Source organism: Bacillales bacterium, assembly GCA_035700025.1.
Taxonomy (GTDB): domain Bacteria; phylum Bacillota; class Bacilli; order Bacillales; family DASSOY01; genus DASSOY01.
In genome coordinates, this window is the sequence record DASSOY010000006.1 from 1 (window position 1) to 42,620 (window position 42,620).

Below are 42,620 nucleotides of genomic sequence, written 5' to 3' on the forward strand. Positions count from 1 at the left end.
ATTCCTCATCTCCACCGCGCGCGCATGCGCTTCCAGCCCTTCCAGGCGGGCGAGCGCGGCGATCTTCCCGCCGTTCTCGCGCATTGCGCGTTCACTATAGGCAATCACGCTTGATTTTTTCACGAAATCATCCACGCCGAGCGGACTCGAAAACCGCGCCGTCCCGCTCGTCGGAAGCACATGGTTTGGCCCTGCGAAATAATCGCCGACCGGCTCCGTGCTGTACGGCCCGAGGAAAATCGCGCCCGCATGGCGGATTTCCCCAAGCCACGCTTCCGCATCCTCGACAACAACCTCAAGATGCTCCGGCGCGAACGCGTTTACGCACGCGACCGCGTGCGCCACGTCGCGCACGACGTAAATCGCGCCGTTGTCAGCGATCGCTTGCGCGGCGATGTCCCGCCGCGGCAAATCCTCGAGCTGCCGCGCGACTTCGTCCGCGACTCGCTCAGCGAGCGCGCGCGACGGCGTGAACAGCACCGCCGCTGCGCGCGTGTCGTGTTCGGCCTGCGACAGCAAGTCCGCCGCCAGCCAGCGAGGATTCGCGCTGTCATCTGCGATGACAGCGATCTCGCTCGGCCCGGCGATACTGTCGATGTCGACAGCGCCGAACACTTCCCGCTTCGCGAGCGCTACGAAGATATTTCCGGGACCGACGATCTTGTCGACCTTGCCGATTGAGTCGGTCCCGTACGCGAGCGCCGCGACCGCTTGCGCGCCGCCCGCCTTGTACACTTCATCCGCACCCGCTTCGCGGGCGGCGACAAGCACGGCCGGCGCGATCGCGCCGGAAGCCGCAGGCGGCGTCGTCACGGCGACACGGGCGACGCCGGCGACTTTCGCCGGCACGACGCCCATGAGCACGGACGATGGGTACATCGCCGTGCCGCCGGGGACGTAGACGCCGACGGCGTCGAGCGGCGTGATTTGCTGACCGAGGCGGGAGCCGTCGGGCTTCGTCATCGACCACGACGCGCGCACTTGGCGCTCGTGGAAGTCGCGAATGTGCGCCGCCGCCTCGCGAATCGTTTCGATGAGCGAGGGGTCGAGCGCAGCGTATGCCGCGTCGATTTCCGTCTCATCAACCCTCAACCGATCGAGGCGAACGCCGTCAAAGCGCTCGGTGAGCGCAAGGACGGCGGCGTCGCCGCGCTGGCGGACGTCGGCAATGATGTCGACGACGGCTTGGCGCTGCTGCTCAGTGCCGTTGTCAAGATTTCTGTCGAACGAAATCTCGTCGCCGTTCAGTTCAATCACCTTCATGAAGTCACCCCCTCGACGACTTCGCGCAGGCGTGTCACCATATCGTTAATAACCGCGTCTTTCGTCCGGTAGCTCACCGGGTTGACGATGAGGCGTGAGGTGATCGTGCCGATGTTCGCCAGCTCGACGAGGCCGTTTTCACGAAGCGTCCGGCCGGTCGAGACGATGTCGACAATGCGGTCGGCGAGGCCGATGATCGGCGCGAGCTCGATCGAGCCGTTCAGCTTGATGATTTCAACTTGCTCGCCTTGCTCGCGGAAATATTTCGCGGCGACGTTCGGATATTTCGAAGCGACCTTCGGCGCATAATCTTTCACTTCGACGCCGGGCAGACCGGCGACTGCCAAATGGCATTCGCTGATTTTCAAATCGAGCACCTCGTACACGTCACGTTCTTCCTCAAGCATGACGTCTTTGCCGGCAATGCCGATATCGGCTACTCCGTGCTCGACGTACGTCGGCACATCCATCGGTTTCGCGAGAATGAAACGCATCCCCGCTTCCTCAACGTCAATGATGAGCTTCCGCGACTCTTCGAATTCCGGCGGCAGCGGATACCCGGCTTTTTTCAACAATTCGACCGCTTCGTGAAAAATCCGCCCTTTCGGCATCGCAGCAGTAATCTGTGTATTCGACATAAGTTCACCCACTTTTATAAGTACACGATTTTGAAATCGATCATGACGATCGTTATTTTAGGCAAAACGGCGTATTTTTAAAGGTAACGGTCATAGAGCACGCTATTTTCCCAAAAACAATGAAAATCATGATGACTTTCGCAAGAAGTTGGCAAATAAGGCTTCTCATGCACGATTTCACCTCAATATAGGTACAATTTCAAAAAATAACGATTCTCATGCACGATTCCACCACAACAATTGGCATCCAAATTCGTAAAAATTGGCCAATCTGCCACCTATCCCGTTAAGAATCAAGATAATAAACGACTTCGTCAAATTTGCCGGCGTAAGTTTCGATATCATCAAGACCGGCCACATCTTGCAGCACGACACGTTCCCCTTTATTTCGTTTCACCGCCGCGAGACGCATCGCTTCAGCTCGGCGATCGGCCGTATATAACACACAAATCGTGAACGCTTCACTGTCTCGTTCGCCGACCGCTTCGATCAAACGGTCAAAAAAGACGGCAAAACCAGTCGCCGGAGCGGGAGCGCTGAATTTTTCGAGCAATTCGTCGTACCGGCCGCCGCTTGCAATCGGGTAACCGATCGTTTCATCCAATCCTTCGAAAACATAACCGGTATAATAGTCCATATGGCTGACGAGCGTAAAGTCCACCTTCACGTGGTCACCGACCCCGAAGTCGTCCAAGATTGCGGAAAGCTCTTTCATTTCCGCTAAAATGGCTTTTTCCCTCGCACCGGACGCCACGGTTTCCGCTCTTTTGATCGTTTCCCGCTTTCCACGCAAGTCGAGCAATGTTTCAAGCTTTTGTTTTGCCTCTTCGCTGAGCGGCATTTCAGCCAACGCGCGGCGATATCCCACGTAATTTTTCTCATATAAGAACCGCGTCAATTGATCGGCTTGCTCCTTGCTCTCCGTCGCTTCGCCGAGCAACAACTGAACGAATCCGATATGGCCGACCGCCACTTGAAACTTGCTCAAGCCGGCTAGCCTGACAACATGCACCATCAACGCGATCACTTCGGCATCCGCAGCAATTGAAGCGTCACCAATCAATTCAACTCCGAGCTGTTCAAACTCGGCCGGCCGCCCGCCTTCTCGTTGCTGAGCGCGATAAACGTTCGCGTCGTAGGCCAATCGAAGCGGATGGCCCTCGGCATTTAATCGGGAAGCAGCAATCCTCGCAATCGGAGCGGTCATGTCCGGCCGCAGCACAAGCGTCTTGCCTTCCTGATCCAGCAATTTAAACAGTTGACGCTCTTCAATCGAAGTTGCAGTGCCGACCGTATCGAAATATTCCAACGCCGGCGTTTCGACAAACCGGTATCCCCAGCGATGCATCGCATCGCTGATCGTCTTTCTTAAGCGAGCCTTCGTTTCGTACATCGAAGGCAGCGTATCTCTCATCCCAAGCGGCTTCTCGAACCCGAATGGTTTCGACATTCCCCATCACTCCGTACACTTTAGTTCGCTAATGTGATAATAAAATAAAGACTTATTGAGTAGTTTACCTCGCTTTTCGTCATCCGTCAATCGATGATAATTTCGCGAAATCGGCACAAGCTATGCACGAATCGCTTTTCATGGTTCTTTCATCTTAACAAAAAGTGCTTGCAGAGGTGTTCCATTTGAAAAAAACGTTCATGCTGGCCGTCATCACTTTGTTCCCATTATCCGTGCTTGCAACTTGGTTTCATTGGCCGGAACTGTCGAGGTTTGTGTTGTACGGAGCGACTATCATCAGCCTTGCCTTTTACATGAGCCGGGCGACGGAAAACTTGTCAATCCTCGTCGGCGAGCGGATCGGCGGTTTGATCAACGCGACTTTCGGCAATGCCGTCGAATTGCTGATCGCCATTTTTTCATTAAAAGCAGGCCTTTACAGCCTCGTGCTCGCGTCCATTTCGGGTTCGGTGATCGGCAATTTGCTTTTTAACGGCGGACTGTCGTTCTTTACCGGAGGACTTAAACATAAGCGTCTCCAATTCAATGTTCACAACGCCCGTCACAATTCCGCTCTTCTCATCTTCGCGGTCATCGTCGCTTTTTTGTTCCCGAAAATCTTTTCTTATGAACTGGCAAAGGCGGACGTTTTCAAACTCAGCCTCGGATCTGCGGTCGTGATGATCTTTCTTTATTTAAGCGGATTGTATTTCAAGTTGGTCACCCATCGAGGAGTCTATTCGGCAGGTGAACAAGAAGCGGAAGCATCGGAGAAAGCGGAGTGGGGATTTTGGCGGTCGCTCGTCACGCTGCTCGTATTGACGGCAGCTGCGGCGTATGTCAGTGAAAATCTCGTTGAAACCTTTGATTTCGTTTCAAACAGGCTCGGCTTGAGCGAAATATTCATCGGTCTCGTGATTGTCGCCGTGATCGGAAATGCCGGCGAATACATCACGTCGATCATGATGGCTGCCAAAAACCGGGTCGCTGTCACCGTTGAAATTTCCGTCGGCGCTACGTTGCAAATCGCGATGTTCGTCGCTCCAGTTCTCGTTTTTGTTTCGTTGTTGTTCGGGCGTCCGCTCGCGCTCATTTTCACGATGCCGGAAATGGCATCGATGGTGCTCGCCGTGTTGTTGAACATCATGATCATGAACGACGGGGACACGAATTGGTTCGAAGGAGCGACACTCGTCGCGGCTTATGCAATCATGGCGGTTGGGTTTTATCTTTTGTAAAATTGACCCCGTGTCACCGTTTGCGCAACGATTTTCGCGCTTCGGCGATTTGGCGCCGCACGCGGTCCTTCGGATTCCAGCAACGAAACTGCCATTTCGGATTCGTCTCGTAACCGAGACGGGCGCAGCGGGACGTAACGTTGCCGTCGTCGTTTTCGACGCGAAAATGCCTGCACGTGGCGCAGCAATGGTACCGTTCCTTGATGCGCTCGAGCCGGTCCATGCGATCACTCCTTGTCCGTTTTGTCTTCTTTCGTTTTGATGATCCGCATCGGATTCCCGCCGACGAACGCTCCTGCCGGCACGTCGGCATTGACGAGCGTCGCTGCCGACACAACCGCGCCGTTTCCGATCCGCACGCCGGGCAAAATCGTACAGTTGGCACCGATCATCACCTCATCGCCGATTTCGACGAGACCGAGCCGGTATTCGTCGATCAAATATTCGTGGGCAAGAATCGTCGTGTTGTAGCCGATCACGGAATTTTTTCCGACGGAAATGTATTCGGGATACATGATATCCAGCATCGTCATGAGGGCAAACGACGTTTGCTCCCCGATTTTCATTCGCAACAACGCCCGGTACATCGCATTCTTCCAACTGAGAATCGGCGTATAGCGGGCAATCTGAATGATGATGAAATTTTTCACGACTTTCAAGAAAGGAACCGTTTTGTAGACATGCCATAATGAGTTAGCGCCTTCCACAGGATAACGTTTTGTTCTTCTCATTTCACCGCCACCTTGAGCACGTCCAACAGCTGCGGCATCTTTTCAAGCATCACGTCCGGATTCATCTTACGCAAAACTTCACTTCCCTTGACCGCCCACTCAACCCCTGCGGTGGCTGTCCCGGCATTTTTTCCGGCGCTGATGTCATGCGGGCTGTCCCCGACCATCAACGCGGTTTCCGCCCGCGCCTCGAGGATCCGCAACGCTTTCAGAATCGGTTCCGGCGAAGGCTTTGCTTCCTTCACATCATCGATTGTCACGACCGTTTCGAAAAACGAAGCGAGACCGGTGAGCTTCAAGCCCATCTCCACCGTTTTTCTCGCTTTCGTCGTCACGATTCCGAGCTTAAATCGATGCGCCTTCAACACTTGTACGGTCTCGTACACCCCTTCATATTCGCGAACGAGCTCATCGTGGTGCGCGATATTATGCTCGCGGTACACGCTCACCATTTCATCCGCGAGCGTCGGGTCAATTTTATAAAAAGAATCCCGCAACGGTTCACCGATAAATCCGACGATATCGTCCTTGCCAAAACGATTCGGGAAATAGCGTTCCAACGTATGCGAGAACGATGCAATAATCAAGTCGTTCGTATTGATCAACGTGCCGTCCAAATCGAACAATACAGTCTCGACGTTCATGACCAACGACTTCCTTCCCATTGGCGCTCGCTTTCCAAATAGCGACCGGCGCCGCGTACGCGTCGATAGATAATAACGATAAGGGCAAATGCGATCAAGGCTATCGATATGACCTGGGCCATCCGCAGCCCGCTCGTCAGCATGAGGCTGTCAGTGCGAAGCCCTTCGATGTAAAAACGGCCGACGGAGTACAAAGCGACGTAGATGAGAAATAGTTCTCCGCGTACGAGATTCGCTTTTCGCAACGCCAACAGCACGAAAAACACGGCAAAATCCCATAAAGACTCATATAAAAAAGTCGGGGCATAATACGCGCCGTCAATGTACATTTGATTGATCATCCAGTTCGGCAAATGCAAGTTTTCAAGAAATGTGCGGGATACGGCAGCACCGTGAGCTTCTTGATTGACGAAATTTCCCCAGCGGCCGATTGCTTGTCCAAGAATGACGCTCGGTGCGAGAATGTCGACGAACCGCCAGAAGGAATACCCTTTTCGTTTCGTAAAAATAAGGGCCGTTAACGCACCGCCGATCAAAGCGCCGTGGATGGCAATGCCCCCGTGCCAAATCGCGATGATTTCACTCGGATGAGCAGCATAATAGTCCCATTTAAAAGTAACGTAATACACTCTCGCAAAAAGAATCGCGACGGGAACCGCGATCAAAATGTAATCCACGATCGTGTCTTTCGGATAACCGAGCCTGCGGCTTTCCCGTACCGCAAGCAAAAGTCCGAGAAAAGCGCCGAATGCAATAATAACGCCGTACCAATAAATGTTCAACGGCCCGAGATGAATCGCCACCCGGTCGATGGGCGGCTGTCCAGCTGTGTGCATCATGGTCCTCCCTATCCTCTATCAATCTTGGTTGCCGAAACTGTGTGTTCTGCTGTCCCGTGCGTCCGTGCAAGTTAAACAGTTGTTTAAAAGTCGTCCAAATCGCCCTCGATGGCGTCCGTCAACCGCTCGGAGAACTGTTTGGCGGCGTTCATGCCCATTCGTTTCAGGCGATAGTTCATGGCCGCGACTTCAACGATGACCGCCAAGTTTCGGCCGGGACGGACGGGAACCGTCAATTTCGGCAACTCCGTATCAAGGATCTTCACATATTGTTCTTCAAGTCCGATCCGGTCATACGCTTTATCCTCGTTCCACAATTCGAGATGGACGACGAGCGTAATTTTTTTATAATTGCGGATCGCCCGCGCGCCAAACAACGTCATGACATTAATAATGCCCAATCCGCGAATCTCCAGCAAATGCTGGATCAGTTCCGGCGCGTTGCCGACCAAGTAATCTTCGCTTTCTTGACGTATTTCGACCGAATCGTCGGCGACGAGACGATGCCCCCGTTTCACGAGTTCAAGAGCCGTTTCACTCTTACCAACGCCGCTGGTCCCCGTAATGAGCACCCCAACACCGTAAATGTCGACAAGTACGCCGTGAATCGCCGTCATCGGCGCCAGTTTGCTTTCCAAAAAGTTCGTGATCTTACTGCTCAATCGGGTGGTCGTCAACGATGATCTTAAGATCGGCACTCCTGATTTCTGCGATGCACGAATCAATTCTTCCGGCACGTCCAGCTCTCTTGAAATAATGATGCCCGGCGTTTCTTCTCTGCAAAGATGCTCCATTCTTTCCAATCTCGTTCGTTTATCAAGCCCGTGAAAGAACGACAACTCGGTTTTTCCGATCAATTGCAGCCGTTCTGCGGGATAATACGTGAAGAACCCGGCCATCTCCAAACCCGGACGCGAGATGTCGCTCGTCGTGATCGGCCGGTGCAGCCCTTCCTCTCCGCTGATCAATTCCATTTCAAATCGTTCGATCAAGTCGTTCGTTTGTACTTTGGCCAACCGGTTCACCCCCTCGCGTCCTATTTTACCATACGACTTCCGGACGAAATCACTCCGCTTGCGGCAGTTATTTCTTCATCAATGGTTTCACGACGAAATACTCCAACAACATGTTGAGAATTGAAATGATAATCGCCGCCAACAACGCGGTTCCGAATCCTCCGATGTTGAAAGCCTCCCCCATGACAGAAGCCGTCAACATAAGCAACAACGCGTTAATGACGATCAAAAACAAGCCGAGCGTCAACACCGTAACCGGCAGCGTCAACAGGACGAGAATCGGTTTAATGAACATATTTATGAGGGCGAGCAAGAAACTCGCCCCGACCGCAGCCCAAACGCTCGTCAATTCAAACGAATGCAAATACCCCGCAACGACTATTAACACAATGCTGTTTACGACAATGTGAACGATCCATTTTGTCACTGGTCTCCCCCCTTCCCGTCTTAACAAGTCTGATTAATCACGCCCATTTCGGACAACGCTCTGAATCCCTCTGACGACATTCCAAATGAAAACGACTAACGAAATCAACCCGTAAATAATGATCGAGACGACGATCGAAGACCAGTGAAAACCGCTTGCCATCGTATAGAAAAAAAGCACCGGGATACTGGCTAACGGAATGAGATGAGACAAAAACGACAGTTTCGCCGCTTGCTTCACGTCCGGACTCTCAACGACAAAATAGACGATGATCGGAAATAAAAACGGAGCGAAAAACACGCTCAAATAGCAAAGCGATGCGAGTACGGCATTCAAATTCATAGAAATCTCTCCCTTCCCTAAACGATACGTGAATCGCGGGAAAAAGTTTCAGAAAAAGCCGGGAGTCCCCTCCCGGCCGACACGATTCACTTCGCCACTTTTTGTTTCCGTTCAATCTTCTCCGCCATCCTCTGCCGGTCCCTTTCGAGAACCGGTCCGAGATACTTCCCGGTATGGCTTCCCGATTGAGCAATCTTTTCGGGTGTGCCTTCGGCGACAATCGTTCCGCCGCCATCCCCGCCTTCGGGACCGAGATCGATGATGTGATCAGCCGTTTTGATCACGTCGAGATTGTGTTCGATGACGAGAACGCTGTCCCCATTATCAACGAGCCGCTGCAAAACATCAAGCAACCGAGCAATGTCGTCAACGTGCAGACCGGTCGTCGGTTCGTCGAGAATGTACAACGCCCTGCCCTTCGAACGACGGTACAGCTGCGATGCCAGCTTTACGCGCTGCGCTTCGCCTCCCGAAAGCGTCGTTGCCGGCTGACCAAGCTTGATATAGCCGAGCCCGACGTCAAACAACGTTTGCAGCCGCCGCTTAATGCGCGGGATGTTCTTAAAGAACTCCACGGCTTCTTCGACCGTCATGTCGAGCACATCGGAAATGTTCTTCCCTTTATATGTCACATCCAATGTTTCCCGATTGTACCGCTTGCCTTCGCACACTTCGCATGGGACATACACGTCTGGAAGAAAGTGCATCTCAATCTTAATGATGCCGTCGCCGCGACATGCTTCGCAGCGGCCGCCTTTCACGTTAAAGCTGAAACGGCCTTTCTTGTAGCCGCGCATTTTCGCTTCGTTTGTCGATGCGAACACGTCGCGTATAAAGTCAAACACTCCCGTGTATGTCGCCGGATTCGATCGCGGCGTGCGGCCGATCGGCGACTGGTCGATGTCGATCACACGGTCGAGTTCTTTGATGCCTTTGATCTTCTTGTGCTCGCCTGGCTTTTCCCGCCGGCCATGCAGCTTTTGCGCGAGCGCTTTAAACAATACCTCGTTGATGAGCGTGCTTTTGCCGGAACCGGAAACGCCGGTGACGCACGTGAACAAGCCGAGCGGGATTTTCGTCGTTACGTTTTGCAAGTTGTTTTCGCTTGCGCCGACGATTTCGAGCACCCGACCGTTTCGCTTGCGACGCTCACTCGGAACGGGGATAAACTGTTTGCCCGACAAGTAACGGCCCGTCAACGATTTCGGATCTTTCATGATTTCTTCCGGCGTCCCCGCAGACGTGATGTTCCCGCCGTGCGCACCCGCGCCCGGCCCGATGTCGATAAGGTAATCGGCAGCGAGCATCGTATCTTCGTCATGCTCGACGACGATTAACGTATTGCCAAGGTCTCGCATTTCTTCGAGCGTGCGGATAAGCCGGTCGTTATCGCGTTGATGAAGCCCGATCGACGGTTCGTCGAGAATATACAGCACGCCCATCAAACGCGAACCGACTTGCGTCGCCAGTCGAATCCGCTGCGCTTCTCCGCCGGAAAGGGTTCCGGCGGCACGGTTCAGCGTCAAATAATCGAGTCCGACGTTGACGAGGAAGCCGAGCCGGCTTTCGATCTCACGCAAAATGAGCCGGCCAATCTTTTGTTCTTTTTCCGACAGTTCGAGCGCTTGGAAAAATGCGTTGCCGTCTTTGATCGACAAAGCCGTCACTTCGCCGATATGTTTTTCGCCGACCTTCACTGCGAGCGCTTCTTCTTTTAGACGATGCCCGTTGCACGTCGGGCAAGGTTTTTGCGCCATATAACCTTCCATTTGTTCGCGGATAAAATCGGAGGCCGTTTCACGATAACGGCGCTCGACGTTCGGGAGTACGCCTTCAAACACGATATGATTTTCCCGTACGCGCCCGAAGTCGTTCTCGTAGCGGAAATATATTCGTTCTTTGTCCGACCCGTACAAAATGATATCCATCTGCTTCTTCGGCAAGTTCTTCACGGGGACATCCATGTCGATGTCGTAATGCTCGCATACCGCTTTCAGCATTTCTGGATAAAATTGCGAGCTCGTCGGTTCCCATGGCACGATCGCATGGTCGTTTAATGACCGATCCCAGTCCGGAATGACGAGGTCAAGGTCAACCTCGAGTTTCGAACCGAGCCCGTCGCAAGACGGGCACGCGCCGAACGGGCTGTTGAAAGAAAACATGCGCGGCTCGAGTTCACCGATTGAGAACCCGCAGTAAGGGCAGGAATGGTGCTGATTAAACAGCAGTTCTTCGCCGTCGACGATGTCGACGATCGCACGCCCGTCGGAAAGGCCGAGGGCGGTTTCGAGCGAATCGGACAGACGCGAACGAATGCCGTCTTTAACGACGATCCGGTCAACCACGACCTCAATGGAATGTTTTTTATTTTTTTCAAGGGTAATTTCTTCGGACACTTCGCGCATTTCGCCGTCCACGCGCAAGCGGACGTACCCTTGCTTCTTAATGTCTTCGAGCGTTTTCACATGCTCGCCTTTTCGTCCAGAAACAACAGGAGCTAGAATTTGCAGTTTCGTCCGTTCCGGATAGTCGAGAATCCGGTCGACCATTTGCTGAATCGTTTGCGACGTGATTTCCACACCGTGGCGAGGACAAATCGGGTGTCCGATTCGCGCAAACAGCAACCGCAAGTAATCGTAAATTTCCGTGACCGTTCCGACCGTCGAACGCGGGTTCTTGCTCGTTGTTTTCTGGTCAATCGAAATCGCCGGCGACAACCCTTCGATCGTGTCGACGTCCGGTTTGTCCATCTGTCCGAGAAACTGTCGCGCATACGCGGACAACGATTCCACATATCTCCGCTGACCTTCCGCATAGATCGTATCAAATGCTAGAGAAGATTTGCCCGAACCTGATATACCCGTCAATACGACGAGACGGTCACGGGGAATTTCCACGTCGATGTTTTTCAAATTATGGACTCTCGCCCCTTTAATTCGAATGTTTTCATTCGCCATAACTGACCATCACCTTCCCGCCTTCAGCTCCAGGACGATGTCCCTCAATTCGGCTGCGCGTTCAAATTGCAAGTCTTTCGCTGCTTGCTTCATTTCCTTTTCCAGCCGTTCGATCATCTTGTTGCGTTCCGTTTTGCTCATTTTCTTCGGATCCGGCTTGTTTTCGTACTTGCCTTCTTCTTCCGCCGCCATCGTCGCGCGGATCACATCGCGGACGTCCTTCTTGATCGTCATCGGCGTTATACCGTGCGCCTCATTAAATGCTTGTTGCGTCTCGCGCCTTCGGTTCGTCTCTGAAATGGCAATTTCCATTGACTTGGTCATTTTATCCGCATACATAATGACAGAGCCGTTCTCATTGCGCGCCGCGCGCCCGATCGTCTGAATCAAGGAGCGTTCCGCACGCAAAAACCCTTCTTTATCGGCATCGAGAATCGCTACAAGCGATACTTCAGGAATATCCAAACCTTCCCTCAACAAGTTAATGCCGACGAGCACATCAAACACCCCGAGCCGCAAATCGCGAATGATCTCAATGCGCTCCAACGTTTTGATTTCGGAATGCAGATAACGAACTTTCACGCCCATATCATTCAAATAATCGGTTAAGTTCTCCGCCATCTTCTTCGTCAGCGTCGTCACGAGCACTCTTTCGTCTTTCTCGGTTCGTTTATGAATCTCTTCAAGCAAATCATCGATTTGCCCTTCGATCGGACGTACTTCGATCGTAGGATCGAGCAAACCGGTCGGTCGAATGATCTGCTCAACCATCTCCGGTGTATGTTCCAGCTCATAAGGTCCCGGCGTAGCGGACACATAAATGATCTGGTTCACATGCTTTTCAAACTCCTCGAACGTCAGTGGACGGTTGTCCTTGGCTGACGGCAAACGAAACCCGTGATCAACGAGGACTTCTTTCCTAGCGCGGTCGCCGTTGTACATGCCTCTCACCTGAGGCAGCGTCACGTGCGATTCATCAACGAGGATCATGAAGTCCTCCGGAAAGTAATCCAGGAGCGTATATGGCGTTGATCCCGCTTCACGAAGCGTAATGTGCCGCGAGTAGTTCTCGATCCCGGAGCAAAAACCCATCTCCTGCATCATCTCGACATCATACCGTGTCCGCTGTTCGAGGCGCTGCGCCTCGAGCAGTTTGCCTTCATCTTTTAACTCTTTCAGCCGCTCTTCGAGTTCCTGCTCAATTCTTTTGATGGCGATTTGCATCTTCTCTTCGCGAGTAACGAAGTGGGAAGCCGGGAAAATCGCAATATGGTCGCGTTCGCCGATGATTTCGCCCGTTAACGAGTCGACCTCGGTAATCCGATCAATTTCGTCTCCGAAAAATTCGACGCGCATACAATGCTCGTCCCTCGATGCTGGAAAAATTTCGACGACGTCGCCGCGAACACGGAACGTTCCGCGCACAAAATTGACGTCGTTTCGTGCATATTGAATGTCGACGAGCTCCCGCAGCAGACGGTCCCTTTCTTTTTCCATCCCTTTTCGCAACGAAAGCACCATCTCGCGATACTCTGTCGGCGAACCTAAACCGTATATACACGACACGCTGGCAACGACGATCACGTCACGCCGCTCAAATAACGCGCTCGTCGCCGAGTGTCGCAACTTATCAATCTCATCGTTGATGCTTGCATCTTTTTCAATAAACGTGTCGCTTTGCGGAATATACGCTTCCGGTTGATAATAATCGTAATAACTGACGAAATATTCAACCGCGTTGTTTGGAAAATATTCTTTGAATTCGCTGTACAGTTGGCCTGCCAGCGTTTTGTTGTGGGCAATGACAAGCGTCGGGCGATTCACTTGCTGAATCACGTTGGACATCGTGAACGTTTTACCCGTTCCGGTCGCGCCGAGCAGCGTTTGATGCTTCTTGCCCTCACGGATGCCTTGAACGAGCCGCTCGATCGCCTTTGGCTGATCCCCTTGCGGTTCGTATTTCGACACGAGCTGAAAATCCATCGAGACACCCTCCGTTCCTCATGTCATAGCTCTCATTATAGCACAATCCGTCTTTGAACCAATAAAAAAACGAACGGATATTCGTTCTTTTTTTGTTTCCATTATTCCCTAAAAAAATGCGAGAAAAACATCGCCGGCGCAACAAAAACATGAAAAAAACGCGCAAAGAATCAAGAGATTCTCTGCACGTTGGATGAGAAATCGATCACCGGGACGCCGCATTCGACGCTTCCCTCATGCCGTCAACGAACAACAACCCGAGTTCGTGATGCGTTCCCTGGTAAACGGCGCCTTGCACGAACCGGACTTCGCCCGATTCGTTAAGCACTTCCATTTTACAATAAGCGGCGTTTTGCTGCAGCGCTTCGTAAAACCGTTCTTCCGAACTTACCGGAACCCCGTTGACCTTTTGAATTCGTTCGCCGACGTGAATGCCGAGTTTTTCAGCAGGCGATTCCGGCAAAACCCCAACGACAACGAGGCTGTCGGAGTGTGGAGCGAAATAATGGGAGCGATGGTTGCGCCGCTGGGCATCGACGATGATCCAAACCACTTGCCAAAGCAGCGCAAATACCGCCGTGACGGGTGGAATCCACGCATGGTCAGCGTAGTAAAGGGCGGCAACAGCCGCAGCCAAGACAATAACGCCCAAAGTCAGTTGTCGTTTCGCAACAGTGCGTACCGCACGCTCCGGTGCTTGATAGGTAATCAAAGCATAAAAAGCGAGACCGAAGGGCACGACGGTCACGGTAAAACTGCCGTCATCCGCACCGAACAACGGCCAATAGGAAAAGGACGGCCATGCATCACCAGGCAACAGTACCACAAGCGGAAGCAGCCAAAACTTTCTTGCCTCGTGGGCTCCGACGGACTTGCCGCGTTTGCCCGGCAATAAACGCGGAACGGTGTTCGCAGCGGAAGCGCGAATAAGCACGGCTTCCGTAACGATTAAAAGTCCGAGCAGAATCAAAATCGACGGCAATGAAGTTTGCTGCCCTTGCAGCATCCATCGATCGAGAAAATTTACCCCGGTATGCAAAGGAGGTCCGTAATAAATGAGCAAAACGGATGCGGATAAGGGGAATGATGGCGACAACAAGCGCAGCCGCCAGGTGAGCATGCCGAGCGTGTACAAGCACGCAAAAAGAACGAGCGCGCCTTCCGTTAAAACGACGCCCGCCGCGACCAGAACCACCGAACAAAGCAGTCCGGCAGCGAGCCCAGGCAAGAGTGCCTGTTTCACACCCCTCCAAAAGCCGTAAACGCGCACGTGAAATTGCCGGCGTTCCTTTTTCACCCGAAAATGATGGAGCAAGACTAAATAGAGTAAAAACAAATAAAGCAACGGCTGCATGAACAGTTGCAGCCATCCATAGCCGATCGTCGTCAACGTATCCATTTCTTCACCTTTCGTCTACGAGGTTGGAGTACACGCGAAAAAGTATCCGCAGAAGAGTCTCTGCGGATACTTATTCGACATTCCTTGACGGGTTCCTGCCCGTTCCGTCATTGATTTTCCAAATAGCCAAGCGCCGTTTGCAACTGCAGATCGTTTTTCTTCTTATCTACCGCCTGCAATATCTTTTGATCGAGCATTTTCGCCGTTTTCTTGTCAATTTTGCCCGTCGCCGACAATCCGTTTTCGTTTTGGAAAGCTTTCACGGCCGTCACCGTTTGCTTTCCGAAATAACCGTCCTCGCGTCCGGTTTCGAACCCGAGCCCTTCCAACATGATCTGGGCGTTTTTCACTTTGTCGTTGTTCTCGTTATACGCTAACGTTTCCCCTTTTTCAACGGTGATTGGATGCGCATAAAAGTATTCCGGCTGCTTCACGGAAATATCAGGCTTCAATCCTTTTTTATGAATCCAATGGCCGTCCGGCGTCAGCCATTTCATGATGGTTAATTTCAACCGGCCCTTACCGACATTGAACTCCGTTTGGACAGTGCCTTTGCCAAAAGATTTCGTTCCGACCAACTTGTAACCTCCGGCCTCCTGCAATGCCCCTGATAAAATTTCTGCCGCAGAAGCACTGCCGCCGTTAATCAACCCGACGATCGGATACTCCTTTTTCTCTTCAAGATTGGAAAAATAACGTTTCTTGTTGCCGTTCCGATCAACGACTTGCACAATCGGTTCATCGTTCGGAATGAGCTCATCGGCAATTTTCGTTACCGATCCGAGATACCCACCCGGATTTCCGCGAACATCGATGACGAGTCCGGCAATCCCTTGACTCTCGAGGGCGTCAAGCGCTTCATGAAATTCGTCGGCCGTTCCTTCGGAAAACGATGTAATTTGAATAATGCCGTAAACCTTTCCGTCTTTCTTCACCGTATCCTTATGAACCGTTTCAATCGGTATTTCTCCCCGGGTGACCTTGACTTTCATTATTTCATCGGAACCTTCCCGCTTAATGCCGAGCGTAACCGTCGTTCCTTTTTTTCCACGGATTTTCTGTACCGCCTCATACAAATCGAGCCCGGTAATGCTCTTTCCGTTAATGGAAATGATCTGGTCATTGGCCCGCAACCCGGCCTTGTCCGCAGGCGAACCTTTGAACGGCGACATGATCGTGACGATTCCGTTCACCATGGACACTTCCGCTCCGATGCCTTGATACGAAGACGACAGCGATTGCGTGAATTGCCGTGCCGCTTCCGGGTCCATATACACGGAAAACCGGTCGTCGAGCGAGTCGATCATCCCTTGGATCGCTCCGTTGATCAGTTCGTCTCCGTCGACTTCCTTATAATAATTTTTCGTAATCAGTTCGTAAGCTCTTTTCACTTTTTCAAAAGAGACTTTCGATTCGTTATCCTCGGGCGCCTTCTTCCCTCCGCCGTTTTCTTCCGATTCGATTTGGCGGTGCCCTTCCGACGTCCCTTGCCCAGAAGATGCCGCAAAAAGCGACATGCCGAAGTACGTGCCGCCGGCGCCGATCAACAGCGATGCGATCAGCATAAGTGTGATGGTTAATTTCCTCAGTCTCATAGATTCACCTCTAACATTTTGAAGGAGAAAGGCACCCCACCTGATGGTGCGATGCCCTCGGTAATGGGTTGCAGAATCCAAACCGAATGCCTTTCTTATATTCTACTATATGTACGGCTTGTTTTCATTATGATTGGGAAAAAGCTTGCGGCCAAGCTCCCTTCAGATACAGCTGTAAAAAAAAACCGAACCTGCTAAGGTTCGGAATGAAAGTTAGAAAAACGGATACGGATTGACTCCGTTGTCGCCGGAGATGCTCCCTTGGTCGATTTCGAAATGCAAATGGGCGCCCGTGGAGTGTCCGCTCGAACCCACGGCAGCAATTTGTTGTCCGCGCGACACATGTTCTCCAGAGTGAACATAGATTTCATTGTCATACATATGACCATACACCGTGTAGTAGCCGTTCGGATGTGCGATCACGATCCAGTTTCCGAAACCGCTGGCCGGACCTGCATACAAAACCGTTCCTGATCCAGCCGCGTAAATCGGCGTTCCGACCGGAGCCGCAAAGTCGATGCCGTCGTGGAAATCTCTCCCGCCGAACCGCCAACCATAGCCGGATGAAATATAATACGTACCGGCGCGCATCGGCACGATAAATTCACCCGAACCTCCGCTTAACGTACGTCCCGACGGCGAATGACTTCCGCTGGACTGTTGCCGTTCCCGCTTCCTTTGCTCTTCCTCACGTCGTTTCTTCTCTTCGATCGCAGCATTCCGCTTCGCGATCAAATCGTCGATTTTGTCTTCAATAATCGCAATGGCTTGCTGTTGCTCTTCAATTTCTTCTTTAATCTCTTCTTCTTGCGCCTTCAACTGCTCCATCAATTCATGCTGTTGCTGCTTCTTTTTCTCCAAACCGGCACGCATTTGTTCGAGCGAGTCGAGCTGATCTTGAAGTTTCGCCATTTCCGACTGGACTTCCTTCTTGTCTGCCTCAAGCTTGCGTTTGTCCGCGATTTGCTCTTCAAGCAACCGCTTGTCCTGTTTGGCGATCAAGTTGACAAAAAGGACGCGGTCAAGAAAATTGCCGAAGCTTTTCGCGCCGAGCAACACATCGATGTAGCTGATCGCGCCTCCGCTTTTGTACATCGAGCGTACGCGTTCCTTCAATAGCCTGTCCCTTTTTTCAATTCTTTGTTCCGTTGCGTCGATCTCCTCGTTCAACTGCTCGATCTTATCGCGAGTCGCTTCAATGTCGCTTTTTTTAGCATCAATTTTGTTTTGCGCTTCGGAAATTTCTTGTTTTAATCGCTCGATTTTTTCGCGCGTTTCCGTTTCCCGATCCTTTACTTGATCCAATTTGCTTTGATTTTGGGCGACTTGTTCTTCCTTCTCATTCTGGCTGTTATGTACTTCGGAAATTTGCTGCTTCAAGTCGCTGATATCATCGGCCGAAGCAAGCTTTGCTCCGGGAAATGTGAACGACAGCGTCAATCCAAGTGTAATCACAACCGCCTTTCTATGATTTGCCAAAACCTTCATCCCCCCCAATGTAAACCTTTATATTCTAAGAAATTTCCGGACTGAAGTAATGCTTCCCCATACACCGATCACCGCGCCGATCATCACGAGCCCTGTCGAAAGCAAATAAATTTGCGGATTGACCGGTATTAATTCAATGAAGGTCGTCGCGTAATGCGTGTAAAAAAAGTGGTAAAAAGACTGGTACGCAGACAACAACAACGTAACCGGCAGAACGGAGCCGAGAATGCCGAGTGACAAGCCTTCAACGAAAAACGGCCAACGAATGAAGCCGTTTGTCGCTCCGACAAGTTTCATGATCTCGATTTCTCTGCGCCTTGAAACGATCGTCAATTTAATCGTATTGCCGATCAAAAACACTGTCGTGAACAATAAGCCGACAATCAAAACAAGCCCGATGTTTCTCGAAATCGAAGTAACTTCGAGCAAACGTCGAACGGTATCTTTCGCAGCCCTGACGTCGGACAAGTTTTCGAATGTCTTTACTTTTTCTGCGATTTTGATCGTGTCTTCCGGGCGCTTCGGCTTAATCACGAAGGAGTCCGGCAAAGGATTTTCGTTCTTGAGCGATTCAAGGACAGGCGACGGTTCGCCTTCGGTACTCATGCTTTCTATAAGTTGCTGCAACCCTTCCTCTTTTGAAACAAAGTCCACGCTTCCCACGAGAGGTAAGGAAGAGATCTTTTCCCGCAATTGATCCACTTGCTGTTGCGTCGCCGTTCGACTAATGTAAGCCTTCACTTCCACATCGTCTTTGATCTTGTCCGTAATGTGATTCAAATTCAGCATCAGCGCCATGAAGAAACCGACCAAAAGCAACGCCACTGTAACCGAGCTGATCGAAGCGAAGGTCATCCAACCGTTACGTCCGAGATTCTTCAAGCCTTCTTTTCCGTGACGCCCCAACGTTCTAAGCTTCATACCCATATCTCCCCGACATTTCGTCACGTACAATCATGCCGCCGTCGATGGCAACGACGCGCCGCTTGATCGTATCAACGATTTCCTTGTTGTGAGTGGCCATAACGACAGTCGTGCCGTTCGTGTTGATTTCATCGAACACGTTCATGATGTCCCAAGCCGTATCCGGATCGAGGTTCCCCGTCGGTTCGTCGGCGATGATCACCGACGGCCCATTAGCCAATGATCGAGCCAACGATACCCGTTGCTGCTCTCCTCCGGACAATTCGTCCGGCAGAAAACGCGCTTTATGTTTCAATTTAACGAGATCGAGAACTTCCATTACCCGTTTTCTAATGTTGCGGCGAGACTCTTCGATAACTTCAAGTGCAAACGCAACATTTTCATAGACGGTCAGCTTCGGCAACAACTTAAAGTCTTGGAAGACAACGCCGACTCTCCGCCGTAAGATTGGAATCTCCCGTTCTTTTAAATTGGTTAAATTCATTCCATTTACCACAATTTTTCCTTTTGTGGCTTTTTCTTCTCTATACATTAATTTAATAAACGTGGATTTGCCGGCACCGCTCGGGCCGACAACATAGACGAATTCCCCTTTTTCGATCGTTATGTCGACGCCGTTCAATGCCATGACGCCGTTGGGATACGTTTTCCACACATCCCGCATTTCTATCAAACCAATCACTTCCCAGTCGAGATAAACGAACAAAATTCGCCATTTCCCGATCATATTTTCAACTAAAATCTATTATACACGCATCCTCGCAGTCGTTGGGGAAAAATTATGTTACAATTTCTTTTCAATCGTATGATAAATTGACATAATTCGAGGATTTTTTGTAATATAGGGGAATTTGTGGATGAAAAACTAAGATCCCTAGTAAGGGACCTCGCGCGCCGTTTAACTTTTGTTAAACCCTTCTCCCAACACTTCATTCGCATTCGTGACGATGACGAATGCTTTCGGATCCGTTCGCTTCACTAAACGTTTCAAACGGGTCACTTCATTTTGCGACACGACGCACATCAATACCGGACGCTCGTCGTCGGTATAGCCGCCGGTGCCCGAAAAGCGCGTAACGCCGCGGTCGATTTCGGTGAAGATCAACTGTCTCAATTGCTCGGGTCGGTTGGAAACGATCATCGCCATTTTTGCCGAACCGAATCCGATTTGAACGACGTCAATCATTTTTCCAGTCAAGTACATGCCGATCAAGGCGTAGAGTGCCTGTTCGATCCCGAACACGAAGGCAGAAGTGACAACGATCGAGCCGTCAATCATTGCGACGCATAAACCGAGCGGAGCGCCGATATATTTATGAATGATTTGCGCAGCCAAATCGGTCCCTCCCGTAGAAGCTTTCCCGCGAAACACGAGGCCGAGGCCGAGACCGACACCGATTCCGCCGAACAACGAGCCGAGCAAAGGGTCGTTCGTGGCAGGTGCCAGCCCGGACGAAAGAAAGACGACAAACGGAAGAAAGATCGTGCCAAGCAAAGTTTTCAGCGTATATTGTAAATAGCCGAGCTGATCTCCGAGAAACAAGATTCCCGCCGCAAACAACGGAAGATTAAACGCCCACTGCACGAACGACGGCTCCCAGCCGAACACCCAGCTTAAGATCGTACTGATCCCGCTGACTCCCCCGGAGGCGACTTTATTCGGGAGCAGAAACAAATTGAAAGCGAGCCCGACGAAAGTCGATCCAATCAGGACGAACAAATAGTCGAAAACAAGTTCCGTTCGAGGGGAAATCCCTTGCCGTTTCATTTGTTTGATCGTCACCATCCGAGCCACTCCCCCGTTGAAATTCTCGCAAACCTCCAAGATTATAACATAGGGGCTTCCGATAAAAAAAATAAAACCCCCGTGACCGTTTGCCGGCCGCGGAGGTTGCGGTTGCTTATGAAAGGTCTTGCAATTGCCAACGCAAATAAGCGTCGATGAACATGTCCAGGCTTCCGTCCATGACGGCTTGCACATTACCCGTCTCAACGTTCGTCCGGTGGTCTTTCACCATGTTGTACGGATGAAACACGTACGAACGGATTTGACTGCCCCAGCCGATTTCCTTTTGCTCGCCGCGAATTTCTTCCATTTCTGCCTTCTGCTCTTCGATTCGACGTTGATACAACTTCGCTTTCAACATTTTCATCGCTTGCGCGCGATTTTTGATCTGCGATCGTTCCGATTGGCACGTAACGACAATGTTTGTCGGCACATGCGTAATCCTAACTGCGGAGTCGCTCGTATTGACATGTTGGCCGCCCGCTCCGCTTGAACGATACGTGTCGATCCGCAAATCTTCCGTTCGAATGTCGACTTCCACGTCGTCATCCATTTCCGGCATCACTTCGCAAGAAACGAAGGACGTATGGCGCCGGCCGGAAGAATCGAACGGCGAAATCCTAACGAGCCGGTGAACGCCTTTCTCGGACTTCAAGTTTCCGTACGCATTATGGCCTTTTACCAATATCGTCACGCTTTTGACGCCGGCTTCGTCCCCGGGCAAATAATCGAGCGTCTCCGTCTTATATCCGCGCTCTTCCGCCCAGCGCGTGTACATGCGAAGCAGCATTTGCGCCCAATCTTGCGACTCCGTTCCGCCCGCTCCCGGGTGCAATTCGAGAATGGCGTTGTTTTTATCATACGGCTCACTCAACAACAAATCGAGTTCGAACTTGTTCAGTTTCTCGGTCAATCCGGCGATGCCGTCCTCCAATTCCTTGCGCAGTTCGGCGTCCCCTTCTTCTTTCACCAATTCATAAGAAACTTCAAGGTTCTCGTAACTTTCTTCCATTTCCTCGAGTTTGCCGACTTGGTCCTTGAGCCCGTTCGTCTCGTCGATGACTTGTTGCGCTTCTGTTTGATTGTCCCAAAAGCCCGGATCGGTCATTTTCAACTCAAGCTTCTCGATCTTGTCCTTTTTGTTGTCGAGGTCAAAGAGACCCCCTAAAGTCGTCTAACCGTTTCTCGATCGCCGCCATTTCCGCCTTCATTTCTGAAAGTTCCATAGACCCACACTCCTTATTTTCCGTGACAATGTTTGTATTTTTTCCCGCTTCCGCACGGACACGGATCGTTTCGGCCGATCTTCTCGCCTTTCACTGTCGGCTTCCGCTTCGTTTGGCCTTCTTCGCCGTTGCCGTGATAGGCGGTTTCGTTTTCAGCCACCTTTTGCCTCTCCAGATTTTCTTCAATTTGCGCCTTCATCACGTAAGTGGCCACTTGTTCTTCAATCGACGCTACCATCGCCTCGAACATTTGAAACCCTTCAAATTGATATTCGCGCAACGGATCGTTTTGACCGTACGCCCGCAAATGAATGCCCTGGCGCAATTGATCCATCGCATCGATATGATCCATCCATTTGCTGTCGACCGCGTGCAACACGATAACTTTTTCAAACTCGCGCATTTGTTCCGGAGTCATTTCCCGCTCGCGCCGATCATAATTTTTCTTGACGGTGTCGAACATCAACTCGATGATTTCTTCCGGATCTTTTCCTTTAATGTCTTTCTCCGTCACTTCTCCTTCGAAGAGGAAGGTCGCGTTCGCATAATCAATGATCGCCTGCAAATCCCATTCTTCGGGAACTTGATCCTCCGGGGTGTGCGCCTTCACAATCCGTTCGATGGTCGAATAAATCATATCTTCAACGATGCCGCGAAGATTGTCCGACATGATAACTTCTTCTCTTTGCTTATAAATGATTTCGCGCTGTTGGCGCATCACGTCGTCATATTGCAACACTTGTTTACGTGCGTCAAAGTTATTGCCTTCCACGCGTTTTTGCGCTGATTCCACCGATCGCGACACCATCTTGCTCTCAATCGGTTGGGAATCGTCCATTCCGAGCCGCTCCATCATGTTCTGCATCCGCTCGGAACCGAAACGGCGCATCAATTCGTCTTCGAGCGACAAATAAAAACGGGACGAACCCGGATCCCCTTGACGGCCGGAACGGCCGCGCAACTGGTTGTCGATCCGCCGGCTTTCGTGGCGTTCCGTACCGATAATGTGAAGGCCGCCGAGTTCCTTCACGCCTTCGCCGAGTTTAATGTCGGTTCCGCGTCCGGCCATGTTAGTGGCGATCGTTACCGCACCTTTTTGACCGGCATTGGCGACAATTTCCGCCTCGCGGGCATGATTTTTCGCATTCAGCACGTTGTGCGGAATGCCGCGTTTTTTCAATAGTTTCGATATAAGCTCAGACGTCTCGACCGCAACCGTACCCACGAGTACCGGTTGTCCGGTGTTGTGCCGTTCGACAATTTCATCGACGACAGCTTGAAATTTTCCGTCCATCGACTTGTAAATCAAATCCGGATGATCTTGGCGAACGACCGGACGGTTCGTCGGAATGACGACGACGTTCATGTTGTAGATGTTTTGAAATTCTTCTTCTTCCGTTTTGGCGGTACCGGTCATGCCGGCCAGTTTCTCATACATGCGAAAATAGTTTTGGAAAGTGATCGTCGCCAGCGTCTTGCTTTCCCGCTGAATTTCGAGATTTTCTTTCGCCTCTATTGCCTGATGCAGCCCTTCGCTGTAGCGGCGACCTTTCATGAGCCTTCCGGTGAACGAATCGACGATGACGATTTCGCCGTCTTGAACGACATAATCGGTATCTCTGTGCATCACGACATGCGCCTTCAATGCTTGGTGAATATGGTGGTTAAGAGTCACATGCGCATAGTCGAACAAATTATCAATGTTGAAAAATTTCTCCGCCTTCGTCATGCCGGACTCGCTCAATTGAACCGCCTTCGTCTTGACGTCTAAAATGTAGTCGTCTTCGTCAAGCATGGAAACGAATTGGTCCGCCTGCATATAAAGTTTCGTCGATTTCTCCGCCGAACCGGAGATGATCAATGGCGTTCTCGCTTCGTCAATCAAAATTGAGTCGACTTCGTCAACGATCGCAAAATGGAGCGATCGTTGCACGCGTTCTTCCGGATACAACACCATATTGTCACGCAGGTAATCAAATCCGTATTCGTTGTTCGTTCCATAGGTGATGTCGGCTGCATAAGCTTCTCGTTTCTCTTCTTTCGAAAGGCCGCTTACGTTCAGGCCGACGCTCATTCCGAGGAAATTGTACAATTTTCCCATTTCCTCCGATTGGGTTTCAGCCAAATATTCGTTTACGGTAACGAGGTGAACGCCTCTGCCGGTCAAAGCATTCAAGTAAATCGGCAAAGTCGCCACGAGCGTCTTTCCTTCACCGGTTTTCATTTCGGCGATGTTCCCATCGTTCAGAACCATTCCCCCGAGAAGCTGCACGCGGAACGGTGTCATACCCAGTACGCGCGTCGACGCTTCACGAACAACGGCGAACGCCTCAACGAGAAGGTCGTCCAAAGATTCCCCGTCTTCAAATCGCTTCTTGAACTCGTCGGTCTTCGCTCGCAAAGCCTCGTCGCTAAGTTGCTCCATTTCTGGTGCCAACGCTTCAATTTCATCCGCTAAGTTTTCGAAACGAGCCAATCTGCGCTGGCTCGGGTCTCCTACGATTTTTTTCAGCAATCCCATCATCGGTCATGCACCTCTTTATGAGAATTTCGATATTGGTTCAATCGTTGAAAAAAGTGATAAGATACACCTTTTCATTTTATCAAGAGATGACCGAGGTTACAAGGAATGGCCGAGAGCCTGCGGCTTTACAAAGGTTTCTCGCATAAAATGAGGCACAGTTGATGGATCAACTGTGCCTCTGAAAAGCCGGCTTTCGAGCTCGCTCTTTTATTCAGGTTCAATCAGCCCGTAGCGGCCGTCCTTCCTTTTATAAACGACGTTCGTGAATCCGCTTTCAGCATTGGAGAATACAAAGAAGGAGTGTCCGAGCATATCCATCTGCAAGATCGCTTCTTCCACGTCCATTGGTTTCAAAGTGAATCTTTTCGTTCTCACTACTTCAATTTCGTCTTCATCATAGTCATAAGCGGAAGACCCGTTCGTAATGCCGTTGCGAAACAAGGATTTCGTCCCGGACTGACGAAACTTCCGGTTTACTTTCGTTTTATGTTTCCTTATTTGCCGTTCGAGCTTTTCAACCACGAGATCGATCGCCGCGTACATGTCCGAATGAACTTCTTCTGCGCGAAGCAATAATCCCGACATCGGTATCGTGATTTCGATGATCTGCTCGTTGTTATGGACCTCCATGTTAACATGGACTTCTGAACTAGGTGGAGTATCAAAATATCTTTCTAATTTTCGAACCTTTTTCTCGGTATAATCCCTTAAAGATGGCGTCACCTCAAGGTTTTCACCGCGGATGTTAAAATTCATCATTGAACTCCTCCTTTACGGTTGTACGTATACTATTCTTCATTCCCGTTAAAAATCCTTCATGAAACCCTAAAATTCTTTTAGGGTTCTCTAAAATAGTATATCGACGAATCGGCGTCTTTTATGCCTGTTTGCCTAGTTTTGGAAACAGAAAAACCCCTGTTCCGGAAAGAACAGGGGGTTGTTGCTTTTATCCAATTCCTCAAGGGAATGTGAATTAAAGCTTAACTACGTTTGCGGCTTGAGGACCGCGTTGTCCGTCAACGATGTCAAACTCAACAGATTGACCTTCGTCAAGAGTTTTGAACCCTTCGGACTCGATTGCCGAATAGTGTACGAATACATCGTCTCCATCTTCGCGTTCGATGAATCCGTAACCTTTTTCAGCGTTGAACCATTTTACTTTTCCTTGCATGTTTCGTTCACATTCCCTTCGTGAAAATCTAAATATTTGTGGAATCCCACACCAATAATATACCTGCAAAGAATTACAATGTCAAACACCATTGTCAGAAAGTATTGAAAGAAAACACTTCAACGTGGATCCGCCGTTATTTACGTTGATCCAAAAACATTCCGTCGGCGCCGCCGCCCTCATACGGCCGCGAATACCGCCGGCTTGTCGCTTTTTTCCGCCGAACCTGAACGAGTTCATCGCGAATGTCCTGAAACATTTTCCCAAGCTGGTCTTGAATGGCTCGGTCATACGCGAGCAACTCGTCTTTCCATTCGAACAAGCGGGAATCGGGATTTTCGGAACAACGGTCAATTTCTTTTTGGCGCTCGTCAAGTAGTTCGTCGATGCCGCTGATGAACGCTTCGCGGTTTTCTTTCGGCATTCCTTTTTTTAAATGCTCATACAGTTTTTTTGTCGTCACGAACAATTTATCGTTCGCGTCCATTATACCTGTCCGTTCTGCTTGAATTGTTGTTTGCGATGAGCCACGAGAACTTCTTTCCAAGCATCACGGAATTCCGTTACGTATTGTTCCGCTTCGTTCAAACTGTCAGCGTCGCTTTTTACATTGGCTTCAACGAGGCAGCGATGGATGTAATCGTACATTTGCATCATTCCGCCGGCAATCTGGACCTCTTGATCAAGCGTTAACATCAGTTCCCGGATAATGTTTTGCGCCTTCACCAATTGAACGTTCTTTTGCTCATAGTCTTGTTCGGCTAACGCCGCTTTCGCGAGTCGAATGAATTTTAAGCACCCGTCATAAAGCATCAATGTCAACTGTCCCGGCGATGCCGTCGTTATCGCTTGATCTTCGTACGTTTTATAAGAGCGATTTACACTCATCTCAGTCGTTCATCACCTTTCTTTTTACGAAAATTGGTTCATCAAAAAAGCCGATTGCTGATTGGCTCGTTGAATAGCTTTTTCCATCGCTGTAAACTCCCGGTAATAACGATCTTCGACATCGTTTAAATGATCGAGGAAACGATCGATTTTTCCGTCCAAATCGTTGATTTTTCGCCCGAGAAAATATTGACTGTAGGTCATCGCCGCATTCCCTGCCTTCTGTTCGACGCGGTCAATCGTCTCCTCGACGGTCTTTTCGATTCTCGTCGCAAGTCCGCTTGTATCGAATGATCCGGTATCGACCGTGAACAATTCCTTTACGGCGTTCGGATCATCAGCAATGGCGGCTTTCAGTTTGTTCTCATCGATGATTAATTTTCCGTGATCTTTATAATTGGTCGATGTCGTAATGCCGATTTCGGAAAGTTGATCATACGCAGAATTGGCCGCTCCGGAAACCGGACTGTACAAATCAAGCCGCATTTCGCTTAAGCCGGAAGTCAATATCGAATCGTTTCTGAGCATGCCGCTTTTCGCTTTTTCCTCCCAGTTCTCGATGTCATCGTCGCTCATTTCTTTCTTTTGTTCATCGGTCAACGGCTGGAAATCGCGATATCTTTCTTCGGACAGCTCACTGTTAATTTTCTCGATTGTCTCGTTATATTTGTCAACGAAGGATTTGATCGATTCAAAAATCGTTTCGGTATCGGTAGACGTATTTACAGTCACAGTCTCCCCGGCAGCGATGTTTGACTTCAATTGGAACGTTACGCCGCTGATCGTAAATTCGTTGGAGTGGCGTTTCGTCGTCAAACCGTTCAAAGTGAACGTCGCATCGGTTCCCCCTTGCTCATTGGCTGAATTTAAAGCCAGCGTCGTCGTTAAAAAGGATCCGTTGAATAAAATTTCTTTTCCCGCCGTGTTGTAATTTCCCGTCTCGGAGCGAGAAACCGCGACTTTTCCCGTCGCCGAATCATAAAACATGTTGACGCCGGCGTCGGATTGATTGACCGCGTTCATAATGTCGTTCAATGATTTCGAGCCGTCAAAGGTATACGATTGCGTCACCGCTTGTCCAGCATCGTCGTAAGTCGTTAAAGAAAACGCGACTTCATTGTATTGATAATCGGCAGAAATCGTACTTCCCGCGGTGATTGTCGTTCCGAAAGTCATGTTTCCAGTTTCCTGATCGATGAGCACTTTATTCGTACTGGTGTCTGCATCATAACTCGCCTGATCTGTATAAACCGTATACGCAGTCGTCGTTCCGCTTGAATCGGTGACGGAAATCGTTGCCGACCCGGCGGTAACGGCACCGTGATCGAGAGAAAAGCTCGTTCCGTCTGCGGAAACAGCAATCTGTTCACCGGTCACCGATTGCTGCGTAAACGTCAAGCCGTTAGTGAAATGTCCTTGCATCGACCACAAACTTTTGCTCGGGTCAAAGGAGGCATCCCCAATCGAGGAAGTACTGCTATTGTTCGCGGCGGTCGCCATCGTGGCATTGGTCATGGTGTATGACGTATTCCCTGCCGAAGCATCCGCAGTCACCGCCAACTTCGATTCATCCGAAGATACCGCATTTTTCACGTTGAAGGTGGCTTCGAGTCCGAGCTGAAAAGCGGACGTCTTCAAATCCAGCAATAAAGTGTTCATGGCACGATAATCACTGCGCTGCCACTCGAGCAGTTGCTGTCTCTGCTTCATGCGATTCAGCGGAAAACGCTCAGCTTTCATTAACTTATCGACGATCTTGTCCACATCAATCCCGCTCACAAGACCGCTGATTCTCAATAAATTGTCCATCGTTTGTAAGTCCTCCCATCCTTCGCGACATGTGAACATGCCGTCAAATTTACCTTTCAAGTAACCTTATCGTCGCTCATTAACAAAAATGCCGAAACGTTCAACCATAGAAGCGTACATGTCAAGCACTTTCTTGGGCGGTATTTCCCGAATCACTTCCGAAGTGCGGTTATTGATCATCTGAATGAAATACATACCTGTTTTCCGATGGTAAACGTATTGAATGTGGGATCGTGCCGGTTTCACTGCCTCCCGGCTGCTTCGCGATTCGAACGCATTTCCAGGTTTTAATTTCGAAGCTTTCGCCTCGCCTTGTGATTCTCGGAGTTTCTGATTGTTTTCGTTTGAACGTGAAGCGTTCATTAGAAAAATGAGCGGTTGATTTCCCGTCGACACTCCTGCCACGTCCATGTCCCGACCTCCTTAACACTTAACGTCGCACATACGAAATGGAGTATAAATGGTGAGTCGTTGTTGCACGACTTGTCTGTCATTTATATCGGCGGAATTCAAATTTTGTTTAGTGAACGGTAAACCGTTTTTAATAATTTGTGTACAGAACGGTCGTGGAGCCAAAAATAAAAAACGATCGAGATTTCCTCAACCGTTCGGCCTTTTGTCTGTTTTCAACTGCTTTCCTAATTGTTCAAGCAGTTTAGAAGGGGTTCCGGCAGCTTCGCTGTTTTCGCGCTGAATGGCCGCAAACACCTCTTTCCGGTGAATGTCTACTTCCCTCGGAGCTTCAATACCGAGTTTCACTTGATCGCCGTTAATTTCGATTACCTTTAATACGATTTCGCCGCCAATCAAAATTTCCTCGTTTGTCTTTCTTGTTAAGATCAGCATCGCTCGGCCTCCGTTCCGTTCGGTGCAGGAGTAACTAAGAAATGTTTCGTTTCGTAAGCAGAAGCGTCGAGAACGAGCTGTCTTCCTTTTCTCGCGCCGTAATGAATGACGAGCGGAGCTTTTAAATTCGCCGTCGTCTTTTCAAATGGATCACCGAGTGTTAACACGACATAAACAGAAACATCATTCCCCGTTTTTATTTCCAATTGTTCAGCAACCGAATCTGGTAAGTCAAAATGATAATGGTTAAAAAATATGAATGGATCGGCGATGACAAACGCAAGAGAAGGAGTATTTGCTGATTGCAAAATAAAAAAAGGCGTATTTTCAGAAAAAGGGGATACGACAAATTGCTTTTCATGCAAAAATCCCGGAAGTCCGTAAGGGAATTCGATGATGTCGCAATCATCGACGTTGATTTCCCCTTGGTATTTTGTTGCAATTTTCATGGTTGAATCACTCCGCTAAATGTGATGATCGATTCTCGAACCGGACACATCGATCGTTAAAGACGGCCAAACCCTCATATATACATTTACGTCCCCTCTGACAAACGAGAATTCCGGCGGATGCGGTTTCGCCTGAATCTCCGCGCCGAATGTTTGCCAGTGAATGTTCAGTTCAGCAGGGGAATAATGAAATTTCACGCTGAAAGGAGACTTCGGCATCCAGCCGATATTAATGCGAGCCGGCGGCGGAGCGCTGTTTTCTGCGGCGATGGCGGCAATCGGGTTCCCTCCGTTCTCGATCTTCATTAAACGGTCACCCTCGGCCGCCCTTCGCGCAATGCCTTCCAAAACCGCTTGATGGCCGCGTTTCGCATACTCGCGCCCCCAGGCAAAAACGGATTTTAAATTCGCTTCGGCAAAAGCTTGCGATTGATCAATGTCGAGCTTTCCCGATCGATGTTCAATGCGCATTTCCGCCTTCGGTTGGCGAATACGCAAATCCGCAGGCGATTGACGAATGTTCAACTTGGCAACTCGCGTTTGGAGGCCGATTCGACCGAAAGTGGACTGCATTTGCAACTGCAAGGTGTTCATTCTTTCACCCGCTATCTAAGAAAGTCGAGCAAAGTCGGCTGCATGATTCTGGCGCCGGCAGAAAGAGCGGCCCGGTGAACGCTCTCTTGCATCTTCAAATTCATAATGACTTTTTCAATATCGGCATCTTCATTGTTCGACATGATTTTCGTGGCAATTGTATGTTGCGAACCGAGCCTTTGCGTAATCATTGATACGCGATCACCGCGTGCGCCGAGTTCCGATCTAGCGGTAATGACGTTATCCAAATGCTGCTGTATTTTCGGAAGGTAACTCGCAATCACTTGTTCCGATGCTCCGGTTTGCAGATCGTTCTGCAGGTTTTCTAAATCTTGGAACAAAGACAAGTCGAATACGCTCGTCGGGTCGATGTTAACGCGAATGGTTATCCCGTCGTTCACCGCGATTTCAACGGCATTCGTATTCGTCGAAACCGTATTCGAGGCTAAGTCGACCGGCTTAGACGACGTCTCGGTCCCGTTAAAAATATATTTGCCTGCTACTTGTGTGTTCGCTACGGTTGCCATTTGTTTCTTCAACTGTTCGATTTCTTTTCCAATGTCAAACCTTTGATTCGCTTCGTACGTGCCGTTGCTTGCCTGAACAATCAATTCGTTGACTCTTTGCAAAATCGCATTCGCCGAACTGAGCGCATCTTCCGTCGAATCCATCCATTTATGAACGGTCGACAAATTCCGACGGTACTGTTCGATATGATTTAAATTACCGCGATATTCAATGCCCATCATGGCAACGACCGGATCCTGAGACGGCTTTGAAATTTTCTTTCCAGTCGTCAACTGATCTTGATACCTCGCAAACCGTTCGTAACTTTCGCTCAAGTTCCGTAAAAATCCCGAGGTCAACATCCCTTGCGTTACACGCATTGATCAATCACCTACCTTCCGACTATACCCATTTGATTAATGATGCGGTCCAACGTTTGATCGACGACGGTAACCATCCGTCCGGCCGCATTATAAGCATGCTGAAACTTAATGATGTTGACCATTTCCTCATCGATCGAAACGCCGCTTACCGACTGCCGCCTTTTCTCTGCAGCCATTCTTAACGTTAAGGAATTATCCGCCAACCGTTTCGCTTCTTGCGCTTCCACGCCCATGCCCCCGATTACGCCTTCATAATAACTGTACAAATCGGTCGTTTTGTTATCGATCGTCAACGGTTCGGTAAGCACTTCCGACAATTTCAACGCATTTCCGTTATCCCCGTTGTCGCCGTTCGATGAAGCCGCGATATGACCAAGATCGTTCAATACATCGGAACTTAACGAAATCGCCTCAGCGGCCCCTTGGACCGTGCCGCCCAAGTCATTGAAAAAAAGGTATCCGGAGTTGCCGTCGAGACCGAATCCGCTTTGATGCACCTGGTTGAACTTGTCAACGAAACCAGCCGCCATCTCATCGAGCGAATGGATCATGTCGGGGTAAGTGGAGTTATTCGAATCCGCCAACCCTTGCAATTTCCCCGCTACCGATCCTGCAATAGTCGTTCCGTTCAACGAAAATTGAACCGTTCCGTCAACGGGATCAAAATTGGCCGACAAGCGTTTGAAACGCATATTTTCCCCATCGACAAGCGTATACGATTGTCCGGTGTTCGTAACGATTTCAATCGTATATCGGCCTTCGGCAATGTCGAGTGCATTCCCGCCGCTCTCCGATTCCGAGACTTTAACATTGACGAGTTCGGATAGCTGGTCGACGAGCAAATCACGTTTATCGTACAAATCGTTGGCCAACTTGCCGTGCGGTTCCACTTGGCTGATTTGCTCGTTGAGGCTGTTGATCTGCCTGGCGAGCGTATTGACTTCTTTAACCGTGACTTGCAATTGATTTTGAATGTCTGCTCTTACGTTTTGCAACGAGTTCGTTAAATAATGGAACGTGTCAGCAACGGCAATGCCCCGTTGCTTGACGACGGCGCGGGTCCCTTCATTTTCCGGGTCGCTCGCCAAATCTTGAAGCGAATTCCAAAACCGGTTGAGTACTTCCGCCAAACCGTCATCCGACGGCTCTTTCATGATGTCCTCCATTTTCGACAGGGCTTCGCTGCGCGCCTGCCAATAACCGGTTTTCGTATTCTCCCCGCGGAATTGAAGATCAAGAAAATCTTGCCTCATCCGCTGAACCGTGCCGGCTTCTACGCCCGTCCCGATTTGTCCGGGGGAAACCGAACTGTTCATTCCGGGTGTTGCATACGGTGATGTCACCGTTAAATTGACGCGTTGTCGAGAATAACCCGGCGTATTAGCATTGGCGATATTATGTGATGTCGTTTGCAAAGCCGCCTGTTGCGCCATCAAGGCCCGTCTTGCGGTTTCCAAACTATGAAAAGTCGAGCGCATGTTCTGAAATCCTCCCGTTTCTAAGCTTTCGAATCAAATACGGAACGCTGGTTTTGCCGTTGATTAGGTCCGGTCTGCCGCGACTTGCCGTAACCGACGGGTTCATTCCCCGGCTGCAACAAGTCCGCAGTCACATTGACAAATTGAAGTGACTGCTCGATCAATTGTTGATTGAGGCGATTTTGCGCCTTCAGCTCATTAACCGAACGAGTCAAATCCGCAAAAACGGCTGTTAACTTTTCTTTGGCTTCCCCAGCAAATAAACTCAAAAACGATGTCGACGTCGCCGTTTCCATCGTTTGTCCGTTTTCCTCGAGCCACTCGTGCATTTGCTTAACGCGAAGCGTTTCAAGTTCCTTGATCTTCTCAATGTACGGTTCTTCTTTTTTCAATTGCGCCTCAAGCGCTTCCACGTCCGCTTCTTTCAAAATCTCCGTTTTCTCGCGCGCCATTTCCGTCATCTTGGCATGAACATCGACGAGAGATACCATCGTTCGAACAATCGCTTCGACTGTCAATTCCGTTCCTCCCCGTACGCAATCATCACTTTTTCATCCAAAATTCATAAAACTTTTTCGCGGTTTCCTGTGCGTCCACACGGTATTGGCCGCTTTCAATCTCATTTTTAATTCTTTCTACCTTTTGTTCGCGTTCAATCGCAACGGGCGGCTTTTGCTGCAGTTGCTTCGCTTGCGTCGAAATTTCAAGATGATCTTTGCGCTGTGCCCCTTGCTTTGGCACATTTCCGTCTGCCGCATGCTTGTAAGGATGATAGTTTGAATGATTCACGCCATCAATTTTCATCATTTCCACCTCACATTTAAACTCTATAAGTTTTATCGTCATAGAAGCGTGAAATGTTTAGCCGTTGTCTTTTCGATCCGAAAAATAAGTTTGCATCCGGTCGTCCGTATGCTTTCGTACTTGAAAAGCCTCTTCTTTCGCGAGGTTTTCCACGTCTTTTTGCAACGATTGCCGGCAGGAAGAACAAAATCTGCCTTCGCGAATCGGTTCTGCACAAGATTCGCACGGATACCACAAATTTGGAAACTCCGCCACTCGCAGCCTTCCTTCTTTTACAAAACGGAAGATGTTCTCCTTGTCCACCCCGGTGGCGGAACTGACTTCTTCCATGGTCGCCTGCCGATTTTCTTTTTGCCGAATAAACCGGTAGACGATTTCGAACAATTCTTCTTGCTTTTGATAGCATTCCGTACAAATATCCCTCATGTTGGCAACGAACAGCCTTCCACAGTCGGGACAATTCATTAATTGACTCACGCTGAATTAGCCTCCCCCGTTTCTTTCCCCCATTATATCGGTTTTTTTCGGCAAATGTTAATGAATCCTTCTTCGTCACCCGCGCGCGACTGTCATTGAGCATACCGATTTCGCACCCGCGGCGAGCAAACAGTTCGCCGCTCTTCTTACGGTGGTTCCAGTCGTGTATACATCGTCGACGATCACCGCCCGTTTCCCTTCAATTTGCTCACGCTCCCCAGCATACGCAAATACTGCCTCCGTTAAATCGAGACGCTCTTCTCTCGTTTTCTTGCTCTGCTTTTCTTCGTGTACGATCCTTTTTAATCCATGAACGCATTCAGCCGGCAATAACTCGGCCAAAATGACCGACTGGTTAAATCCCCTCGCCATCAAACGCTCACGGCTTAAAGGCACCGGAACCGCCACACAACCGGAAAACTCCTTTCGGTACAAATCGCGCCACTCGGGTTCCCATCCTTTCGCCATCTCGGCATCTCCTCGATATTTGAAGCGTGCCATTGAGGCTTGCAAAAATTCGTTATACCGGAACAACGAACGGTTTTTCACCAACACTTGCGACCATCCCCCTTCTTCCCAACGCACGCAGTCGAAACATGTATTTTCTTTTACGTAACCGGCATCCAAATCATTCAGGGTACGGCCGCATAAATTACATATCGGTTCCGAAACGGCACTTAATCGATTTCGGCATGCAAAACAAAGTGGATGCTCCCGTTCGATCCCGAACACTTCATGCCAGCTGACAGGTTCCTCACGGCGACCGGCACACCAGGTACACGTCTTCATAAACGTTCACCCTTTTCCGCGTTCATTCCGTTAATGTGACGCCGCGCCCTCACCATTTCCCGGGATTTCTTTTCGTAAAAAAACACGACTTCGCCTCCCGGTGATCGCGAGCTTCGACCGACTCTCCCGGCAATTTGCACAAGCGCTTGTTCGGTGAAAACGTCTTCGTCAGCTCCGAGAACCGCGACCTCCGCTCCGGCGACAGTGACCCCGCGCTCGAGAATCGTCGTCGTAACAATAACCGACAATGCTCCGTCGCGAAACTTTTGCACTTTATCCCTTCTTTCGGGGTCTTCGGAATGAACGCCATCTGCAGAAATGCCCCGTTGAACAAGACATTGCGCCACCCGTTTCATAACCTCCACCTCGGAAACAAACAAAAAGGCTTGTATGTTTCTTTGCCCGCGCGTTTCCAGCCACCGGATGACCGTTGCAGGCAATTTTCCCTTTTGCAGCTGCTTTTTCCAATGGCCGCAGCCAACGAAGACCGGCACTGGCAATGGGTGACCGTGATATCTGCGCGGAATGCGAACGCCCGGCAATTCACCCGACTTAAATCGCTTTTTCAGATCGTTCGTCGGCGTTGCCGTTAAGTATACGACGGTAGCATCCGGCTGCTTCGCTTGGGCGACCGCGTGCTGAAGAGAAGCATCATGATGAAACGGAAAAGCATCAACCTCATCAATGATGACCAAATCGAATGTCTGATGGAAGCGCAGCAACTGGTGCGTGGTGGACAGGACGAGTTGTCCGTTTTTGTCGTTGTCTGAACTGCCTCCGTATAGAGCGATGATCTCGGAGAACGGAAATGCTTTGCGGAATCGCGGCTCAAGTTCCAAAATAACGTCTGTTCGCGGAGATGCGAGACATACATGCAACCCACGGTTGAGCGAACGAAAGACGGCTTCAAAAAGCAACTCGGTTTTCCCGGCGCCGCAAACCGCCCAAATAAGCATCTCCGGCAGGCGGCCGACAGAAGAGGAAATTTGCTCGGAAGCATGGGATTGCAACGGAGTCAGTCGGCCGTCCCAAGCGAGCGGATTATCAAGCTGAGAACGCATCGACGCCGGGCCGCTCCAAGTAAGAAGGGGTGTGCAAGTACTCACTCTGCCCATCATGATGCAATTGCGGCAATAGGTGCATGTACGTCCGCATCGAGCACACAAAAATGAGCCCAGCCGGTCTGAATTGCCGCAGCGCGAACAAATCAAACGTCCGTCTGCATCGCGCAAGCCAGGTTCAAATGAAACATAACCGTTTGCATAGTGAGAGTGAATGGATTCAATGGAAAAAGAAAGTTCTTGAGGAAGAAGACGCTTGCCGAACAGCGATTTCTGTAATTCGGCGGAATAGTCGAATGCAGGATTAAGCGAAACTTTCGGAAGATCAGCCAAGCGGCAAAGAAAAGAGGGGGCTGAGGAAAAAGAGACGCCGCTGCCGGCGTTTGGGGTGCGAGGTTCCATGAGACACCTCCTTTTGAATAGGAGAAGACGGGTGGAGACCCGCCTTCCGGCGGGATTAGGCTTGTGGTTCGCCGATCTGTTCGTCTGTGATTACTTTGGACAATCCGTCAATGGCCGACTCCGCATCGTTGCCTTCGGCAGAAATCGTCACGACAGAACCTTTGGATATGCCGAGCGACATAACGCCCATGATTGACTTCAAATCCACCGTCTTTCCGTTATACTCCAGTTCGATTTCCGACTGGTATTTTCCTGCCTGGTTCACGACCGCCGTGGCCGGTCGTGCGTGCAATCCTGTTTCATGCGTAATTTTAAAAGTCTTTTTCGCCAATGTGAACACTCTCCTTTTCTTTTACGTTCAGTTTATCACAATCTTCATTATTGCTGAATACGATTTAAATCAATGGCATATTGATAGCGGTCCGCCCGGTAAATCGACTTTACGCTTTCGAACGGCGTTCCGTCTCCCAAAAAAGCTTTTCTGCGAATCAACAGTACGGGAGCACGTTCCGGTATCCCGAGATACTCGCTCTCTAATTGATTCGCCGCTGATGCCTCAATCACCTGCTTGCCATAGCCGATGCCTGCCTCATGCCGATCGCTGATCATTTTATAAATAGAATCCGCGGCTTTCTCCCTCGTTAACCCGGGGGCAAGCGCTTCAGGTATGAATGTGGTCTCGACGGCCATCGGGATCCCGTCGGCCATGCGGATGCGAACAATCTCGTAAACAAGTTCATCCGCCGAAAGATTCAACTCCTTTGCCGCATGACCCGGTGCCTTAGCGGCCTGGAACCGAACGACGCGGCTCGTCGGCAGCATTCCGCGTGCCTTCATTTCCTCCGTGAAGCTCGTCAACCCCTGTAACGGTTGCTCGATTTTTCCAGAGGCGACATAAGTTCCTTTTCCCTTTCTCCGGGTCAGCAAACCTTCGCTGACAAGACTGTTGATCGCCTGACGCACCGTCATCCGGCTGATCCCGTGTTTGTCCGCCAAGACGCGTTCCGATGGAATCAAATCCCCCGGACGCAGCTCTTCCCCTTCAATGCGGCGGCGTAGTTCTTCCGCCAGTTGATAATAAATCGGCAACGGAGAATGTTTGTCCACCATCTGCATTCTGCTCCTTTTCACAACAACCGGCAAGCGTCACGGTCGGCAATGATTGTGGCGTCCGGATGGCTTTTCAATACGGATGCCGGAAACGATTCGTCGATTCCGCCGTTGAACAAACGGGCAATCGCCGGCGCTTTTTGCTCACCGGAAGCAAGCAACAAGATCGTTTTGCTGCGGAAAATCGAGCGGATGCCCATCGTGATCGCTTGATGGGGCACATCGTCGAGCCGCGGGAAAAAGCGTGCATTCGCCTTCCTGGTCGAATCCGTTAGGCGGACAACGTGCGTCTCCGAAGCAAACGAAGTTCCCGGTTCGTTAAAACCGATATGGCCGTTGCGGCCGATGCCGAGCAATTGCAGGTCGGCACCGCCGGTCTTTGCGATGAGCGAATCATATCTTCGACATTCTACGTCCAAATCTTCGGCGCAACCGTTCGGAATGTGAACGTTTTCTGAGCAAAGATCGAGATGACGGAACAAATGAACGTCCATGAATTGATAAAAACTGTGACGGTTTTCGCGCGGCAGACCGACATATTCGTCGAGGTTGAGCGTCGTCGCGTGCCGATAAGAAGTACCGTTCTTTTTGTGATCGCGAACAAGTTCCGCATACGTGCCTTGCGGCGTGCATCCCGTGGCCAACCCTAAATGCAGTTCCGGTTGTTCTTTTACAAGGCCGATAATGATTTCCGCGGCTGCTTTGCTCATCTCCTTCTCATCTTGCACAGGGAGGCATTTCATGCGTTCCACCCCTCCCGTCGATACGCCACTCTTCCTTTGCATAGAGTCATGACAATCTCAAAATGCTCGTCGAGGATAACAAGGTCTGCATCCTTTCCCGCAGCAAGGCTTCCTTTCCGGTCATAAACGCCGAGCTGTTTCGCGGGATTGGCCGATGCCATTTGGATGACATCCCCGACCGTACACCCTGCATATTTTACCATGTTTCGCACGCCGTCAATCATTCTCAACACGCTTCCGGCCAGCGACCCTCCCTCGAGTCTCGCTTCGCCGTTTTCAACGGACACCATCCGTCCGCCAAGCTCGAATCGGCCGTCACCCATGCCTTTGGCACGGATCGAATCCGTTATGAGCACAACGCCTTCCGGACCTTTCTGACGAAAGGTAAGCCGAACCATTTCCGGACAAACGTGTATCCCGTCAACGATCAACTCCGCCTTTAGTTCATCGAACAAAAGCGCGGCACCGACAACCCCCGGCTCACGATGATGCAGCCCAGTCATTCCGTTGTACAAATGGGTAATGTGATTCGCACCCGCTTTAACGGCTTCGGCGGTCTTGGCGTACGTCGCGCCGGAATGCCCGATGGAGACGACAATACCTTCGCTCGTAAGCTTCGACAGCAACCGAAACTTCTCGTCAAGCTCCGGCGCCATCGTCACCAACCGAATGGAGCCTTCAGCCGCCTTTTGCCAAGTACGAAACTGGTCAACGTTCGGTTTCGCGAGATATTCCCGGGGCTGCGCACCTGCTTTTTCAGGAGCAAGAAACGGCCCTTCCAGATGGACGCCGAGCATCTCGGCCTGGCCCGAGCGAGATTCTTGCCTCCATGAAGCAGCATTTCTTAACGCTTTTTCAATCGCTTCTGTCTTTTGCGTCATCGTCGTTGCCAAAAAACCGGTCGTCCCCTCGGCAGGAAGACATTCAGCCATCGTCGTTAACGCATCCGGGCTTGCGTCCATAACATCCGCCCCTCCTGCCCCGTGAATATGGACGTCAATAAATCCGGGGATCGCGAAACAATTTTCTGGGAGCGGCAAAACCTCATCATCGTCCGGGAAATTCATACATTCCCCGACTTCAGCAATCGACTCGCCGTCTACGCGGATGAACCCGTGCTCGAAAATCCCGTTCTCCCCGTAAATCTTAATGTTTTTAAATAACAAGTGGCTTTCCCCCCGCTTACCGGAACTATTGATCTTTTTATCCAATTTATCATTGATTGATCTAGTTGTCTATACCAGTTGGGTTAAAAGTATCGCTCGCTGACTTCGCTGCTGCATGTTCCGCATTCTGCCTGCCGCCGCAAATCTCTTGATTAAGCCCATAAAAAGAAAGCGGCCCGATTCATAAGACCGCTTCCCCGTATCCATCGTCTTGATTTCACAAATAAAAACCGAAAGCTAACCAAGGAAATCGTACGAGTGCCTCCCCGTCGAAATTCGCTGAAATCGTCACATCACCCGCACCCATCCGTTTTTGATCGCCTCGACAACCGCCTGAGTCCGATCTTCGACATTGATTTTTTGTAAAATGTTGCTCACATGATTTTTGACCGTCTTTTCGCTGATGTACAAGGCTTCCCCAATGGCGCGGTTGCTTTTTCCGTCGGCCAGCAGTTGCAGCACTTCGCACTCCCTGCGCGTTAAAATGTGCAACGGTTTGCGGTATTCGATGTTCCCGTAGCCGGAGTCGTTATTGTCACCACCGTTCGCCAACCGGCGAAACTCGTTGATTAAATTATGGGTTACTTTCGGATGAATGTAAGCGCCTCCCTCAGAGACGACGCGAACTGCTTCGACGAGCGAATCGGAATCCATCTCCTTCAGCAAGTATCCCGAAGCGCCGGATTTCAAGGCGTGCGTGACGTAGCTTTCATCATCATGTATGGATAAAATAATGACCTTTGTGTCGGGGGAAGCTTCCATGAGTCTACGTGTAGCTTCGACACCGTTAATCCCCGGCATGTTGATGTCCATCAATACGACATCCGGTTCGTGAACCTTGACGATCGCCTCCACCTCTTTGCCGTCGTCCCCTTCGTCCACCACTTTGAAATCATCAACCATTTCGAGAATCCGCTTTACGCCTTCCCGAAACAGCCGATGATCGTCAATCAAAACGATTCTGGTCGATTTCACCTTATTGAATTTTGTCATGTGGCATCCCCCTGATTATGAACTGGAATCTGGAAAACGATGACGGTGCCGATTCCCGACTCCGACAAAACCGAAAATTCTCCTTCCAACAGCTCTACTCTTTCTCTCATGCCTACGAATCCGAATGTCCCTTTCTTCTCATCCCTCGGGGAAAACCCTTTCCCGTCGTCTTTAATGACCATCAAGATCATGTTTTGGTCAAATTGTATTTTCACGTGAATCGCGTTCGCTTCCGCATGTTTACACGCATTTTGTACGGCTTCCTGGATGAGCCGAAACAAGGCCGCTTCCATTTTCGGCGACAGCCGGAACAATGATCCTTTCTTCTCTAACGTGATCGGAATGTTTTCTTGTTCTTCCATGCGCCGTAAATATTTATCAAGCGTCGGAATCAACCCGAGATCGTCCAAAGTCATCGGACGCAAATCGTAAATAATTCTGCGGACATCCGTCAACGCCTGTCTGATCATTTCTCTTAAATGTTCAAATTCTTCATTGGCCGCTTCGCTGCCTTTGTTTTTTTGGATATGCTCCACAAGTTCGGACGTAAGCAAAACACGGGCGAGCGTTTGAGCGGGGCCGTCGTGAATTTCACGCGACAATCTTCGCCTCTCTTCCTCCTGAGCTTCGATGATTTTCAGCCCGAGCGCTTGTTTGTTTTGCGCGTCTTCCACCATTTCGCCAATCTGCCGCAAATCCCCGTTTAAATAATTCAACACGACCGACACTTGTCCGATTATCGCCTCTGCACGCTCGATCTTTTCTTGCAACGAAACCGCCTTTTGTTCGAGATGGTCCCGTTTTTCTTTTAACTTCAGTTCTGCTTTCCGCGCTTTCGTTAATTTCTCCTGCACTTCCTGAACCTGCTCTTGCAGGTTGCGGAACTCGGCCAGTGTATGCCGCCTATAATGCTTTGTGATCGCCGCAAAGCGCAATTTCGATTCACCGGCTTCTGTTGCGAGTGATTCACACTCTTTTATCTTATCGGCAGCCTCATAGCGGACGATTTCGAGATCTTTCAACACTTTGTCACATTCTTCTCTCGACGTTTCCCCCACTTCGTATATTTGTTTTTTGCTGCCAACAACGGTTTCCACCATGTTCGCCAAAATAGAATCCAATATTCATTCACATCCAATTTTGCGTTCTTTTGACGATCAAGATAGGCCTCCACAGTAAATGTAACGAAAATAAGGCATTTTTGCCAGAATCCGTGAGCCTATTTTCAAAAATAAGCATATAGTCCTTCGCAGATGGTTTTGAAGAAAGTACTCCCTAAGTTATAATTCGGCAAGAGAACTTATTTTTTGACAGTTATCGTGAAAAATTCACATTTTTCAAAAAGGACGGGTTGGCATGTTATCCTTTTATTATACAGTAAACGGCTTCGCCAGACATTGTCTAATCATACAAAAGTCACAATTTATTGCCTCCGTGAACCGTGTCGAAACCGAAAGCGAAGCGCTCGACTTTATTGAAAAAACAAAACGGGAATTCCGCGACGCCAACCATAACTGCTCTGCTTACCTTATCGGCAAACGAGGCGAAATTCAAAAGGCGAACGACGACGGAGAGCCAAGCGGAACCGCGGGCGTACCGATGCTGGAAGGATTAAAAAAATTAGAGGTGAGAAACACGGTCGTCGTCACCTCCCGATACTTCGGAGGAATCAAACTCGGGGCCGGCGGATTAATTCGCGCCTATAGCAGCGCTGCGACCGCTGCAATCAAAAAAGCCGGCATCGTGAAATTCATTTTGACGCGCAGTATCCAATTGGAGATGGATTATACTTGGCTCGGCAAGCTCGAAAACGAATTGCGAAGCAAGTACTCAATCACCCGCATCCAATACGAAGAACGAGTAAAGATGGAAGTCCTCGTTCCACGCTCAAACGTCGAATCGTTCGTTGAATGGGTCAATGAAAAAACAAACGGTCAATCAACCATCACCTACGGGGAATGGCTCTATGAAGCGGATAGTCAATAAAAAAGCAAGAAAAAATCCTTCGTCTTCTTGCCGGCTTTCCTATTCTTCTGTCGAAACTTCACTGCTCTCAAAGTCTTCCGACTCGGCGGGCAGCCCTAACGATTTTCTCAATTGATCGCGAACTTGTTCCAAACTGTCCGGATCGGGAATGAAATAATACGGCCCGGTTTCCGCAGGAATGCGTTTGTCCTCGCCTTCAATTTCGAGCGTATGGATCTTGTCAAGTTTCGCATACCCTTTTTCCAGCGTATAAATTTGTTTCGGGGTTAAACTCGTCTCAACATGTTCGCCAAGAATGTCCCCGATGTCGTCAACCTTAAAAAGCGTCCCCGCCGAGATCGCCTGCGTCAACGCCGCCTTCAGAAACTGGCGTTGCCTCTCCATCCGAGTATACGTCACGTTGATCGGTCTTTTCCTCATCCGAACAAAAGCTAACGCTTCTTCGCCGTTCAATAAGGCGGGGCCTTTTTCGAAGTAAATTTTCCTGCCGTTAT

Annotated in this window: 45 protein-coding genes; 2 read left to right on the forward strand and 43 right to left on the reverse strand. The window is 50.1% G+C overall.

What is annotated here, in order from left to right:
- From hisD to VFK44_01005, 3 genes are all read right to left on the reverse strand, one after another.
- A partial coding sequence (gene hisD / locus VFK44_00995) for a histidinol dehydrogenase (GenBank protein ID HET7626937.1) occupies window positions 1-1,263 on the reverse strand: 1,263 nt, incomplete at its 3' end.
- Entirely contained in the window at window positions 1,260-1,901 is a 642-nt protein-coding gene (gene hisG / locus VFK44_01000) for an ATP phosphoribosyltransferase (protein HET7626938.1), read from the reverse strand. The genes hisD and hisG, both read right to left, overlap by 4 nt.
- 286 nt (window positions 1,902-2,187) lie before the next feature.
- On the reverse strand, window positions 2,188-3,351 hold the full coding sequence (locus VFK44_01005) for an ATP phosphoribosyltransferase regulatory subunit (protein HET7626939.1): 1,164 nt from the start codon (window positions 3,349-3,351) through the stop codon (window positions 2,188-2,190).
- A 185-nt stretch (window positions 3,352-3,536) separates the two neighbouring features.
- Here VFK44_01005 and cax point away from each other — a divergent pair, with 185 nt between their 5' ends.
- Complete coding sequence (gene cax, locus VFK44_01010) at window positions 3,537-4,589, forward strand: calcium/proton exchanger (protein ID HET7626940.1); 1,053 nt, start codon at window positions 3,537-3,539, stop codon at window positions 4,587-4,589.
- Window positions 4,590-4,602: 13 nt separating this feature from the next.
- On the opposite strand, the gene VFK44_01015 is transcribed toward cax, so the two are convergent.
- The 39 genes from VFK44_01015 to VFK44_01205 all read right to left on the reverse strand — a co-directional run bounded on the left by VFK44_01015 (window position 4,603) and on the right by VFK44_01205 (window position 41,261).
- Window positions 4,603-4,812: a hypothetical protein gene (locus VFK44_01015; protein HET7626941.1), complete on the reverse strand. Its 210-nt coding sequence runs from the start codon at window positions 4,810-4,812 to the stop codon at window positions 4,603-4,605.
- Between the two features lie 4 nt (window positions 4,813-4,816).
- Window positions 4,817-5,320, reverse strand: a complete 504-nt coding sequence (locus VFK44_01020) for an acyltransferase (protein HET7626942.1) — start codon at window positions 5,318-5,320, stop codon at window positions 4,817-4,819.
- On the reverse strand, window positions 5,317-5,964 hold the full coding sequence (ppaX, locus tag VFK44_01025; protein HET7626943.1) for a pyrophosphatase PpaX: 648 nt from the start codon (window positions 5,962-5,964) through the stop codon (window positions 5,317-5,319). Before ppaX ends, VFK44_01020 begins: the two co-directional genes overlap by 4 nt.
- Window positions 5,961-6,800 (reverse strand): prolipoprotein diacylglyceryl transferase, encoded by an 840-nt coding sequence (lgt, locus tag VFK44_01030; protein ID HET7626944.1) that lies wholly within the window; start codon window positions 6,798-6,800, stop codon window positions 5,961-5,963. The genes ppaX and lgt overlap by 4 nt, the downstream gene beginning before the upstream one ends.
- 86 nt (window positions 6,801-6,886) lie before the next feature.
- Window positions 6,887-7,819, reverse strand: a complete 933-nt coding sequence (gene hprK, locus VFK44_01035; protein HET7626945.1) for an HPr(Ser) kinase/phosphatase — start codon at window positions 7,817-7,819, stop codon at window positions 6,887-6,889.
- Between the two features lie 67 nt (window positions 7,820-7,886).
- Complete coding sequence (locus VFK44_01040) at window positions 7,887-8,246, reverse strand: phage holin family protein (GenBank protein HET7626946.1); 360 nt, start codon at window positions 8,244-8,246, stop codon at window positions 7,887-7,889.
- A 33-nt stretch (window positions 8,247-8,279) separates the two neighbouring features.
- Window positions 8,280-8,588: a hypothetical protein gene (locus VFK44_01045; protein ID HET7626947.1), complete on the reverse strand. Its 309-nt coding sequence runs from the start codon at window positions 8,586-8,588 to the stop codon at window positions 8,280-8,282.
- Window positions 8,589-8,674: 86 nt separating this feature from the next.
- Window positions 8,675-11,545: an excinuclease ABC subunit UvrA gene (uvrA, locus tag VFK44_01050; GenBank protein HET7626948.1), complete on the reverse strand. Its 2,871-nt coding sequence runs from the start codon at window positions 11,543-11,545 to the stop codon at window positions 8,675-8,677.
- A gap of 9 nt (window positions 11,546-11,554) precedes the next feature.
- Entirely contained in the window at window positions 11,555-13,528 is a 1,974-nt protein-coding gene (gene uvrB / locus VFK44_01055; GenBank protein ID HET7626949.1) for an excinuclease ABC subunit UvrB, read from the reverse strand.
- 205 nt (window positions 13,529-13,733) lie between these two features.
- Entirely contained in the window at window positions 13,734-14,927 is a 1,194-nt protein-coding gene (locus VFK44_01060) for a PDZ domain-containing protein (GenBank protein HET7626950.1), read from the reverse strand.
- A 107-nt stretch (window positions 14,928-15,034) separates the two neighbouring features.
- Window positions 15,035-16,522, reverse strand: a complete 1,488-nt coding sequence (locus tag VFK44_01065) for a S41 family peptidase (protein HET7626951.1) — start codon at window positions 16,520-16,522, stop codon at window positions 15,035-15,037.
- 213 nt (window positions 16,523-16,735) lie between these two features.
- Window positions 16,736-18,001 (reverse strand): peptidoglycan DD-metalloendopeptidase family protein, encoded by a 1,266-nt coding sequence (locus tag VFK44_01070; GenBank protein HET7626952.1) that lies wholly within the window; start codon window positions 17,999-18,001, stop codon window positions 16,736-16,738.
- Window positions 18,002-18,028: 27 nt separating this feature from the next.
- Window positions 18,029-18,931: a permease-like cell division protein FtsX gene (ftsX, locus tag VFK44_01075; protein ID HET7626953.1), complete on the reverse strand. Its 903-nt coding sequence runs from the start codon at window positions 18,929-18,931 to the stop codon at window positions 18,029-18,031.
- On the reverse strand, window positions 18,921-19,607 hold the full coding sequence (ftsE, locus tag VFK44_01080; protein ID HET7626954.1) for a cell division ATP-binding protein FtsE: 687 nt from the start codon (window positions 19,605-19,607) through the stop codon (window positions 18,921-18,923). Before ftsE ends, ftsX begins: the two co-directional genes overlap by 11 nt.
- A 225-nt stretch (window positions 19,608-19,832) precedes the next feature.
- Window positions 19,833-20,720 (reverse strand): YitT family protein, encoded by an 888-nt coding sequence (locus VFK44_01085; GenBank protein ID HET7626955.1) that lies wholly within the window; start codon window positions 20,718-20,720, stop codon window positions 19,833-19,835.
- A 115-nt stretch (window positions 20,721-20,835) separates the two neighbouring features.
- Window positions 20,836-21,946, reverse strand: a protein-coding gene (gene prfB / locus VFK44_01090) for a peptide chain release factor 2 (protein HET7626956.1) whose coding sequence is annotated in 2 segments (ribosomal slippage) — window positions 20,836-21,873 and window positions 21,875-21,946 — 1,110 coding nt in all. Because the reading frame shifts where the segments join, the coding sequence is not laid out codon by codon here.
- A gap of 13 nt (window positions 21,947-21,959) precedes the next feature.
- A complete protein-coding gene (gene secA, locus VFK44_01095; GenBank protein HET7626957.1) occupies window positions 21,960-24,470 on the reverse strand; it encodes a preprotein translocase subunit SecA in 2,511 nt (836 codons plus the stop codon).
- 207 nt (window positions 24,471-24,677) lie between these two features.
- On the reverse strand, window positions 24,678-25,226 hold the full coding sequence (gene raiA / locus VFK44_01100) for a ribosome-associated translation inhibitor RaiA (GenBank protein HET7626958.1): 549 nt from the start codon (window positions 25,224-25,226) through the stop codon (window positions 24,678-24,680).
- Window positions 25,227-25,443: 217 nt separating this feature from the next.
- Complete coding sequence (locus VFK44_01105; GenBank protein ID HET7626959.1) at window positions 25,444-25,641, reverse strand: cold shock domain-containing protein; 198 nt, start codon at window positions 25,639-25,641, stop codon at window positions 25,444-25,446.
- A 136-nt stretch (window positions 25,642-25,777) separates the two neighbouring features.
- Complete coding sequence (locus VFK44_01110) at window positions 25,778-26,128, reverse strand: hypothetical protein (GenBank protein ID HET7626960.1); 351 nt, start codon at window positions 26,126-26,128, stop codon at window positions 25,778-25,780.
- Window positions 26,128-26,529 carry a flagellar export chaperone FliS gene (gene fliS, locus VFK44_01115; GenBank protein HET7626961.1) on the reverse strand — a complete coding sequence of 134 codons (402 nt, stop codon included), beginning with the start codon at window positions 26,527-26,529 and terminating at the stop codon, window positions 26,128-26,130. The genes VFK44_01110 and fliS overlap by 1 nt, the downstream gene beginning before the upstream one ends.
- 24 nt (window positions 26,530-26,553) lie before the next feature.
- A complete protein-coding gene (fliD, locus tag VFK44_01120; GenBank protein HET7626962.1) occupies window positions 26,554-28,338 on the reverse strand; it encodes a flagellar filament capping protein FliD in 1,785 nt (594 codons plus the stop codon).
- 66 nt (window positions 28,339-28,404) lie between these two features.
- The gene (locus tag VFK44_01125) at window positions 28,405-28,749 is read right to left on the reverse strand and encodes a flagellar protein FlaG (GenBank protein ID HET7626963.1); all 345 of its coding nucleotides are present in this window, start codon (window positions 28,747-28,749) and stop codon (window positions 28,405-28,407) included.
- Window positions 28,750-28,938: 189 nt separating this feature from the next.
- Complete coding sequence (gene csrA, locus VFK44_01130; protein ID HET7626964.1) at window positions 28,939-29,184, reverse strand: carbon storage regulator CsrA; 246 nt, start codon at window positions 29,182-29,184, stop codon at window positions 28,939-28,941.
- The gene (gene fliW, locus VFK44_01135) at window positions 29,178-29,633 is read right to left on the reverse strand and encodes a flagellar assembly protein FliW (GenBank protein ID HET7626965.1); all 456 of its coding nucleotides are present in this window, start codon (window positions 29,631-29,633) and stop codon (window positions 29,178-29,180) included. Before fliW ends, csrA begins: the two co-directional genes overlap by 7 nt.
- A gap of 15 nt (window positions 29,634-29,648) precedes the next feature.
- Window positions 29,649-30,227, reverse strand: coding sequence for a DUF6470 family protein (locus VFK44_01140; protein HET7626966.1), 579 nt, complete (start codon window positions 30,225-30,227; stop codon window positions 29,649-29,651).
- Window positions 30,228-30,238: 11 nt separating this feature from the next.
- Window positions 30,239-31,114 (reverse strand): flagellar hook-associated protein FlgL, encoded by an 876-nt coding sequence (gene flgL, locus VFK44_01145; GenBank protein ID HET7626967.1) that lies wholly within the window; start codon window positions 31,112-31,114, stop codon window positions 30,239-30,241.
- Between the two features lie 11 nt (window positions 31,115-31,125).
- Window positions 31,126-32,595 carry a flagellar hook-associated protein FlgK gene (gene flgK / locus VFK44_01150; GenBank protein ID HET7626968.1) on the reverse strand — a complete coding sequence of 490 codons (1,470 nt, stop codon included), beginning with the start codon at window positions 32,593-32,595 and terminating at the stop codon, window positions 31,126-31,128.
- Between the two features lie 20 nt (window positions 32,596-32,615).
- On the reverse strand, window positions 32,616-33,113 hold the full coding sequence (locus tag VFK44_01155) for a flagellar protein FlgN (protein HET7626969.1): 498 nt from the start codon (window positions 33,111-33,113) through the stop codon (window positions 32,616-32,618).
- Between the two features lie 25 nt (window positions 33,114-33,138).
- The gene (gene flgM / locus VFK44_01160; protein HET7626970.1) at window positions 33,139-33,399 is read right to left on the reverse strand and encodes a flagellar biosynthesis anti-sigma factor FlgM; all 261 of its coding nucleotides are present in this window, start codon (window positions 33,397-33,399) and stop codon (window positions 33,139-33,141) included.
- Window positions 33,400-33,456: 57 nt separating this feature from the next.
- The gene (locus VFK44_01165; GenBank protein HET7626971.1) at window positions 33,457-33,876 is read right to left on the reverse strand and encodes a TIGR03826 family flagellar region protein; all 420 of its coding nucleotides are present in this window, start codon (window positions 33,874-33,876) and stop codon (window positions 33,457-33,459) included.
- Window positions 33,877-33,951: 75 nt separating this feature from the next.
- Complete coding sequence (locus VFK44_01170; protein HET7626972.1) at window positions 33,952-34,665, reverse strand: ComF family protein; 714 nt, start codon at window positions 34,663-34,665, stop codon at window positions 33,952-33,954.
- The gene (locus tag VFK44_01175) at window positions 34,662-36,128 is read right to left on the reverse strand and encodes a DEAD/DEAH box helicase (protein ID HET7626973.1); all 1,467 of its coding nucleotides are present in this window, start codon (window positions 36,126-36,128) and stop codon (window positions 34,662-34,664) included. Before VFK44_01175 ends, VFK44_01170 begins: the two co-directional genes overlap by 4 nt.
- Window positions 36,129-36,183: 55 nt before the next feature.
- Window positions 36,184-36,459, reverse strand: coding sequence for a phosphocarrier protein HPr (locus VFK44_01180; GenBank protein HET7626974.1), 276 nt, complete (start codon window positions 36,457-36,459; stop codon window positions 36,184-36,186).
- Between the two features lie 47 nt (window positions 36,460-36,506).
- Entirely contained in the window at window positions 36,507-37,238 is a 732-nt protein-coding gene (locus VFK44_01185; protein HET7626975.1) for a GntR family transcriptional regulator, read from the reverse strand.
- A 17-nt stretch (window positions 37,239-37,255) separates the two neighbouring features.
- Window positions 37,256-37,981, reverse strand: coding sequence for a glucosamine-6-phosphate deaminase (gene nagB, locus VFK44_01190; GenBank protein HET7626976.1), 726 nt, complete (start codon window positions 37,979-37,981; stop codon window positions 37,256-37,258).
- The gene (gene nagA, locus VFK44_01195; protein ID HET7626977.1) at window positions 37,978-39,147 is read right to left on the reverse strand and encodes an N-acetylglucosamine-6-phosphate deacetylase; all 1,170 of its coding nucleotides are present in this window, start codon (window positions 39,145-39,147) and stop codon (window positions 37,978-37,980) included. Before nagA ends, nagB begins: the two co-directional genes overlap by 4 nt.
- 288 nt (window positions 39,148-39,435) lie before the next feature.
- Window positions 39,436-40,140, reverse strand: a complete 705-nt coding sequence (locus VFK44_01200) for a response regulator transcription factor (protein HET7626978.1) — start codon at window positions 40,138-40,140, stop codon at window positions 39,436-39,438.
- The gene (locus tag VFK44_01205; GenBank protein ID HET7626979.1) at window positions 40,137-41,261 is read right to left on the reverse strand and encodes a sensor histidine kinase; all 1,125 of its coding nucleotides are present in this window, start codon (window positions 41,259-41,261) and stop codon (window positions 40,137-40,139) included. The genes VFK44_01200 and VFK44_01205 overlap by 4 nt, the downstream gene beginning before the upstream one ends.
- A 235-nt stretch (window positions 41,262-41,496) precedes the next feature.
- Here VFK44_01205 and VFK44_01210 point away from each other — a divergent pair, with 235 nt between their 5' ends.
- Window positions 41,497-42,126 carry a YigZ family protein gene (locus VFK44_01210; GenBank protein ID HET7626980.1) on the forward strand — a complete coding sequence of 210 codons (630 nt, stop codon included), beginning with the start codon at window positions 41,497-41,499 and terminating at the stop codon, window positions 42,124-42,126.
- A 39-nt stretch (window positions 42,127-42,165) separates the two neighbouring features.
- On the opposite strand, the gene VFK44_01215 is transcribed toward VFK44_01210, so the two are convergent.
- Window positions 42,166-42,620: LCP family protein (locus tag VFK44_01215; GenBank protein ID HET7626981.1), on the reverse strand; the 455-nt coding region annotated here is incomplete at its 5' end.

Coding starts and splice junctions, on each gene's coding strand:
- hisG (HET7626938.1), bottom strand. CDS start 1,901: ATGTCGAATACACAGATTACTGCTGCGATGCCGAAAGGGCGGATTTTT.
- VFK44_01005 (HET7626939.1), bottom strand. CDS start 3,351: ATGTCGAAACCATTCGGGTTCGAGAAGCCGCTTGGGATGAGAGATACG.
- VFK44_01015 (HET7626941.1), bottom strand. CDS start 4,812: ATGGACCGGCTCGAGCGCATCAAGGAACGGTACCATTGCTGCGCCACG.
- VFK44_01020 (HET7626942.1), bottom strand. CDS start 5,320: ATGAGAAGAACAAAACGTTATCCTGTGGAAGGCGCTAACTCATTATGG.
- ppaX (HET7626943.1), bottom strand. CDS start 5,964: ATGAACGTCGAGACTGTATTGTTCGATTTGGACGGCACGTTGATCAAT.
- lgt (HET7626944.1), bottom strand. CDS start 6,800: ATGCACACAGCTGGACAGCCGCCCATCGACCGGGTGGCGATTCATCTC.
- VFK44_01045 (HET7626947.1), bottom strand. CDS start 8,588: ATGAATTTGAATGCCGTACTCGCATCGCTTTGCTATTTGAGCGTGTTT.
- uvrA (HET7626948.1), bottom strand. CDS start 11,545: ATGGCGAATGAAAACATTCGAATTAAAGGGGCGAGAGTCCATAATTTG.
- uvrB (HET7626949.1), bottom strand. CDS start 13,528: ATGGATTTTCAGCTCGTGTCGAAATACGAACCGCAAGGGGATCAGCCA.
- VFK44_01060 (HET7626950.1), bottom strand. CDS start 14,927: ATGGATACGTTGACGACGATCGGCTATGGATGGCTGCAACTGTTCATG.
- VFK44_01065 (HET7626951.1), bottom strand. CDS start 16,522: ATGAGACTGAGGAAATTAACCATCACACTTATGCTGATCGCATCGCTG.
- ftsX (HET7626953.1), bottom strand. CDS start 18,931: ATGAAGCTTAGAACGTTGGGGCGTCACGGAAAAGAAGGCTTGAAGAAT.
- VFK44_01085 (HET7626955.1), bottom strand. CDS start 20,720: ATGGTGACGATCAAACAAATGAAACGGCAAGGGATTTCCCCTCGAACG.
- secA (HET7626957.1), bottom strand. CDS start 24,470: ATGATGGGATTGCTGAAAAAAATCGTAGGAGACCCGAGCCAGCGCAGA.
- raiA (HET7626958.1), bottom strand. CDS start 25,226: ATGAATTTTAACATCCGCGGTGAAAACCTTGAGGTGACGCCATCTTTA.
- VFK44_01105 (HET7626959.1), bottom strand. CDS start 25,641: ATGCAAGGAAAAGTAAAATGGTTCAACGCTGAAAAAGGTTACGGATTC.
- VFK44_01110 (HET7626960.1), bottom strand. CDS start 26,128: ATGGACGCGAACGATAAATTGTTCGTGACGACAAAAAAACTGTATGAG.
- fliS (HET7626961.1), bottom strand. CDS start 26,529: ATGAGTGTAAATCGCTCTTATAAAACGTACGAAGATCAAGCGATAACG.
- fliD (HET7626962.1), bottom strand. CDS start 28,338: ATGGACAATTTATTGAGAATCAGCGGTCTTGTGAGCGGGATTGATGTG.
- VFK44_01125 (HET7626963.1), bottom strand. CDS start 28,749: ATGGACGTGGCAGGAGTGTCGACGGGAAATCAACCGCTCATTTTTCTA.
- csrA (HET7626964.1), bottom strand. CDS start 29,184: ATGCTGATCTTAACAAGAAAGACAAACGAGGAAATTTTGATTGGCGGC.
- fliW (HET7626965.1), bottom strand. CDS start 29,633: ATGAAAATTGCAACAAAATACCAAGGGGAAATCAACGTCGATGATTGC.
- VFK44_01140 (HET7626966.1), bottom strand. CDS start 30,227: ATGAACACCTTGCAGTTGCAAATGCAGTCCACTTTCGGTCGAATCGGC.
- flgL (HET7626967.1), bottom strand. CDS start 31,114: ATGCGTGTAACGCAAGGGATGTTGACCTCGGGATTTTTACGGAACTTG.
- flgK (HET7626968.1), bottom strand. CDS start 32,595: ATGCGCTCGACTTTTCATAGTTTGGAAACCGCAAGACGGGCCTTGATG.
- flgM (HET7626970.1), bottom strand. CDS start 33,399: ATGAAAATTGATGGCGTGAATCATTCAAACTATCATCCTTACAAGCAT.
- VFK44_01170 (HET7626972.1), bottom strand. CDS start 34,665: ATGAAGACGTGTACCTGGTGTGCCGGTCGCCGTGAGGAACCTGTCAGC.
- VFK44_01175 (HET7626973.1), bottom strand. CDS start 36,128: ATGGAACCTCGCACCCCAAACGCCGGCAGCGGCGTCTCTTTTTCCTCA.
- VFK44_01185 (HET7626975.1), bottom strand. CDS start 37,238: ATGGTGGACAAACATTCTCCGTTGCCGATTTATTATCAACTGGCGGAA.
- nagB (HET7626976.1), bottom strand. CDS start 37,981: ATGAAATGCCTCCCTGTGCAAGATGAGAAGGAGATGAGCAAAGCAGCC.
- VFK44_01200 (HET7626978.1), bottom strand. CDS start 40,140: ATGACAAAATTCAATAAGGTGAAATCGACCAGAATCGTTTTGATTGAC.
- VFK44_01210 (HET7626980.1), top strand. CDS start 41,497: ATGTTATCCTTTTATTATACAGTAAACGGCTTCGCCAGACATTGTCTA.